Below are 57,671 nucleotides of genomic sequence, written 5' to 3' on the forward strand. Positions count from 1 at the left end.
TCTGCGGGCAGCATTCAGTGTGCCTTCGATCAGTGGGCCAGCTTCCTGCGGTAGGGCGGGCAGGCGACCAAGGCGAGATTGCAGGCCAAGAATAATAGTCAGCAGATTCGAAAAATCATGCGCAAGGCCGGAGGTAATTTGCGCGGCAAGCGCGCGGCGGCGTGTCTGTTGCAAGGTCGCACGGGTTTGGGTCTCTGCCGTGACGTCCATCGACAAGATGTAGACACCGCCTGTGCGGTCCGGCGTCAGGGCGGTGCGGATGCGACGCGAGTTGGTTTCGTCGGTAAATTCTTGCACGGCTGGCGCGCCGCCAAACGCAGTGTTGAGCGCATGGGTGAGTTTCTCATAGTTGAATGCACCAAGCACCTCACGGATTGGCAGCCCCAGAATATCGGAAGGGCGATCGGGGATGATCGCGCTCAGGCGCTGATTGGAGTAGGTGTAGTGACCTGTGGCATCGACATGGGCGATGTGGGCGGGCATCATTTCGGTCGTCAGACGCGCGCGGGCCTCGGCGGCGGTCAATTGGCGCTTTGTCTCCTCCAGCGTGGTAATCATCGCAGCGCGCTCACGGTTGGTCTGGCTCAGCGCCTCCGTATGGGCGAGGACCTGATCGCTGAGTGCGTCCGAGCGGGCGCGCAAAAGTGCTTCTTGTGCTTTTGTTGCGGAAATATCGGTGTAGACGGTGACCCACCCACCATCCGGCAGCGGCGAGCCCTCGACGCTGATAGTGCGGCCATTGGCGCGGGTGCGCTCCATGTAATGTGGCTCAAACGCTTTTGCCTGACTGATGCGTTCGGTCACGAAGCCGGACACGTCTGCGACTTCGCCGTATTCGCCGCTCTGGGCGAGATGGGTAATTGTGTCATGGAAGGTGGCCCCTGGTGTAACGAGGGCATCGGGGAGGTTGAACATGGTCTGGAATGGTGCATTGCACACTACTAGACGCAGATCGCGGTCATAGATGGTCAGTGCCTGCGCGATGAGGTTCAGGCCGGCCATGGTCATGGATTTTGTTTGATCGGTTGTCAGAGCCATGGCGCAGTTTGCATCCGCGCGGCGGGGTGTCAAAGGGGGAGTTCGCGGCGGCGCCGGTTCACATGTAATTTAGAGGGCGGTGAAGTGATATTTTGCGATGCTGGTAACAATTGGTAAGGTTTGAGAAAACATCACGAATAAGTTGAAGTCGACGGTACGAATGCCATGCTACTTTAATACTGAATCGCGCAAACGCGGTCTGCCTGTCGCAATGATAGGATCTGGGAGGATACATTTTGGCTTTGATTGAATGCCCCGCGGGGCAACCCGCGTCCGTTCCTGCATTGCTGGACCGCAATGCAAAGATGTTTGCGGATGCGCCTGCCTACCGCGAGAAAGAATATGGTATCTGGCAGAGCTGGACCTGGAGCGAGACCCGTGATGAGGTCGAGGCACTGGCGCTGGGGTTTCTGGAGCTTGGACTGAATGAAGGTGATTTCGTTGCCATCATCGGTCGGAACCGGCCCTATCTCTATTGGGCAATGATGGCAGCCGAGAAATGCGGTGCAGTTCCCGTGCCTTTGTATCAGGACGCCAACGCAGAAGAGATGGCTTATGTGATGAGTCATTGCGGTGCGCGGTTTGCGATCGTTGGTGATCAGGAGCAGGTCGACAAGATTTTTGAAGTGCGCGACCAATTGCCTGAATTCGAGCGTATCATATATCTCGATCCGCGTGGTTTGCGTAAGTACGACCATGATGTGCTGGACCAATATGCGGCAGTACAAGATATGGGCCGTGCTAACCGCGAAAAGCACAAGGCAGAGCTGGACGCACGGCAGGCCAAGCTGGACTATGACAGTACCGGCGTAATGCTTTATACATCTGGCACGACCGGAAAACCCAAGGGCGTGGTGCTGAGCAATCGTAACATCATTGAGACGGCCAAATCGTCATCCGAATTTGATAAGCTTCGCCAATCCGACGACATTCTGGCCTATCTGCCGATGGCATGGGTCGGTGACTTTATTTTTTCGGTAGGGCAGGCGCTGTGGACAGGGTTTTGTACGAATTGTCCGGAAAGTGCGGAAACCATGCATGTGGATCTGCGCGAAATCGGGCCAACTTACTATTTCGCGCCACCGCGGGTTTTCGAGACGCAGCTTACCAATGTGATGATCCGCATGGAGGATGCGAGCCGGTTCAAGAAAAAGCTTTTTGATTACTACATGGGTGTAGCGCGCAAAGTCGGGGCAGATATTCTTGATGGTAAAGAAGTCGGCCTGATTGACCGGCTAAATTACCGCATGGGCGAGGCCTTCATTTATGGTCCGCTCAAAAATACCTTGGGGTTCAGCCGTGTGCGTGTGGGATATACCGCAGGTGAGGCAATCGGGCCGGAGATTTTCGATTTTTACCGAAGCTTGGGGATTAACCTCAAGCAGCTGTACGGCCAGACGGAAGCGACTGTGTTTATCACTGCGCAGCCCGATGGTCAGGTGCGCAGTGACACGGTGGGTGTGACCTGCCCCGGTGTGGAGCTGAAAATTGCCGATAATGGAGAGGTGTTCTATCGCTCGCCAGGGGTGTTCGTAGAGTATTACAAGAACGCGCAGAGCACGGCAGATACCAAGGATTCCGAGGGCTGGGTCGCCACGGGAGATGCCGGATTTATCGAGCCTGACACAGGGCATTTACGGATTATCGACCGTGCAAAAGACGTGGGCAAAATGGCCAGCGGCACCTTGTTTGCGCCCAAGTATGTCGAGAATAAGCTCAAGTTTTTCCCTAACATTCTGGAGGCAGTTGTTTTTGGCAACGGCAAGGAAGAGTGCACTGCCTTTATTAACATCGACCTGACGGCGGTAGGCAATTGGGCGGAGCGCAATAACATCGGATATGCCTCCTATCAGGAACTGGCGCGTCACCCACAAGTGATGCAGCAAATTCAGGAGCATGTGGAAGCTGTCAACGCATCTGTGGCCGAAGACGAGATGCTGTCAGGCTGTCAGCTGCACCGTTTTGTTGTGCTGCACAAAGAGCTGGACGCGGATGACGGAGAGCTGACGCGGACACGCAAGGTACGCCGCCGGATCATCGAAGAGAAATATGCAGATATCATTGCAGCGCTTTATGACGGGTCTACGCAGGTGAGCACCGAGACGGAAGTCACCTATGAAGACGGGCGCAAGGGCAGCATCAAAGCAACGCTGGAAGTGCGGTCGGCAAAAATATTTGCGGATAACCGCAAGATGGCGGCGGAATGATGTCTGTGCGACGCCCGCGTACCGCGACGCCCCGCCCGCCATCCCGTGAGAGCATGAGTTTATTTGGAAAATTGAAGATGGGGGCATTCGCGTGAAAGATAACGCCGAGAGCTACGTCACGACGGACGGGCGCACGATTGGTCCCGTGGTTATGGAAATGAAGAACATCACCTTGCGGTTTGGCGGGGTGGAAGCGATCAAGGATATCTCCTTCGATATCCGCGAGGGAGAGATCCGGGCAATTATTGGGCCTAATGGTGCAGGGAAGTCCTCGATGCTCAATGTGATATCGGGCTTTTACGTCCCTCAGGAGGGGGAGGTCTGGTACAAGGGCGCGCGTCGCCCCCCCATGAAGCCCTATGAGGTTGCCCAGCAGGGGATCGCGCGGACATTTCAGAACATTGCATTGTTCGAAGGGATGTCTGTGCTCGACAACGTCATGACGGGGCGTTTGACCCATATGAAGACGGGAATGCTGTCCCAGATGATCTGGCGGGGGGCTGCAGAGCGTGAAGAGGTTGCAAACCGTGAAGTGGCCGAACGGATTATCGACTTCCTTGAAATTCAGGCGATCCGAAAGACGCCTGTGGCGCGGCTGCCTTATGGGTTGAAAAAGCGGGTCGAGCTGGCGCGGGCACTTGCCGCCGAGCCTTCAATCCTGCTGCTTGACGAGCCGATGGCTGGAATGAATGTCGAGGAAAAAGAGGATATGAGCCGCTTTATTTTGGACGTGAATGATGAATTCGGCACCACGATTGCGCTGATCGAGCATGACATGGGTGTTGTGATGGACCTGAGCGACCGTGTGGTGGTGATGGATTACGGCAAGAAGATTGGTGATGGCACTCCGCATGAAGTGCGCAACAATCAGGCAGTGATCGACGCCTATCTGGGTGTAGCCCATGACGAGGAGGACGCGACATGAACGAGCAGCTTGCATTTACGATCGAGGTTTTTGCCAACGGGCTGATGGCGGGTGTTTTGTATGCGCTGGTCGCCCTCGGATTTGTGTTGATCTACAAAGCGTCGGGGATTTTCAACTATGCACAAGGTGTTATGGCGCTGTTTGCGGCGATGACATTGGTCGGAATCCAGAACGGGCAGGTGCCATTTGCGCATCTCATCAACGCAATGTTCGGGCTGGACGTGCACAAATTCGGATGGACAGTGCATTCGTTTGTCGCAATTTTGCTGACCGTAGCTGTCATGGTTGTACTTGCCTGGGCGGTGCAGAGGTTTGTATTCCGGCATCTGGTGGGCCAAGAGCCGATCATTCTGTTCATGGCGACCATCGGCTTGGCATATTTCCTCGAAGGGGTGGCGGATTTGATGTGGGGGTCCGAGCTCAAAGCGCTGGACGTCTGTGCAGCGCCTGGCGCGTGTTTGCCGCAGGGTATGAACATGTGGCTGGAAGGGACCACCTACGAGGCGCTGGGCTATGGCTTTTTCATCGACAACCTCGATATCGTAGCGAGCATTATTGCGGCCATCCTTGTGGTGGGTCTGGTCATGTTTGCGCAGTACACCAAGCAGGGGCGCGCGATGCGGGCGGTTGCGGATGACCATCAGGCGGCATTGTCAGTTGGGGTGTCTTTGAACTTTATCTGGATTTTGGTCTGGTCGCTGGCAGGATTTGTGGCCCTTGTCGCGGGGATCATGTGGGGCGCGAAGTCTGGTGTTCAGTTCTCGCTCTCGCTGATCGCTTTGAAGGCGCTTCCAGTGTTAATGTTAGGTGGATTTACGTCGATCCCGGGGGCCATCGTGGGTGGCTTGATCATCGGTGTGGGTGAGAAGTTGTTCGAATTCCTGATCGGTGCGCCGTTCCTTGGTGGGGCGACGGAGAACTGGTTTGCCTACATGCTGGCGCTGTTGTTCCTGGTGTTCCGTCCGCAAGGCTTGTTCGGGGAGAAGATCATTGAGCGTGTATGAGTTTGAGAGAGCGGTGCGCAGTGAATGCGCACCCCACAGATGCGCCGTAGGGTGCGCATTCACTGCGCACCAAAGGAGAGACCTAAATGTTCTATCGTGAAGCAGGCGATTTCAGTACGACCTATCCGCAGGACCAGCAGACGTTCCCGATCAAGTTCGACCGCTACCGCTACTATGTGGTTCTGTTCATCGCCATTTTTGTCGTGCCATTTTTGCTCAACGACTATTGGGTAAACTCGCTGCTGCTACCGTTTTTAATCTATGCGATTGCGGCGCTGGGGTTGAACATTCTTGTTGGATACTGCGGACAGGTATCACTTGGAACCGGTGGTTTCATGGCCGTTGGGGCATATAGCTGCTATAAGTTCATGACCGGTGTGGACATCTGGTGGGGCGGTGAATTGCTGTTTCGGTTGCCAGAGTTCAATATCTTTTTCAGCGTCATTATGGGCGGTGTGATGACTGCACTTGTCGGCGTGCTATTCGGCCTGCCCAGCCTGCGGATCAAAGGCTTCTACCTCGCCGTGGCGACGCTGGCCGCGCAGTTCTTCCTTGTTTGGTTGTTTAACCGTGTTTCGTGGTTTTACAATTATTCGGCCTCTGGCCAGATCAGCGCACCGGAGCGGGATTTGTTCGGCATTTTGATTACCGGACCTTCGACTACCCCTTGGGCGGCTTATTTATTCTGCCTCTTTTTCACGATCATTTGTGCGCTAATTGCGCGCAATCTGACGCGGGGCGCATCAGGGCGCAAGTGGATGGCAATTCGCGATATGGATATCGCTGCCGAAATCATCGGAGTGAATCCGCTGCGCGCCAAGTTGACGGCGTTTATGGTTTCCTCCTTCTTTATCGGCATCTCCGGCGCGCTGTTTTTCTCCGTCTATCTTGGCGCTGTGGAAGTAGGCGAAGCTTTTGGCATCCAAAAATCGTTTCTGGTTTTGTTCATGGTTATCATCGGAGGTCTGGGCAGTATTTTCGGGTCTTTCGCAGGTGCCGCGTTTCTGGTGCTTTTGCCGGTGGTATTGAAGGTTGTCGGTGTCGACTGGTTAGGTTGGCCTACGGATATCGTCGCGCATTTGCAGCTTGTCATCGTAGGGCTCCTGATCATTGTGTTCCTGATCGCCGAGCCGCATGGCATTGCCCAACTGTGGCGCGTGGCAAAAGAGAAATTGAGATTGTGGCCTTTCCCGCATTGACGGGGAGCTACGACAAGAAGGCGGGTTCTCCCCGCCCAACGACACCAACAACAATCCTTGGGAGGAAATGAAAATGAAAATGAAACTGACTTCAATGGCTGTAGCAGGCCTGATGGCGGCAAGTCCCGTTCTTGCGGATCTTGTATTCCCGTCGATGTCATACCGGACCGGCCCTTATGCGGCGGGCGGTATCCCGTTTGCGGACGGGTATGCGGATTACTTCACCATGCTGAACGCCCGTGATGGCGGTATTGGCGGCGTAATGACCTCGGTTCCCGAGTGCGAGACAGCCTATAATACCGAGAAGGGTGTCGAATGCTACGAATCGCTGAAAGGCGGCGGCGGTCTGGTGTATCAGCCCCTTTCGACCGGCATCACCTATCAGTTGATCCCGAAAACGACAGTTGATGATATTCCGATGCACACGATGGGCTATGGCCGTACGTCTGCGAAGAACGGCGAAGTGTTCACTCATACATTCAACTATCCGGCCAACTACTGGGATGGTGCGTCTGGTGCGATCAACTATTTGCTGGCCGAGAACGGTGGCGATCTTAACGGTAAGAAAATCAGCCTCGTGTATCACAACTCCGCCTATGGCAAGGAGCCCATTCGCACGCTGACCGACCTTGCTGCCAAACACGGTTTCGAGTTTACTGAAGTGCCGGTCGATCACCCCGGTCAGGAACAAAAGTCCCAATGGCTGCAAATTCGCCGTGACAAGCCTGACTATGTGATCATGTACGGTTGGGGCGTGATGAACCAAGTAGCGATTCAGGAAGCGGTCAACATCCGGTTCCCGATGGAAAATTTCATCGGTGTCTGGTGGTCGGGTTCCGAGAATGACGTTCTAGCAGCAGGCGCAGGCGCAAATGGATACAAAGCGCTTACCTTCCACGGTGTTGGTAAAGACTTCCCCGTATTTGCCGACATCCAGACACATGTTGTCGATGCAGGTAAAGCGGCGGGTGCAGGCGACCAGATCGGCACCGTGCTCTATAACCGCGGTCTCTATGCTGCGATGCTGGCGGCCGAAGCTGCAAAGACAGCTCAGGAAATCCACGGCGTAGCACAGATCAATGCGTCCCAGATGCGTGATGGTATGGCGGCGCTCGAGATAACCGAAGAAAAGATGGCCGCACTTGGTCTGCCTAACTTCGGTCCTTCGTTCAAAGTATCATGCGACAACCACGGTGGTGACGGCATGGTTGGCGTGACCCAGTGGGATGCAACAGCCAAGACATGGACGCTGATCTCGGATTTTGCCGAGACAGACAAGGAACTGATCGACGGTCTGATTGCCGAAGATTCCGCTGCCTATGCCGCGGAAAACAACATCACGCCCGAGTGTAAGTAACTCCGGCCTGCTCTGGCCGCTGCCTGTGCGGCGGCCAGAGACACATAAGAATTCATGAAGGGACCAAGGGACATGTTGGACGCACAACCGGCGCAAGTGCAGGTAGAGAACCTGCTTGAGGTGAACAACATCGAGGTGATCTATAATAGCGTGATCCTTGTTCTCAAGGGGGTGAGCCTGAACGTGCCCAAGGGCGGGATTACCGCACTGCTAGGTGGCAATGGCGCGGGCAAAACGACCACGCTCAAGGCGATTTCCGGCCTTCTCGCCTCCGAGCGGGGCGAGGTGACGAAGGGGACGATCAAATATCGCGGCCAGTCAATTGCAGCACAAGACCCCGCCGAGACGGTGAAAAAAGGTGTCGTGCAAGTGATGGAGGGCCGCCACTGCTTCGAGCATCTGACCATCGAGGAAAACCTGATGACCGGCGCCTACACGCGGCGCGACGGTAAGGGGGCGGTCGCTGCTGATCTGGAAATGGTCTACAACTATTTCCCACGTCTGCGCGAGCGGCGTAAATCCCAAGCGGGCTATACCTCGGGCGGTGAACAGCAAATGTGTGCGGTCGGTCGTGCCCTGATGAGCCGCCCCGAAACTATCCTGCTCGACGAGCCGTCGATGGGTCTGGCACCGCAGCTGGTAGAGCAGATCTTCAATATCGTCAAGGAGATCAACGAGAAGGAAGGCGTCACCTTCCTTTTGGCGGAACAGAACACAAACGTGGCACTGCGGTTTGCGCATTACGGATACATTCTCGAAAGCGGGCGCGTCGTCATGGACGGCCCTGCCAAGGATTTGCGCGAAAATCAGGATGTGAAGGAGTTTTATCTGGGCATGTCTGACGAAGGCCGCAAAAGTTTCCGCGATGTACGCAGTTATCGCCGCCGCAAACGCTGGCTCTCGTAATGGAGCCTTCAGCACATGCCGATGACCCTCATCTGGTAGACCGCGTTGGCTGGCTCCGTGCGGCTGTCATGGGAGCCAATGACGGGATTGTTTCTGTAGCCTCGCTAATTGTGGGGGTGGCTGCGGCGGACCCTGATCCGCGTGCTGTTTTAATCGCCGGCGCTGCTGGGCTGGCGGCGGGTGCGATGTCGATGGCTGCGGGCGAATACGTTAGCGTGTCCTCGCAAGCTGATCTGGAAAAGGCGGATATCGAGCGCGAGCGTCAGGCGATACTTGACGATCCTGCGGGCGAAGAGGTCGAACTTGCCGAGATTTACATGACACGGGGTCTGTCAGAGCAGACTGCGCGACAGGTTGCGCGGGAGCTAATGCAAAAGGATCCCTTGGCGGCACATGTGCGCGACGAGTTGGGCCTGACGGAAGAGCAGGCAGCGCAGCCCTTGCTGGCGGCGGCTGCCTCGGCGCTGACATTCAGCGCCTTTGCCGCAATCCCACTGATCGCTGCGGTGCTGGCGCCAGCGGCGGTTTTGATCCCAGTGGTCGTGATGGTGACGCTTGTCGCGCTATGCGGACTTGGCGCGCTGGGGGCTGTTGCAGGTGGCGCGTTGATCGGCCCTGCGGCCTTACGGGTGGTGGTTTGGGGCGGTTTGGCTATGGCGGTGACGGCTGCTGTGGGCCGGTTGTTCGGAGTGGCCGTCTGAGTGCGGCGAAATGGATAGACAAGTGAATGATATGAGCAATTTCGACGATCTGGAAACCCGTAGTGCACAGGCCCGTGCCGCTGATCTGGCGCTGGCGTTGCCTGCGCAAATTGCGCGTGCGCAGGGACTTGCAGGCTATGCAGGATCGCTTGACGATGTTGAAGCGGCCTTGATCACATCGATGTCGGCATTGGCTGACTTGCCGGTTTTGCGCAAGTCGGAGCTTGGAAAGGCGCAAGCGGCCGACGCGCCTTTTGGCGGGTTCACCACCAAGCCTGCGCAGGGGTTCAGCCATGTGTTCCAGTCGCCCGGCCCGATTTACGAGCCATCCTCGACTGATCCCGATTGGTGGCGGATGGGGAGGTTTTTGCATGGAATGGGCATTGGTACGGGCGACATCGTGCACAACTGCTTTGGTTATCACCTCACCCCTGCGGGGATGATTTTCGAGAGCGGCGCGCGCGCTGTCGGTGCTACGGTGCTGCCTGCGGGCACAGGCCAGACCGAGTTACAGGTCATTGCGGCGCGGGATGTTGGCTCAACCGCCTATGCGGGTACGCCTGACTACCTCAAGATCATTCTTGAAAAGGCAGACGAGATGGGTGTGACGCTCAAGATTACGCGTGCGGCGGTGGGCGGCGGTGCGTTGTTCCCGAGCTTGCGCGAGTGGTATTCAGCGCGCGGTATTACCTGCCTTCAATGCTACGCTACTGCCGATTTGGGAAACATTGCTTATGAGTCGCCCAGCATGGAAGGGATGATCGTGGACGAGGGCGTCATCGTCGAGATCGTTACCCCCGGCACTGGCAATCCTGTGCCTGAGGGAGAGGTTGGTGAAGTTGTGGTAACCACGCTTAACCCCGATTATCCATTGATCCGTTTTGCCACGGGCGATCTGAGTGCGGTAATGGCAGGTCCTTCGCCCTGCGGCCGAACCAATATGCGTATTAAGGGATGGATGGGGCGCGCCGACCAGACGACCAAGATAAAGGGTATGTTCGTTCGCCCCGAGCAGGTGGCACAGCTGGTTTCACACCACTCCGAGATCAGCCGCGCGCGCGTTGTTGCCACCCGCGAGGGTGAGCAGGATGTGATGACCGTACGAATCGAGAGCGAGACCCATGATGCAGAAGCATACGGCCGTTCAGTCGCGGAGCTTTTGAAGCTTAAAGGGCGCATTGAAGTTGTGGCACCAGGGAGTTTACCTAAGGATGGTTTGGTGATCGAAGACCAGCGCACCTATGATTGAGGGCGCAGGCTGGACGCACTTTTCTTTCTGACAAAAATAGTCGACATAGAGGCATGAGCCAGATATCGACCCCTTCCTATAAATCCAAGCGCGATGGTGCGCGCGTACTGTCAGGGCTGGCTTTGCTTGTCGCGGGCCTTTGTGCGCTGCCGATGATCGCTGTGCTTTTGGCGGCCTTGTCAGGCGGCACCGATACAGTTCAGCATCTGGCGCAAACGGTCCTCGGCGGCTACGCCCGTACCACGCTGGCGCTCGTCTTGATGGTGGCATTTGGCACATTTGTGATCGGCGTTGGCGCTGCTTGGCTGGTGACGATGACACGGTTTCCCGGGGCGCGCTTCTTTGAGATAGCTTTGGTGCTGCCGCTGGCTTTTCCTGCCTATGTGTTGGCTTATGCCTATACCCATGTGCTTGACCATCCTGGAATTGTGCAAACTGTGTTGCGGGATTTGACGGGCTGGGGGCCGCGGGATTACTGGTTCCCAGAGATACGGTCTCTTGGTGGGGCGGCCGCAATGCTTGTGCTGGTGCTTTATCCCTATGTGTACTTGCTGGCTCGCGCAGCATTCCTACAGCAAAGCGGGACGACCTTTCTGGCCGCGCGGGCGTTGGGTTCTTCGCCATGGGCCGCGTTTTTTAAGGTGAGCCTGCCACTGGCACGCCCTGCGATCGCGGGGGGCGTGTTGCTCACGGTGATGGAGACCATAGCGGATTTTGGCACAGTCGCTTATTTCGGTGTGCAGACTTTTGCGACTGGCATCTATACCAGCTGGTTCTCGATGTTCGACCGTGTGGGGGCTGCGCAACTGGCGCTGTGTCTGCTCAGCTTTGCGCTGTTGCTGGCGATGTTGGAGCGACTTCAGCGGGGAGACGCAAAGTATCATGATCCGGCACGACAGGCTAAACCTGCTCCACCGCTGGTCCTTAAGGGCTGGCGGGCATGGGTGGCAACAGTGCTGTGCGCCGTACCCGTCATGCTAGGGGCGATACTCCCGATTATCGTATTGTTCTCGATGGGGTTGGGATCGGAGCAGAACCTGCTCAGCACGCGATATCTCGGGTTCATTCAGAACTCGGCCACTCTTGCATCTGTGGCGGCTGTCGTGACCGTCTGTGCCGCGATCAGCGTGGGGTTTTTACAACGTATACGCGGAGACCGGATGGCGCAGGGCGCGGCCTATGTTGCGCGGCTTGGCTATGCGGTGCCGGGCGGGGTGATTGCAGTGGGGTTGTTGGTGCCGTTCGCCGCGTTTGATAATGCACTGGATGCCTGGATGCGGGCCACTTTCGACGTCTCGACAGGATTGCTTGTTACCGGCTCTATCTGGTTGTTGGTTATCGCCTATATGGTGCGGTTTCTGGCGGCGGCCCTCGGAGCGTATGAGGGCGGTCAGGCGATGGTGCACGTGAACATGGATTCAGCTTCGAGATCTTTGGGTCAAGGGCCCGTGGGCACGCTGCGGCGGGTACATCTGCCGATTCTCGCACCCAGTTTACTGACGGCACTGCTCATCGTGTTTGTGGATGTGATGAAGGAATTGCCTGCCACGCTGATCATGCGGCCCTTCAACTTTGACACGTTGGCTGTACAGGCTTTCCGGCTTGCAAGTGACGAGCGGCTGGAGGGTGCTGCCGTGCCTAGTCTTGTGATCGTAGCGATGGGACTACTGCCTGTCATACTGATTTGCCGGCAAGTTGGTCGCAACAGATAGGCCTGTATTCGCGACCGAATGAAATTAGACCCTATAGGATATGATAAGGATGTTGGCGCGCGCCGAGCTATCGGCGCGCGCTGTCGTCTATTTTGCGATCTTGTCTTGAGTTTTTGTGTCAAAATCGGCGGCATCGTGACGTTCATGCAGCTGCATGGACAGATCATCGCCAAATGCACGGTTCACCATACGGCCACGTGTGACTGCGGGACGGGCATCGACTGCCTTGGCCCAGCGCATGACGTTTTTGTAGCTGGCGACGTCAAGGAATTCTGCGGCGTCATAAAGGCGCCCGAGGACCAGCTGGCCATACCATGACCAGATCGCAATGTCGGCTATTGAATATTCGCCCGCAAACCATTCGTTGTCGGCCAAATGGCGGTCCAAAACGTCAAGCTGGCGCTTCGCTTCCATAGAGAAGCGATCGATGGGGTATTGGAATTTCTCCGGGGCATAGGCGTAGAAATGTCCAAATCCGCCGCCAAGGTAGGGTGCTGAGCCCATTTGCCAGAAAAGCCAGCTCATCATCTCGGTTTTCTTCGCAGGATCGCTAGGAATAAAGGCACCGAACTTTTCGGCGAGGTAGAGCAGGATCGCGCCGCTTTCGAACACGCGTTGTGGGGTCTCGCCAGAATGATCCATAAGGGCGGGGATTTTTGAGTTGGGGTTCACGTCAACAAAGCCCGAGCCAAACTGGACGCCATCGCCGATGTTGACGAGCCATGCGTCGTATTCCGCGCCCGTGTGACCTGCTGCCAGCAACTCTTCGAGGAGAATCGTTATCTTTACGCCATTGGGTGTGGCCAGCGAGTAAAGCTGGATAGGGTGTTTGCCGACTTCGAGCTCTTTGTCATGTGTAGGCCCAGCGACAGGGCGGTTGATCGAAGCGAATTTCCCGCCGCTTTCTGCGTCCCAAGTCCAGACTTTGGGAGGGGTGTAGGTGAGGTCGTCGGCCATGTGAGGCTCCTTTCGGAAAGTTTCATTCTATTTGGAGGTAAGGTGACGCAGTGGATGCACAAGGACCAGCGCGAAATCCGGAAGATAAGCGCACATATTCTGTGCAAACAGAAAAAGGCCACCCCACGAGGGGGCAGCCTGTTTTCAGTAGCAAACCTTGATGGCTTCAGCCCTGACGAGCTTTGAAACGCTTTTGGGTTTTGTTGATCACGTAAACGCGGCCTTTGCGACGCACAACACGGCAGTCGCGGTGCCGGTTCTTGAGCGAGCGGAGTGAATTGCGAACTTTCATCGGTCCGATCCTTCCAAGTTGTGGCGCGGGCCAGCGCCGGGTTACGGGCAGTGCGCTCACGAGGTGAACACACCAGAGAATACATGGTGGACGATACTGGGATCGAACCAGTGACCCCTTCGATGTCAACGAAGTGCTCTACCGCTGAGCTAATCATCCACTTATATGAACGCTTTCCCCTCGGCCCCAAACGAAAATGGGGCGCAAAAAGTACGCGCCGTTCGCGTGCTATAAAAGGAGTCGCCACAGTGATCAAGGGGTTTTGGCTTTGATATGTTCTGCGCTATGTCTTTTTCAGTAAGGATACAAATATGCCCGCTGCCGCCTTTGATGTTGTTATGCCCGAAACGCAGACTTCTTGCGTCGTGTTCGCCTCTCCCCATTCCGGGCGGGACTATCCATGGTCGTTCATGCGCAAAACCGTTTTGAACGAACATGCGATTCGCTCGTCAGAGGATGCTTTTGTCGATCAACTGTTTGAATGCGCGCCGGAATACGGTGCTGCTTTCATAAAAGCAGGGGCCCCGCGTGCATTTGTCGATCTTAACCGCGCCAGAGACGAGCTTGATCCCGCGCTGATTGAGGGGGTGCGGCGGATCGGGCACAACCCTCGGGTTGCATCGGGTTTGGGGGTGATACCCCGCGTTGTCGCAAACGGGCGTGCCATCTATCGGGGGAAAATGAGCTTGCATGAAGCGGAGGAGCGGATTGCCGAATATTGGGTGCCATACCATGACAAACTTCAGACTTTGCTGGACGCTTCGCATGACCGTCATGGGCAAACAGTGCTGATTGATTGCCATTCTATGCCACACGAAGCAATGGATGGCGTGATTCGGGCAGGTATGCGGCGCCCTGATATCGTGCTGGGTGACCGGTTCGGAGCGGCGGCCAGCGGGGACGTAGTGGACCGGATCGAGTCAGCATTTTCCAGTGCAGGTTTTATTGTTACGCGAAATGCGCCTTTTGCCGGTGCCTATATCACTCAGGCATACGGCAAGCCTGCAACGGGCCAGCATGCAGTGCAGGTCGAAATCGACAGATCCCTCTATATGAACGAAAAGCTGATTCGCCCCAACGGAGATTTCGAGGCGGTCCAAGTGGCGCTGCGTAAGGTCATACAAGAGGTCGCTAAAATCGGTCACGGCCGCGTAAAGCTTGCTGCGGAGTAAACGGGCCTCTTCAGCGTAGGGTTCGCCCCTTTACGATCGCTTTACCGCCGAAGCGCTCGCGTATGGCATCTGTTGCACGCTCCGCGCCAGAGCGGCGCACAGCGCCAGGATCAAGCAAGTCGCCAAGTTTATCCGCACTCGATGCATCACACAAATCGGATATGCCACACCCCAGCAGGCGGTAAGGCCCCTTGTCCCCAACCTGATCAAACAGAGCGCGGGCGGTGCGATAAATCCGATCAGCAAGTTGTGTGGGATCGCTTAGTGAAATGCGGCGCGACAGGAGAGTGTGATCGGCGCGTTTGAGTTTGAGCGTGACAACGCGGCCAGCTAGATTTTTAGCCTTGGCACGGTCTGCAACTTTTTCCGCCATGCGCCAGATGTGACCATCCAGCAAATCTGGATCGGCGGTGTCCTCGTTGAATGTCGTCTCGTTGGTGATCGACTTCATCGGAGTATGTGCGGAAACGCGGCGGAAGTCTTCGCCGCGTGCGAGGTGATAGAGGCGCTCCCCCATTCCACCGAAACGGGCAACCAAATCGGTCTGCTCCCAGCGTAGCAGATCGGAGAACGTACGAATTCCCGCTTTGTCGAGCGATACCTGCGCGGCGGCCCCGACACCCCAAATCATGCGTACCGGCTTTTCCCGCAGAAAATCCATCGTCTCACCCTTGCCGATGACCGAAAACCCGTGGGGCTTGTCCAGATCCGAGGCGACTTTGGCCAAAAACTTGTTGTGGCTGAGTCCGATGGAGCCTGTCAGACCGAGTTCCAGTTTCATCCGCCGGACGAGTCTCGCAAGCATCACAGCAGGCGGCGCACCGTGGAGGCGGGCGGTGCCGCCCATATCCAGAAAGGCCTCGTCGAGGGATAGTGGCTCAATGGCGGGGGTCAGCTCCTCCATCATGGCACGAATGGCGCGGGAGGCTTTCACGTACTCCTCCATGCGGGGGCGAATTACCACCGCCTCGGGGCACAGCTTGAGTGCCTGGAACATAGGCATCGCAGACCGGACCCCACGGATCCGCGCGACATAGCAGGCGGTCGAGACAACACCGCGATGGCCGCCACCGATGATGACGGGCTTTCCCTCAAGGGATGGATCATCGCGTTTTTCCACGGAAGCATAAAATGCATCGCAATCCATATGCGCGATGCTCAGTTCCCACAATTCAGGGTGCCGCGTCACGCGCGGGCTTGCGCATGCCGGACAGCGGCGCGCATTGTCGAATTGGGTCAGGCAATCGCGGCAGAGGGCGGGCATGGCGGGCATTGTGATCTGTTGCTGGATGACTAATTATAGGCTTTGACAGCGGGGAGAGCCATGCAAATCGACATTTCACCCTATGACGGCGCGCCCTTTGCAGGTGCGAAGCTGGCGCTGTATCTGGGAGAGCGTCTGGCAGTGATCCTGCGGGACGCAAAGCCAGGCCTGATATTCGCGAACCACTGGGATCTGCCCGGCGGTGGCCGTGAGGGTGATGAGGGCCCAATCCACTGTGCCTTGCGGGAGTGCCGCGAGGAACTGGGCCTGTTGGTGCCTGAAGGGGCGATTGTTTGGGGGCGTGCGTTTCCGGAAGGCACACAGGCAAAGTGGTTCTTTGTGGCTCAGATGCCGGAGTCCGCGATAGGTGATGTAGTGTTCGGGAACGAGGGGCAGGAGTGGCGCATGATGGAGGAAAGCCGCTTTGTCACGCACCCTATGGCGGTGCCCGCCTTTAAGGATCGTCTCAAGGTATGGATCGGCGAGCGTGATCCGCGACTATAGCCTGCGAACGAAAGAACTTTATGTAGTGGCGGATGCGAAAAACCCCCCGCTGTTCTCAGCGAGGGGAGGTGACGGGCATTAGGAAGAACCGGCCCGTCGGGGAGTATCACCATACTTAAGGTAGCATTGTTTCTATTTTGCACATAGGCGAACGGGTGTGATCTTTTGATCTAAAATGCACCATGTGTTTAAAATAGCACACGGATAGGTTGATCACGCCTGAGTGGTGATCTCCGCCAATACATCGCGGGCTGCCTGTGCGGGATCTTCTGCGCGCCAGATTGGTCTGCCTACAACGATATGATCAGCCCCGCTTTCAATGGCTTGGCTCGGGGTTAATACACGTTTTTGATCGCCCATGGCGGTGCCGGCTGGGCGCACACCTGGCGTCACGATCAGCTTTTGTGAAGCCTGCGGAAGGGCGCGGATTAAAGCGGCCTCTTGGGGAGAGGCAATCACGCCGTCTGCGCCTGCCTCAAACGCATGCAACGCACGGGCCACGACAATTTCGGGCAGGTCGCCATCGCGGATCAGTCCCGCATCCAGATCCGCACGGTCAAGAGAGGTAAGAATGGTCACGGCAAGGATTTTCAGGTCGGTGCCCGCGGCGCCTTCTTTGGCGGCGCGCACCACATGTGGGTCGCCGTGAACCGTCAGGAAATCGAGATCAAAGCGGGCAAGACCCCGCACTGCAGCCTCGACTGTGGCGCCGATGTCAAACAGTTTCATGTCCAGAAAGATGCGCTTGCCATGTTCCTGCTTGAGCTCGTTGGCGAGGCCCAGACCGCCGCCCGTCAACATGCCCAAGCCGATCTTATAGAAATTCACTGCCTCTCCGAGGCGGTTTGCCAAGGCCAGCCCTGAAACGGCGTTTGGCACATCAAGGGCAACAATCAGGCGGTCATCGGGCATCAATCAAGCTCCATCAGGGTAGGGTAAAACGGCCTTTGGCTTAGGCGATAGAGCAGGGATTGTATATAAAAAAAGCCCGATCGCGCATATGCGGACCGGGCCAGTAATCACAGACAGTGCAGGCAGGCATGCGTCTGTGGATTTGCGCGGCACCCCTCGTGCGGGGACAGTTGCACGGAAAAGGGCTGAAGCCGGCGCAAAAACAAAAATTCTGTTCAGCGCTTTTAGGCAGCTTCGTTAAACGAGCCAAACCCGAGATTTGCGAGCCATGTTCGTGCATCGAAACGGGGGCGACCCGCACGTGCCGGTGCAACGTGGTGACGCATCTGGGAATACATGCCCGTAGCCTTCTTGCTGCGGCGTACTGCCTGCTCTTGAAGACCCAAGGCTGCCTGTTCAAAGCTCATCGACATAGGTGCCTCTATTGCACAAGGATAAGTTTTGGTTGTGGTGTCAGTTTCGACAGTCACAAGCGCCTCGAAGCACTGCGTTGCGGCATTGTAAACGACATTGTTCAATTCTATAAACGTGTTAGTCATGTTCTCAACCTCATTTGCTCTCATATTTGCTCGGAGCTTTATTGCTTGTTGTTGCAATATGTACACTATGCTCATTAATTAAACGGGTAACGAAGAAAAAAGTTTCCCCATAGATTCGGCTCAAACGGGATTAAAACCCGATATTTTGAAAAGTACATATAAAGCAAAGTGTTAGATTGGGCGTAAAAGCGCTTATTTTAGCGAAACTCACGAACGCGTGAGTGAAAGATCGGGAATTCACGCGTCTATTGTCGCGGGATCGGCTCAATTTCGGTGCGCCGAGTCCTTGATCGGCTAGGGGCCGATCCCAAATATGATAGGCAAGGTCCGCACTCTTTGCATGCCGCCAAGCGGGTGCAGTTTACAGCGGACGCTTTTGAAAAGGAGAATACCATGGACTTGACCAAGTTCACGGAGCGGTCGCGCGGCTTTGTGCAGGCGGCCCAGACGATTGCGACCCGCGAAAGCCACCAGCGGTTGTCGCCGGAGCACATCCTAAAGGCATTGATGGACGATGAAGAGGGGCTTGCGAGCAACCTCATCACAGCTTCGGGTGGCGATGCCAAAGCTGTAAAGCAGGCAAACGATATTTCTCTTGGCAAAATGCCAAAAGTGACGGGCGATGCCGCGCAGACTTATCTTGACGGTGCGACGAGCCGCGTTCTGGCAGAAGCTGAAGCGCTCGCCAAAAAGGCGGGCGACAGTTTTGTACCTGTCGAACGTATTCTGATGGCACTGTGTATGGTGAAATCCAGCGCGAAGACGGCACTCGAAACGGGTAAGGTCTCCGCGCAGGGTCTCAACACTGCAATAAATGATCTCCGGAAGGGACGTACAGCCGACAGTGCCAGCGCCGAGAACGGCTATGACGCGCTCAAGAAATACGCCCAAGACCTGACGAAGCGGGCCGAAGAGGGCAAAATCGATCCGATCATCGGCCGCGACGAGGAAATTCGCCGTGCGATGCAGGTGCTATCCCGCCGGACCAAGAACAACCCCGTCCTGATCGGTGAGCCCGGTGTAGGTAAAACAGCGATCGCCGAGGGTCTGGCCCTGCGGATCGTAAACGGAGATGTTCCGGAAAGTTTGCGCAATAAACGCTTGCTCTCGTTGGACATGGGCGCGTTGATTGCTGGTGCGAAATATCGCGGTGAGTTCGAGGAGCGGCTGAAGGCGGTTCTTACCGAAGTCACAGAAGCGGCGGGCGAGGTAATACTGTTCATCGACGAGATGCACACATTGGTGGGCGCGGGCAAGGGTGAGGGCGCAATGGACGCAGCCAACCTGATCAAACCCGCGTTGGCACGTGGAGAGTTGCATTGCATCGGTGCGACCACGCTGGATGAATACCGCAAGTATGTGGAGAAGGATGCGGCCCTTGCGCGGCGGTTTCAGCCGGTAATGGTTCTGGAGCCGACTGTGGAGGATACCGTGAGTATTCTGCGCGGCATCAAGGAGAAATACGAACTGCACCACGGCGTGCGGATTTCTGACAGTGCACTGGTTGCGGCAGCAACCCTGAGCCACCGCTATATCACCGACCGTTTCTTGCCGGACAAAGCCATTGACCTCATGGACGAGGCAGCGAGCCGTTTGCGGATGGAAGTGGACAGCAAACCCGAAGAGCTGGACGCGCTGGATCGCCAGATCTTGCAGCTCCAGATCGAAGAAGAAGCACTGAAGGCAGAAGATGACCAGGCTAGCAAAGACCGCCTAGAAACACTTCAGAAGGACCTTGCCGGTTTGCAGGAGCGCAGCGATGCGATGACAGCCGCATGGCAGGCAGAACGTGACAAGCTGGCCGGTGCCCGCGACATCAAGGAAAAGCTGGATCGCGCGCGGGCCGATCTGGACATCGCCAAGCGGGACGGAAATCTGGCAAAAGCCGGTGAGCTGAGCTATGGCGTGATCCCTGATCTGGAACGACAGCTTGTCGAGGCTGAAAGCCGCGAGGACGGGATGATGGTAGAAGAGGCCGTGCGCCCGGACCAGATCGCAAGCGTCGTCGAGCGCTGGACAGGTATCCCTGCGGGCAAGATGCTTGAGGGCGAGCGCGACAAACTCTTGCGAATGGAAGAGCAGCTGCACGGGCGGGTGATCGGTCAGGATCTGGCTGTAAAAGCGGTGGCCAATGCGGTCCGCCGCTCACGTGCGGGTCTGAACGACGAGGATCGCCCTTTGGGTAGCTTTCTGTTTCTTGGACCAACAGGTGTGGGTAAGACCGAGCTGACCAAGGCGGTAGCGGAGTTCATGTTTGACGACGACAGCGCGATGGTGCGGATCGACATGTCGGAGTTCATGGAAAAGCACGCTGTGTCGCGGCTGATCGGTGCCCCTCCGGGGTATGTGGGTTATGACGAGGGCGGTGTACTGACCGAGGCCGTGCGGCGCAGGCCCTATCAGGTTGTGCTATTTGACGAGGTCGAGAAGGCGCACCCTGATGTGTTCAACGTGCTGCTCCAGGTACTGGACGACGGTGTGCTGACCGACGGTCAGGGGCGCACGGTGGATTTCAAGCAGACTCTGATTATTCTCACGTCCAACCTTGGTGCCCAAGCGCTGAGCATGGCACCCGATGGCAGCGATATGGCAGACGCCAAGCGCGATGTGATGGATGCTGTTCGGGCACATTTCCGCCCCGAGTTCCTGAATCGTCTGGACGAGACGATCATCTTTGACCGTCTCAACCGCAAAGACATGGACGGAATTGTGAAAATCCAGATGGGGCGGCTGCTTAAACGGCTTGCTGCACGAAAGATCGAGTTGGCGCTGGATGATGGAGCGCGCAAGTGGCTGGCCGATGAGGGTTATGACCCTGTGTTCGGGGCAAGACCGCTGAAACGCGTGATTCAGGCGGCGCTTCAGAACCCATTAGCAGAAATGCTATTGGCGGGGGACGTGAGTGATGGGGATACGATCCCAGTGACTGCGGGTGCAGACGGCTTGATCATCGGTGACCGGATTTCTCCTAGCAACAAGCCCAAGCCCGACGAGGCCACCGTTCATTGACGTAAAAAAGGCCCGCAGTGATGCGGGCCTTTTCATTTACCGGATCGCGTGCGGATCAGAAGATAAAGTCGGTTTCATCCAGCAAAGCCATATCTGTGTTCAGAAGCGTGACGGAATCGGGGCCACTGGCTGAAATGATCGTATGCGCACCACTTTGTGAAATCGACAGATCTGCAATGCTCTCGACGCCGAAGTAGCCTGAGAAATCGAGCATATCCTCACCATCGGTGAAATCTGTGATTGTGTCGCGATGGGAGCCTGTTTCGAAGACGAAGACATCTGCGCCGTTACCGCCCGTCAGCTCGTCCCTGCCGAGGCCACCGCTGAGAATGTCATCACCGTCATCGCCGTAGAGCTTGTCATTGCCGAGATCGCCAGTGATCGCGTCGTTGCCGTCTCCGCCATGCAGGCGATCATTGTTGTTGCCGCCGACGAGATTGTCGTTTCCAGCGCCACCTTCGAGCAGGTCATTGTCGTCTCCGCCTGTGAGGGTGTCGTCACCATTGCCGCCTGACAGCTTGTCCTTGCCGGCGCCGCCGTCGAGGATATCGTTACCGTCTTTGCCGTCAAGCTGGTCGTCGCCATCGCCACCGGACAGGATGTCTACACCCGACTTGCCGTTTACCTTGTCGTTGCTTGCGTCGCCTTCAAATACGTTATTAACCAGAACGAAACTGTCATTGTTCAGTTCGGCGGCAGTGATCCCTTCTAGAGTGATCTGGTTGCCATCGCCAAGATCGATCACAACGCCGGCCTCTGTGTCTGTCAGGCCAAGATCCTCGATTGCATTGATCCCGTAGGAAGTGAGGTCGACGCGGTCTTCGCCAAGGGTAAAGTCGGTGATTACATCCGCGCCGCCATTGGCACCTGCGATGAACACATCTGCGCCCGTGCCGCCTGTCATGGTGTCATCACCCGCGCCACCGTCGACAGTATCGTTGCCGGCACCACCGTCAAAGGTGTCGTTGCCGCCTAGCAGGGAAACATTGTCATCGGAGGCTGTTCCAACGAAATTGTCTGCTCCTTCCGTGATTGGGGGCACAACTACGGCTTCTGCGTAGGTAACGGAGTAACTCTCGGGGGTGCCATCACCCATCACCTGAAATGCGAGGCTCGTTTGCTGCAAAGGTGTAAAGTTGAAAGAGAAGGTATTACCGTCGATGGTCAGTGGGGAAGTAACGACAAAGTCACGAACCCAACCTGTGTCAGCCTGCGGTGAAACCGCAGCGCCATCGGTGATATAATAATTGATTGAGTGAAAGTTAGAGGAGTTGATCAGCGTTAGCGCCGTTGTGTTGGAAACATCATCGACTGTCACCGTGACAGTATACTCCTGACCAATGGTCATTCCCTGAAAATTGACACCGTCCTGAGTGTCACCACCGCCGATGGCGCCGTTGAACACGTCATCTGCCAGAAGGTTATAGTTGTCAGTCGCATAGGCGCTTATGGATGCGTCCACGCCTTCATTAATAATTGCCATGTAATCAAGCCTCATAAAAGTTTTACAGATGCGTGGGCGGGGCGCGGTTACAGTCCTACCCGGTTCACTAGAATGAGATATTGGGACATTCAGGCAGATCTGCGGACAAATTTAGGCAAATTGCGGTTAATCGTCAGAAAGCCAAGCCAGTGCGGTTCTAGTTGGACGTATGTCCATGAATCGCAATAAAAAAAGCCCGCCGACGGGAAATGTCGGCGGGCTTATAATTGCCTAAGTCTCTGAGGAGAGCATTAGGAACCGGGCATAATCACCTTGTCGATGACATGGATTACGCCGTTCGTGGCTTCGATATCGGCGGTTGTTACGGTCGCGTCGTCTACCATCACGCCATTGTCGAGGTCGATCATTACTGTGTCGCCGTTGACAGTGGCCGCTTCCATATCATCGGTGAGGTCCGTTGACATCACTTTGCCTGCAATCACATGATAGGTGAGGATAGAAGCAAGCAGCTCCTTGTTCTCAGGCTTCAGTAGATCCTCGACTGTACCTTCTGGCAATGCAGCAAACGCGGCGTCTGTGGGCGCGAATACAGTGAAGGGTCCATCGCCGTTCAGTGTTTCGACCAGACCGGCAGCTTCTGCAGCGGCGAGCAGTGTGCCGAAATCACCAGCGGCTGCCGCTGTGTCTACGATGTTCTTTTCATGGCCGGCGGCAAATGCTGATGTTGCAAGTGCAGCGGCTGCGGTCAAAGAGAGAACTGTTGTACGAAACATGATGTAATCCTTTATTGGGTTATCAATGCGTCTGTTAGCATCGGAAAGAATACGCTGCAGAGCGGGAATGGTTCACAAATATCAGGCGCTATATTTCCTTGATCATAAGACGCATCGAACTAGGCGCGCATGTGTCGGCGGTTAGCGGCCAAGTATCTGAAGAAACGGCCGTTTATCGCGCAATTGTATAATTTACCTGCGGCATTTCATCCATGACCCTTGCCGTGATCCGGAGGTGTTCCGCGCGATTTGGCTTAGCGGTCGCCATAGGTGTCACTTGATCTGAGTTGTTGCACAGTTTGGTTAATGGCCATGTCGTGAATCCGGACGGCAGGCAGGCAACGCGATTGCTGGGTATGTTGCCTTATGTGTGTGCTCAGGGGCTATGACATTTGGGTGTTCAGCTTGAAATGTTGCAGGAAAAGATTTGGTGCTCTGGTACCGCGGCCCTAGTTGTATAGTAACAAATAGGAGACTTCTCATGGCTATGCGCTGGAAAAACACGCTCAAAGATCGCCACGTTACGGACGAGGCGATGTTTATGAACCGTCGTTCACTTATGGGGGGTGCTGCTGCGGGCCTCGGACTGGCCTCCATCGGGGCCACTGGCAGCTTTGCCGCGACCGATGCGTTAGAGCCGAACAGTTATGAGGACATAACACAGTATAATAACTACTATGAATTCGGCACCGGCAAGGATGATCCGGCGCAGTATGCAGGCGCGCTGACCACCAAACCTTGGAGCGTCACAATCGACGGTATGGTCGACAAGCCTGGAGCCTATGCATTTGAGGACATCATGAAGGCGATGACCATCGAGGAGCGGATCTACCGCTTCCGATGTGTCGAGGCATGGTCGATGGTCGTTCCATGGAATGGGTTCGAGTTGGCCGATCTGCTGGGGATGGCGGGTGTTCAGTCCGCCGCTAAATATGTTGCCTTCGAAACGGCGCTGGTCCCTGACGAAATGCCAGGGGTTAAATACCCTGTTCTGGAGTGGCCCTATGTCGAGGGCCTGCGATTGGACGAAGCGATGCACCCACTGTCGATTATGGCTACAGGCATCTACGGGAAAGACATTCCTAACCAGAATGGTGCTCCCCTGCGTCTGGTTGTACCGTGGAAATACGGGTTTAAATCTATCAAGTCAGTGGTCCGCATGACGCTTACTGATAAGCAGCCGGCCACCAGCTGGAACAAAGCCAATCCGCGCGAATACGGGTTCTATAGTAATGTGAACCCAGAGGTTGATCATCCGCGTTGGTCCCAAGCGTCAGAGCGTATGATAGGAGGGGGCCTCTTCTCCAAGCGGGTGCCCACGCTGATGATGAACGGATACGATGAAGAGGTATCGAGTTTGTATGCGGGAATGGACCTTAGCAAAGACATTTAAGACCATACATACGCCAAAGGCCGGAGCACTAAACGCTCCGGCCTTTTGCGTATGGTGCCTAAGCAAACGAATATAGTGAGAATGACCATGGGTATCATCGTCGATAGCATTAATAGCACCGCACGCCGTGTGCCGACATGGGCCGTCTATATACTATACCTATTACCTGTTCCTTGGCTCCTTTATCTGGGGGCGACGAACGGCCTTGGTCGTGAGCCAATCAAGGCGTTGGAGCATGAGTTGGGCCAGATCGCTTTGCAGTTGTTGATCATCGGGCTGTGCGTAACGCCGCTGCGCGAGTACCTCGGGGTTAACCTGATCAAGTTCCGCCGAACATTTGGTGTGTTAGCGTTTACATATGTGGCGCTGCATCTCGCGGTTTGGGTTGTATTGGATATGAGTCTGTTGTGGAGTCAAATGTGGGCCGACATTTGGAAACGTCCCTACATCACAATCGGGATGGCAGGATTCGTAGCGCTAGTGCCGCTGGCGATCACCTCAAACAATCTGTCAGTGCGCAAGATGGGGGCTGCGACATGGCGCAAGCTACATAAGCTTACGTATCTGGCCGTTGTGCTGGGCGGCATCCACTACCTCTGGCTCGTGAAGGGCATTCAGATCGAACCAATCCTATATATGGCCGTGATTCTGGCGCTGTTATCCCTGCGAGTCGTCAAAGAGATTCGAAAAAGGGCGAAACGAGTCGCCTGAACATGGTGATTTGCTCCGATTCCTGAGCCCGGTTGTGGGTAACCCTGTGGATAACACCAGATATGGATTTCGGCATTCAGAGGTTGACCTAAGGGGCGGGTAATAAAGCTGCGCAAAACGGGCTGTCGGCGCAACCATAAGCATCTAAAACATTGAATTACCTGAAAAATCCTTAAATCGGCAAAAAAATGGAATAAGGTGAAAAAAGGGGTTGCGGCCTGCTGGAACTAACACCAGAACCCCCCTTACCGGAGACGCAGACAAGCAGACACGGAGCAGCGGACGGAACGAAGCGGAGACGCGGAGTTAAGGAAGCGAAGATAGAAATTCGGAGAGATTGACTGGCGGGCGCGCAGTGAGAATTGCGCATCTGTTGGGTTTTTGTCTCCACGTTATTTGAAAATAGAATATCTGAAGAGATATGTGGGCGGTTTGGTCTATTTCGATGGATCAACGTCTGTATATCGCGCTCTTAGGGTTCAGGCCCGATGATAGAGTGTCAGCTTCACTGTTTGACGGACTTTCGATTACTTTGGTAATCTTTAGTACATCAAACGGAGAAAAACGCCTGTACTATTCAGTAAGTAGTGCAGGACGATGTGCAGAGGTTTGACGTCAAGGATATGATCGTAAGATCATTTCAACTTGAGAGTTTGATCCTGGCTCAGAACGAACGCTGGCGGCAGGCCTAACACACGCAAGTCGAGCGCACCCTTCGGGGCGAGCGGCGGACGGGTTAGTAACGCGTGGGAACATACCCTTTACTACGGAATAGCCTCGGGAAACTGAGAGTAATACCGTATGTGCCCTTCGGGGGAAAGATTTATCGGTAAAGGATTGGCCCGCGTAAGATTAGATAGTTGGTGGGGTAATGGCCTACCAAGTCTACGATCTTTAGCTGGTTTTAGAGGATGATCAGCAACACTGGGACTGAGACACGGCCCAGACTCCTACGGGAGGCAGCAGTGGGGAATCTTAGACAATGGGCGCAAGCCTGATCTAGCCATGCCGCGTGTGTGATGAAGGCCTTAGGGTCGTAAAGCACTTTCGCTAGGGATGATAATGACAGTACCTAGTAAAGAAACCCCGGCTAACTCCGTGCCAGCAGCCGCGGTAATACGGAGGGGGTTAGCGTTGTTCGGAATTACTGGGCGTAAAGCGTACGTAGGCGGATCAGAAAGTAAGGGGTGAAATCCCAGGGCTCAACCCTGGAACTGCCTCTTAAACTCCTGGTCTTGAGTTCGAGAGAGGTGAGTGGAATTCCGAGTGTAGAGGTGAAATTCGTAGATATTCGGAGGAACACCAGTGGCGAAGGCGGCTCACTGGCTCGATACTGACGCTGAGGTACGAAAGTGTGGGGAGCAAACAGGATTAGATACCCTGGTAGTCCACACCGTAAACGATGAATGCCAGTCGTCGGGCAGTATACTGTTCGGTGACACACCTAACGGATTAAGCATTCCGCCTGGGGAGTACGGTCGCAAGATTAAAACTCAAAGGAATTGACGGGGGCCCGCACAAGCGGTGGAGCATGTGGTTTAATTCGAAGCAACGCGCAGAACCTTACCAACCCTTGACATCCTGTGCTAACCCGAGAGATCGGGCGTTCACTTCGGTGACGCAGTGACAGGTGCTGCATGGCTGTCGTCAGCTCGTGTCGTGAGATGTTCGGTTAAGTCCGGCAACGAGCGCAACCCACATCTTTAGTTGCCATCATTTAGTTGGGCACTCTAAAGAAACTGCCCGTGATAAGCGGGAGGAAGGTGTGGATGACGTCAAGTCCTCATGGCCCTTACGGGTTGGGCTACACACGTGCTACAATGGCATTTACAATGGGTTAATCCCCAAAAGATGTCTCAGTTCGGATTGGGGTCTGCAACTCGACCCCATGAAGTCGGAATCGCTAGTAATCGCGTAACAGCATGACGCGGTGAATACGTTCCCGGGCCTTGTACACACCGCCCGTCACACCATGGGAGTTGGTTCTACCCGACGGCCGTGCGCCAACCCGTAAGGGAGGCAGCGGACCACGGTAGGATCAGCGACTGGGGTGAAGTCGTAACAAGGTAGCCGTAGGGGAACCTGCGGCTGGATCACCTCCTTTCTAAGGATGTTCCTAGCAGCATTAGAACTTGTTCTTTTACTCGTGGAACACTTAGCAGGACAGCAAACAAAGCTGTCCATATTTGGAACATCTTCGGATGTTCTTCGGACCGAGCCGTCCTCATATCTCTTCAGAAACAGAACACGAGCTACCGCTCGTATGGGTCGGTAGCTCAGGTGGTTAGAGCGCACGCCTGATAAGCGTGAGGTCGGAGGTTCAAGTCCTCCTCGACCCACCATGAATTCTTCTGCATATGTAGAAGATAAGTGATGGGGCCTTAGCTCAGCTGGGAGAGCGCCTGATTTGCATTCAGGAGGTCAGGAGTTCGATCCTCCTAGGCTCCACCAAGCACTTAAACTGTAATGAAGCCTTCAGATACAAGCTCAATTAGATCGTTAAGCACTGTACACAGTTCTTAACCGTCCAATTGGACGAATTAACATCGTAAAGAGAGATACAAATAACAACACTGTTTGATCGTGCCGAGTGTGGCAATGATCTCAGTTTGGTGTGTTAGGTTTAGGCCTATCACAAGCATTTGCATAGACTGTTTCCTCGGTCTGCCAATTGTTTGCCATCTGAAAGCAGCAGTGTTGTCCAAGTCAAGTACACTAACCGGAGAGGTCGTAAGGCCTCTCGAAATAGTCATAGATCCGCACGGTTCTATGGCAGTTATGTATGCTTTTGATCTGGAAACAGGGATAAACAGTTTCTTACCAGCTTCTGTTGTCCACGAGGGGCGTTAAGTCCTTCTCTTTCTGGATCAAATCAAGCGCGAAAAGGGCGTTTGGTGAATGCCTTGGCAGTAAGAGGCGATGAAAGACGTGATACTCTGCGATAAGCCATGGGGAGCTGAGAATAAGCTTTGATCCATGGATTTCTGAATGGGGCAACCCACCTGATATTTTGTTATTACTGTGCCTTCGGGTGCAGCTAATAATGAGGTAAACCAGGTATTTCTAGACTGAATATATAGGTTTAGAAAAGCAAACCCGGGGAACTGAAACATCTAAGTACCCGGAGGAAAGGAAATCAATATGATACTCCCCTAGTAGCGGCGAGCGAACGGGGACCAGCCGAGCCATGAGTGTGGTTAGAATGCGTTGGAATGCGCAACCAGAGTGGGTGATAGTCCCGTATAAGAAGCATGATTGGACGTATTAAGTAGGGCGGAACACGTGAAATTCTGTCTGAAGATCGGAGGACCACCTTCGAAGGCTAAGTACTCCTTACTGACCGATAGTGAACCAGTACCGTGAGGGAAAGGTGAAAAGCACCCCGACGAGGGGAGTGAAACAGTACCTGAAACCGAACGCCTACAATCAGTTGGAGGGCCCTTGCGGCCTGACAGCGTACCTTTTGTATAATGGGTCATCGACTTGGTCTCTCAAGCAAGCTTAAGCCGTTAGGTGTAGGCGCAGCGAAAGCGAGTCTTAATAGGGCGAATGAGTTTGAGGGATCAGACCCGAAACCGAGTGATCTAGGCATGGCCAGGTTGAAGGTAAGGTAACACTTACTGGAGGACCGAACCCACATCTGTTGAAAAAGATCGGGATGAGCTGTGCCTAGGGGTGAAAGGCCAATCAAACTCGGAGATAGCTGGTTCTCTGCGAAATCTATTTAGGTAGAGCGTCGACCGAATACCATCGGGGGTAGAGCACTGGATGGGTAATGGGGCCCCACAGGCTTACTGATCCTAACCAAACTCCGAATACCGATGAGTACTAGTCGGCAGACACACGGCGAATGCTAACGTCCGTCGTGAAGAGGGAAACAACCCTGACCTACAGCTAAGGCCCCTAATTCATGGCTAAGTGGGAAAGCAGGTGGGACGACCAAAACAACCAGGAGGTTGGCTTAGAAGCAGCCATCCTTTAAAGATAGCGTAACAGCTCACTGGTCTAAATAAGTTGTCCTGCGGCGAAGATGTAACGGGGCTCAAGCCATGAGCCGAAGCTTAGGATGCATTTATTGCATGGTAGCAGAGCGTAGTGTGACATAGTTCCATGTGTCTTTACCCACTTCGGTGGGATTGGACACAAGGAGCTTTCTGTGAAGCGGGCCTGTGAGGGATCCCGTGGAGAGATCACTAGTGAGAATGATGACATGAGTAGCGACAAAGAGTGTGAGAGACACTCTCGCCGAAAATCCAAGGGTTCCTGCTTAAAGCTAATCTGAGCAGGGTAAGCCGACCCCTAAGGCGAGGCCGAAAGGCGTAGTCGATGGGAACCAGGTTAATATTCCTGGGCCAGGTGAAAGTGACGGATCTCGAGGGTAGTTCATCCTTATCGGATTGAATGGGCTGCTTAGAGGTTCCTGGAAATAGCTTCACCGCTAGATCGTACCCTAAACCGACACAGGTGGATAGGTAGAGAATACCAAGGCGCTTGAGAGAACTATGTTGAAGGAACTCGGCAAAATACCTCCGTAAGTTCGCGAGAAGGAGGCCCGGTTTCTAGGCAACTAGAGGCTGGGGGCACAAACCAGGGGGTGGCGACTGTTTATTAAAAACACAGGGCTCTGCGAAGTCGTAAGACGACGTATAGGGTCTGACGCCTGCCCGGTGCCTGAAGGTTAAAAGGAGGGGTGAGAGCTCTGAATTGAAGCCCAGGTAAACGGCGGCCGTAACTATAACGGTCCTAAGGTAGCGAAATTCCTTGTCGGGTAAGTTCCGACCTGCACGAATGGCGTAACGACTTCCCCGCTGTCTCCAACATAGACTCAGCGAAATTGAATTACCGGTCAAGATGCCGGTTACCCGCGGTTAGACGGAAAGACCCCGTGCACCTTTACTACAACTTCACACTGGCATTAGGCCGAACATGTGCAGGATAGGTGGTGGGCTTTGAAGCGTGAACGCCAGTTTGCGTGGAGCCTCCCTTGAGATACCACCCTTGTTCTGCTTGATGTCTAACCGCGGTCCGTTATCCGGATCCGGGACCCTGTGTGGTGGGTAGTTTGACTGGGGCGGTCGCCTCCTAAATCGTAACGGAGGCGCGCGAAGGTTGGCTCAGACCGGTCGGAAATCGGTCGTTGAGTGCAATGGCAGAAGCCAGCCTGACTGCGAGACTGACAAGTCGAGCAGAGACGAAAGTCGGTCATAGTGATCCGGTGGTCCCGAGTGGAAGGGCCATCGCTCAACGGATAAAAGGTACGCCGGGGATAACAGGCTGATACTGCCCAAGAGTCCATATCGACGGCAGTGTTTGGCACCTCGATGTCGGCTCATCTCATCCTGGGGCTGGAGCAGGTCCCAAGGGTACGGCTGTTCGCCGTTTAAAGAGGTACGTGAGCTGGGTTTAGAACGTCGTGAGACAGTTCGGTCCCTATCTTCCGTGGGTGTAGGATACTTGAGAGGAGTTGCCCCTAGTACGAGAGGACCGGGGTGAACGATCCACTGGTGGATCTGTTGTGGCGCCAGCCGCAGTGCAGAGTAGCTATGATCGGACAGGATAACCGCTGAAGGCATCTAAGCGGGAAGCCCCCCTCAAAACAAGGTATCCCTGAGAGCCGAGGTAGACTACCTCGTCGATAGGCCAGAGATGTAAGCGTGGTAACACGTTCAGTTGACTGGTACTAATGGCTCGATAGGCTTGATTTGATCCAGTAACAGAGTGACTTAACTCTCTACTGCGAAAATCAAAAGCATACACACACATCAGTTGTACTGACTTGGACATTTGGAAAGTTTGTTTGGTTTGGTGATCATAGCGTAAGCAAAACACCCGGTCCCATCCCGAACCCGGCAGTTAAGTGCTACTGCGCCGATGGTACTGCGTCTTAAGGCGTGGGAGAGTAGGTCATCGCCAAACCTAACAAGCTTTCCAGATGAGTATCTCTCTTCGATGAAAACAAAACGCCGCCTGCTGAAAAGCTGGCGGCGTTTTGCTGTGTCAAATTACCTGCAACCTGCTTAAACCTATTGCAAGCGCATCGACAGATAGCACCTTCGCTATGGATACGCTCTTATGCAGACTTAAAAGTCTAAAGATCTGCTGATTTTAGCTCTGCCGCTTCCAGAGGCACTACCCTTTATGGCGCCTCCCAACGTGAAAACGTGTCAGACCTATCGCAAGCTGCCTCACTCTAAGCCAGAAGCTATCTGAAATTAGACTGTCACGGCACAAACCGAACATCTCCAGCGTGTCTCGACATACTTATCACATCCCCGCACCCTCATCAAAAGCCAGACGCCAATGCCTCCCAAAAAACCTCAATAGAAAAAATGCTTTGTCTTGCTACTCCAAGACCCCGAAAACCCGCAAACAACCCAAGACACGCGAAAATAGCACAAACTAAATAAACAATCCTCAAGCAGATCCTTTCGATCCAAAAACAAACACACTCACACTGCACAGCAGGCACAAACAAACTCAGCAAAATAAAACAAAAAAACGCTAGATTAATAACATAATCACAAAATCCTAGATACTCAGCGCTTTGACTGACGCAATTTGTATGCCTACCACTTGACTTCACTTCGCGCCCGATATGTACCTGCCAAAATATATCCGTTCGGTGTCTCACCTCTGTGAAGAGACTGCGGAGAGAGAGAAAGGGACGCAAATGCACGCCTATAGAAGCCAGACTTGTGCTGATTTAAATGACACTAACGTGGGAGACAGTGTTCGATTGTCAGGATGGGTTCACCGCGTCCGAGATCATGGTGGAGTCCTATTTATCGATCTGCGTGACCATTACGGTATAACCCAGCTCATCTGCGACACCGATTCTCCAGTGTTTTCAGACGTCGAAAAAGTGCGAGCCGAATGGTGTATTCGCATCGATGGCGAGGTAAAGGCACGCGCTACCGAACTCGTTAATGGTAAAATTCCTACTGGCGCGATAGAGGTTTTTATTCGTGATCTTGAGGTATTGGGCCGTGTAAACGGGGATCTACCACTTCAGGTGTTTGGCGATCAGGAATATCCTGAAGAAACACGCCTTAGGTATCGCTATCTCGACCTGCGCCGTGAAAAGATGCAACGCAATATGATTTTACGTTCGGATGTCGTATCTTCAATACGCCAGCGGATGTGGGACCGTTCTTTTAAAGAGTTCCAGACGCCGATTATTACAGCATCTTCGCCCGAAGGAGCGCGTGATTTTCTAGTCCCTTCCCGTCAGCATCCCGGAAAATTCTATGCGCTTCCGCAAGCACCTCAACAGTTCAAACAGTTGCTAATGGTCTCCGGTTTCGACAAATATTTCCAGATCGCGCCTTGCTTCCGAGACGAAGATCCACGTGCTGACCGCTCGCCTACTGACTTTTACCAGCTCGACCTCGAAATGTCGTTCGTTGAACAACAGGACGTTTTTGACACTATTCAGCCTGTATTGACCGGCATATTCGAGCAATTTGGCGGCGGCAAAGCTGTTGACCAAATCTGGCCGCAGATTTCCTATAAGAACGCTGCACTTTGGTATGGCTCGGACAAGCCGGATTTGCGCAATCCGATTAAGATGCAGGTTGTATCTGAACATTTTGAAGGGTCTGGATTCGCCATTTTTGCAAAACTTCTGGAACAGGATGGCACACAAATTCGTGCAATACCTGCGCCTACGGGTGGCAGTCGCAAGTTCTGTGACCGCATGAACGCTTTTGCGCAGAAAGAAGGACTCCCCGGAATGGGGTATATCTTCTGGCGCGATCAAGGCGATGGGATGGAGGCAGCCGGCCCCTTGGCTAAGAACATCGGGCCAGAGCGGACCGAAGCAATCCGGGTCCAACTCGGGCTTGGGGTCGGAGATGCTGCATTCTTCCTTGGTGGAAAGCCAAAGGCTTTTGAAGCGGTAGCAGGCCGTGCGCGCAACGTAATCGGCGAAGAACTGGGCCTGACCGAGCTTGACCGCTTTGCCTTCGCATGGATTGTTGACTTCCCGATCTATGAAAAAGATGAGGAAAGCGGCAAAATAGATTTCGAGCACAACCCCTTCTCGATGCCGCAGGGCGGAATGGATGCGCTGAACGGTGACCCCCTAGAAGTATTGGGCTACCAGTATGACTTGGCGTGCAATGGATACGAATTAGTGTCAGGGGCAATCCGGAATCACCGGCCCGAAATTATGTTCAAGGCGTTTGAGATTGCAGGCTACGGCAAAGAGGAAGTCGAAAAGCGCTTCGGAGGAATGGTGAACGCATTTCAGTATGGCGCTCCGCCGCACGGTGGGTGCGCAGCAGGCATTGACCGCATCGTTATGCTGCTCGCCGAGGAGAGCAATATTCGCGAAGTCATCTTGTTCCCGATGAACCAGCGGGCGGAGGACGTGATGATGAATGCACCAAACGATCCGATGCCAGAGCAATTGATGGAACTGGGCCTCAGAGTGATACCCCAGGATAAATAGAAAAAGGCGCCGCATTAGTTTGCGGCGCTTTTTTGTTGTTTACGGATGACATTCAGTCTTCGAGACTATCTTCCTTTTTTTCATCAATAAGGCCGCGCTCTTTCTTTTTTCGAGCTTCAAAACGATTGCCAAAATCCTGGTCTTGTTCTGCACCAATGACTTCTTTGGCGCGTGTAAAGACGTCGGTCTCTTCTTCCTCCATATGATGCTCGTAATCATGTTTGAGCGTCTTGAACCGCGTCAGCCATCCGGAAGAGGACATATCGGTCTCGTTTAGCTCTTCCATCAAGTCATCGAGCTTTTGATGCTCGTGTACCGAATGGCGGGCGGCGTCTTGCCCCCATGTTTTAGAAATCAGTTTGGAGTAAAAAGTTTCTTCTTCTGCGGCAGCATGCGATTTTACATCCTCATAAAATGCCTGCCAATGCGACCGGCGGTCTTTGCTGTCCCCACTCGTCGCTTCAATTTTATCAAGCAAGTCACGATGGGCGTCGTGATCGGCTTTAATGGCGTCATAAATGGATGGCATGGTAAAGCTCCTATATATTACTGTGCGTTTAACCCGCAGATACAGGGCAGAGTTCCATATCATGACGACCTAAAGTCACTCATTTTGAGGAAAAGGCTGTTCCGTCTCTAAAAAGGCCCCGAGGTTTTCACCCAAACCTGTCGCTCCATTTGCAACGCTAATCGCCGCAGCAAGGCCAAGCCCCACCACGGCCGCTGTAAGCACAACCCAATCGACCGTTACTGCCCCGGATGTTTCCTTTAGAAAGTTTCGTGTGAATAACTGCATGACGCTCCCCTGCTTCTCTCTGAATAGGGTCTGGGTATCGCCGGAATAAGGCAGCAGTACGCGTAGGAGAGCACTGAATACTGCGCATTTGATTTAACACAGCTGTATCATTGTGTGCTTGGCCTCGTTCAGAATGAAGCTTATTATTTTGCGATGAACACAGAAATATCATCCCAGGTACAATTGGGTGCAGTTGTCGAAAACTGGGCCGAACCGTTAATGCCGACATCTGATCCGATGGAGGGGCAGTTCGTACGCCTTGAACGCTTGTGCGCCGAAGATCATGCCGCATTGCTCTATCGTTCATTTGTCGATGATGAAAAAGTCTGGGACTATCTGCCTTATGGCCCGTTCTCATCTGCTTCCCAATACCATCGTTGGGTGCGGGATCATGCTGACCTTCAAGATCCACACTTCTACGCAATCAAAAACCTTAGATCTGGGAATTGGGAGGGAGTAGCCAGCTATCTGCGGATTTCCCCCGTCGCAGGGTCAATCGAGGTAGGGCATATTAATTTTAGCCCTGCACTCCAACAAACGCCCGCTGCCACTGAGGCGATGTATCTCATGATGGCCTGGGCGTTTGAAGCGGGCTACCGGCGGTATGAATGGAAGTGTAATGCGCTGAACGTCAAATCGCGGAGGTCAGCTCAGCGCTTGGGGTTCAGCTACGAAGGGGTTTTCCGTCAGGCGGCCGTTGTAAAGGGACGCAACCGCGACACCGCGTGGTTTGCCGTTATTGATGCGGAATGGCCTGCGCTAAAGGAGGCCTACTCGGCATGGCTCTCGCCTGGGAATTTTGACACGAACGGACAGCAGCGAGAAAGCCTTGGGGATATGACCCGTCTGGTACGAGTATCAGAGGATCCGGCGGCAGTGCGACGCCGTTAGATCGCAATTTTATGAGCAAGTCGTTGTTGGATCAGCCCCGCAATCTGCGCCATTTCGGATGTTGTCGCCTCGCCAGCCGCACGCTTGTTTGCAAGGGCCTTTGCCGCTTTCTCCATCAGGCTGTCTTCGACTGAGCGCGCCACGCCTTCAAGAAACTGCGCAATGTAATCGAGCGCTTTGTCGTCAGGCAAGTTATCCAACAGTTCTGCTGCATAGTTGATATCGTCATGATAAGCGATTTCATCGGGGCTCACCTGCTCGTCAATGACGGCCCGCAGGCCAGATGGCCGCCGCTCGGGCGGAAGGGCGGCCAGCACCAGTTGCTGAAACACCGCGAGCGAAGTGATAGGTTTGCTCAAAAAACCCTGCGCACCTGCGGAAATCGCTTCCCGCTCAAGCGTGTCATCGCCCGAAGTGGCAATAATTACACTACGCTCGGATGGGGCCTGGGCAAGTTCCTCGATCAAATCGGCACCATTGCCATCTGGAAGCCCCATATCAACGACCACAACAGAGGGGCGGTAGACCTGTAAGTGGCGCCGCGCTGAGCGTATACAATCGGCCCTCCTGATCCGCGCGCCAGAGCGCAGGCACAACAGCCGCATCGCTTCGCAAGCGTATCGGCTGTCCTCCACCACGAGAACCGTCAATCCCAGCAGAGGGCGCGCCGCAGTGGGCGCGGGGTAGTTAGCTGCAAACGGGTCGTTTGGTTCCATCATGCTCTCCGATTCCATACAAGTTTCCCTATTGTTAGGCAGCCATCGCTAAGAGAGAGTTAACACGCCGCATTGCACGCGGATGTTTTGCGCTCCATAAACATAAAGAACCACGACCTGAGGAGAATACCATGATCGGACGTCTGAACCATGTGGCCATTGCTGTGCCTGACCTGGAGGCGGCTGCCGACCAGTACCGCAATGCCTTGGGCGCAAATGTAGGACCGCCACAGGACGAGCCGGATCACGGTGTTACTGTGATCTTCATCGAGTTGCCAAACACAAAGATCGAGCTTTTGTATCCGCTCGGTGAGGATTCCCCCATTCAGGGTTTTCTCGACAAAAACCCCGCTGGGGGTATCCATCACATCTGCTATGAGGTTGATGACATCATCGCGGCGAGAGACCATCTCAAATCAACCGGCGCACGAGTTCTGGGCACCGGAGAACCGAAGATCGGCGCACATGGCAAGCCGGTCATTTTCCTCCATCCCAAAGATTTCAACGGCGCGCTCGTCGAACTCGAGCAGGTTTAAGCATGGGCGTTGTATCGGGCCTCGTCCTTTATGCCATCGTCTGGTTCATGCTGTTCCTGATTATTTTGCCAATCCGCGTTCAGACGCAGGGGGATCTAAAGGATATCGTTCCGGGCACGCATGCTGGCGCACCTGAACATCACCACCTCAAGAAAAAAGCGCTGTGGACCACCCTGATAGCGTTAGCGATCTGGGGAGCGTTTGTGGCGATTATCCTGTCGGGCGTGATCAGCGTGAATGATCTGGAGAGCTGGATGGGACGCGGGACGCGGTAGTGAGCAGTTGGTACAAATGTGTGAAGGTCGCGGCGCCAAGGATCGGGATCGCGAGGTTCACCAGCGGAATTGACAGCGGCATTGCCATCAGGATGCCCGCGAGCCAAACCGTCAAGAAATGTTTGCGCCGAAGCTCTTTGGCGCGAACACGACCAACGCGGCGCATTGCGACCAGCATGAAGTACTCCCGTCCCAGCAAAAATCCGTTCACGGCCCAGAATATGAAAATCGCAACTGGTGCAAACACCAGATAGAGGATCAGGGCACAAAGATTTACCGCTACGATCACCGCTAGAAAGCCTAGCGTGTCGCGCATGGCCTCCATAAACGGCGTGCGTGGTGCTTGGGGTATGTGGGGATAGTGAACAGACTCGACTGCGTCCGCGACATCGTCCAGAAACAGTGATGTGATCGCAGACGCGACAGGCACCATCAGGAATACCGACAGTGCCATACCCAGTACGACAGCACCCCAGCCAAACGCCGTATCTAGCCAGCGCACCTCACCCACAAGCGGGAGTGTGACAGCATCGCCTGCGAACCATTCCGCCAGCGCCGCCAGCCCCCATGTGAACGCGGCAAGTACAGCAAGTGCGCCGCCAATGCCCAACAGAAGTACGCGGCGAAAGCGTGGATCACCCAACTGACCCAGCGCAAGCCCAAAGGCCGTGAAAACTGTGTTCAGAGCCATGTGGTGATTGCATTCACGTCAGGGCGCGGGCGGTCAGGTGGCACGCTTGTCTCGGTTCCGATGTGAATGAGGCCCGCAACCCGTTCATGCTGAGCGAGGTTGAGACCTTGCGCAATAAACTCACGGTCATGACTGACCCAACCGCTTAGCCAGTTTGCGCCCCATCCCGCCGCAAGCGCCGCATTCAGAAGGGCCAGACAAACGCCGCCCACAGCGTAGGTCTGCTCCAGTGGTGGAATTTTCTCTGATGCACGTTGAACCTCGACAACAACCACTGCGAGATGGCCTTGGTCGAACTGTGTGCGGCCTTTGATGATCTGCTCAGCTTCCAACCCCAGCGCGGTCCCGCGGGCCTGCGCCAATGCTGCTAGGCGTGCCATTGCAGCACGGTCGAGCACGATAAACCGCCATGGCTCCAGCTTGCCGTGGTCAGGACTGCGTGACGCCGCAGTGAGGAGCTGTGTCAATGCGGCGCGGTCGGGCACAGGACCGCTCAGCGTTTTCGCAGGGCGTGAGCGACGGCTGAGAAGAAAATCCAGCGCAGCAGGGTTCGGGGCGGGCATCGGTTAAACTCCTATCTCGGCAGCCATATCGTCGATCAGTTCTTTTTGGAATGCTACAACACGGGCATTCGGCTGGCGCAGGCTCATTGCCTTTGCCATGGGGTCAGGGGCGGTTGTTTCACTGCCGGACAGTACCTCCATCACGGCATGACCGCAAAACGGCACATACACTTCCGAATATCCCCCTTCGTGAACAACAACCAGCTTTCCGCCGCAAATATCTTCGGCAGTCCGTTTGATGCGCGCAGTCATGTCCCGGAATGTTTGTGCCGTGGCCAGCATGGATCCAAGGGGGTCCGGCATGGCACAGTCATAGCCGCAGGCGACGATGATGATGTCGGGAGCGAACGCCTTGATCTGGGGGATCACCACGGTGTCGATGGCATGGAGATACCCTTCATGGCCGAGACCGGGCGGCAGCGGGAGGTTGAGGTTATACCCCTTACCGACACCCGTGCCACGGTCATCCAAGCCGCCGCTTTCCAGCGGATAGTTTCCCTCCTGATGCAGGGAGATGGTTAGAACATCGTCGCGCCCGTAGAAAACCGCCTCCGAGCCGTTGCCATGGTGGACATCCCAGTCGAGGATCACGGCGCGCTTGGCGGTGCCTTCAGCGAAGGCTGCTTCGAGAGCGATGGAAATATTGGCAAGCAGGCAAAAGCCCATCGGTTTGTCCGGCTCGCAGTGGTGACCGGGCGGGCGGCTTAGGGAGTAGGCATTTGTCAACTCACCCTTTGCGACAGCACGCACTGCTGCAGTGGCAAGACCAGCTGACAGCGCCGCAATCTCGTAGCCGTCTTTGGCAAACGGCGCATGATGCCCCAGTTCACCGCCCCCTGCGTCAGACGCAGACTTGAAGGCATCAAGATAGGACGCAGGATGAACGCGCAACAGCTCCTCACGGGTCGCTTGGGGGGCCGTGCGCAGGTCGAGCTCTCGGCTCAGGCCCGTCACATCCATCAGGTTTTTGAAGCGGCGCTTTGTCTCCGGGCTTTCGGGAAGGCCACCAGCCGCGAGTGGTTGAACCAATCCCCCCAGCGGAAGAGTCATGGCATAGTTGCCCCCCGCATGCCAAAATGTGCGCTCGTCCCAGAAAAAACCCGTAGCCATGATGGCCTCCTATTACTTTGGCTGAGGGTGGCAAAGGGAGCGGGGATTGTCCACGGCAATTGATTCCGGTCAGGATGCCTCGCGCAACAGCGCGCGCAGATCCAGTGTTGTATTTGTCATGGCCAGTTTGCCATCTGCGTCATAAGGCCATTCATTACGCGGGCGGTCTCGATATAACTCGACCCCGTTACCGTCGGGGTCCCGCAGATAAATCGCCTCGCTCACCCCATGGTCGGCAGCCCCGTCGAGCGGCACGCCCGCATCCATCACGCGCCTGAGCACAGAACCAAGCGCAGCGCGATCAGGGTAAAGAAATGCACTATGATAGAGGCCGGTGTGTCCTGCGGGGGGCGGCGTAGCGCCAAGGCTCTCCCATGTATTCAGGCCAATGTGATGGTGATAGCCGCCAGCGCCCAAAAATGCGGCGGAGATACCCATTTGCATAGTGAGATCGAAGCCAAGAATATCACGGTAAAAACCGATAGCGCGCTCGAGGTTTGCGACGCGCAGATGAATGTGGCCGATTGTTGCATGTGCCATGTGGGGATCCTGTATCACTATCCCCTGAAAATAGGCCCGCATGCATTAGCGTGCGATCCCTGCATCCGCGCAGAAACTGTGCGCTGATGCAGGGCGTGTTTAGTTGCCCACCATGCCTACAATCTCATAGGTTTTTTTCAGAATGGGCGCGGTAATTTCGCGTGCCTGCAGCGCACCTTTGGCCAACAGGCGGTCAATTTCGGCGGGATCCGCCATCAGGCGGGCCATCTCGGACGAGATAGGAGAGAGTTTTGCGACCGCCAATTCCGCCAATGCAGGTTTGAACGTGCCGAATTGCTGGCCGCCAACATCCGCCAGTACCTGCTCGACCGTTTGCTCGTTCAGTGCGGCATAGATATTCACCAGATTACGCGCCTCGGGGCGGTCTTTGAGCCCTTCAATTTCGGAGGGCAGGGCGTCGGGGTCCGTCTTGGCCTTGCGGATTTTCCTGGCAATGGTGTCGGCATCATCGGTCATGTTGATGCGGCTTGCATCTGAGGGGTCGGACTTTGACATTTTTTTGGATCCATCGCGCAGGGACATCACACGCGTAGCGGCGCCCTCGATCACCGGCTCGACCTCGGGAAAGAAATCAACGCCGTAATCGTGGTTGAACTTGGCAGCGATGTCGCGGGTCAACTCTAGGTGCTGCTTCTGATCCTCGCCCACCGGCACGTGTGTCGCATGATATACCATGATATCGGCGGCCATAAGCGCAGGATAACCGAAGAGGCCGAGCGAGACGTTCTCGGCATTTTTGCCGGCCTTGTCCTTGAACTGGGTCATACGACCCATCCAGCCCATGCGCGCAACACAGTTAAAGATCCAGCCTAACTGGGCATGTTCGGGCACAGCGGACTGATTGATCAGGATAGATTTTTCAGGAGATATCCCCGAGGCGATGAAACCTGCGGCAAGCTCGCGGGTGTTATGGCGCAGCTTTGCAGGGTCTTGCCAGACAGTGATCGCATGTAAGTCGACCATGCAGTAAACTGTCTGGAAATTACCAACGTTCTGCATATCCACAAAGCGTTTGATCGCCCCCAGATAATTACCCAGTGTAAGACCGCCCGACGGCTGGATGCCGGAAAAGACGCGGGGGGTGAATGTATTTTTGGTCATGGGATGCTCCGGTTGGGGCTGGATATGCGCTCCCGTTGGGCTTACCCATGGCTTAGGTTCCCGTCAACAGACCGAAAGAGACCGATGTCAGACGACAACACCCCCCGTAACGATCCCGATTTCGAACCGCCGTTCAACAAATTGCCCATAGTGGTAGTGGCCCTCTTCTTGCTGACCGCAGGGATCGAGGCTGTGCTGTCGCTGGGAGAGGCGGGGTTGGTCGGAGGGCCAAGTGCGATCGGTTGGCGCCTCGCGCTGGTGCGGGATTGGGGGTTCTCGGGTGATTTGTTCGATGCGATGATTGCCCAGAACTACTGGCCCCTGCATCATCTTGCGCGGCTGATTACCTATCCGTTTATCCACCTCAGCTTTACCCACACGTTGCTGGCGGTGGTTCTGATGCTGGCGCTGGGCAAAATGGCCGCCGAAGTAATGGGACAATTCGCTATGCTGGCGCTGTTCATGCTGTCAGGCATTGGTGGTGCGCTGGCTTATGCGCTGCTGCTCAATGACCCTGTGTGGCTGGTAGGAGCATATCCGTCTGTCTACGGGCTTATCGGCGGCTATAGTTTTTTGATGTGGCGAAAGCTGGGCGCCGCGGGCGGCAAGCAGATGCAGGCGTTCAGCCTTATCGGAATGCTCATGGGGCTCCAGCTGGTCTGGAGCTTGTTTGCAACGGTCGGGAACGGTTGGGTGGCGGAACTGTCGGGCTTTGTCTGTGGCTTTCTGTTTTGCTTTATCTGTGCGCCCGGTGAATGGGCGCGTATTCTACAGCGGTTGCGCCGGCGCTAGCGCCGGCGCCGGACAGCATCCCGGAACTCGGCCATCCGGAACGCACCGATAAGTTGGCCAAAGCCGAAATAGGCAACCGCGCCGATGCTCAGCAGGATAAGCAGACCCAGCCCGCGCCAACCGGGGAGCGCGAACAGCGCACCCATTTGCAGTTCGGAAAACCACAGCGCGAAGCCCATAAACAGGCTGGCAGCAATAATGCGCCAGATGCGTTTATGAAAACGCACATCGAATTTTGCAGCATCTCCGTAGCTGCGTGCACCGATCGCGAGCAGCGCAAACATCGCCCACCCCGCTGTCGTGGCGGCAATCGCAGGCGAGAGCCATCCGACTATCGGGGCCAGCCCGATCGCCAGCCCTGCATTCACAACCAGAGCCACCAGCGCGTAATAAAAAGGCCGCTTGGTATCTTCGCGCGCAAAATAGAGCGGTTGCAAGATTTTTTGCAGCACGAATGCGGGTAGTCCGAGGCCGTATATCATCACGGCTGTGGCAATCGCTGCACTGTCGTCCACGGTCGTTGCACCGCGTTCGAACAGTACCGACACCAACGTAAGCGGGATCACAACAAGTGCGACTGCGGACGGTATAGTCAGCGCCAGTGACACTTCGGCCGCACGGCTGAGGGTGGTTTGGGAGCCTGCGGTATCACCTGCCTTGAGCCTACGTGACAGGTCAGGCAGGAGGACAACGCCTATGGCGATGCCCACGACACCCAAAGGCAACTGGTAGAGGCGGTCGGCGTAGCTGAGCCACGCAACAGCGCCGTCATAAAAGCTCGCGACTTGACGGCCGACCAGCAGATTTACCTGTACGACACCACCAGCGAGGGCTGCGGGAGCCGCAATAATGGCCAGACGCCGCAGGTCAGGCGTGAGGCGGGGGCGTTTCCAAAGGCGCAGGGTAAATCCGGCCCGTTTTGCCGCCCACCAGACCAGTGCCAGCTGCGCAATCCCTGCCAGTGGCACCGAAAGCGCCAGCGTATCGCCCACACGTAACCCTAGCGCCTGATCAAGACCAACCCCGAGCGCGTCAGACATTGGCCGTCCCGCTGCCGCCCCGACCAGCACAGCGATCACGAAGATAATATTGAGCACAACCGGAGCAGCTGCAGCGGCCATAAAACGCCCGGTGGCGTTCAGGACACCTGATACAAGCGCTGCCAGCGAGATAAACAGAATATAGGGAAATGCGAGACGACCATATTCCACCGCCAGATCAAACCGCTCGTCGCCGCGAAATCCCGATGCCATCAACAGCACCAGACCTGGCATGGCAATGATGCCTACAATGGTGAAAATCGTCAGGATAAACGCCATGCCCACAAAAGCATCCTGCGCAAAACCCTGTGGATCGTCATTGGCTTCCAAGCGCTTCGAGAACATTGGCACAAAGGCCATGTTAAATGCCCCTTCGGCAAAAAAACGGCGAAACATATTAGGCAGTGAAAAGGCAATAAGGAAAGCTTCGGCTACAGGACCCGAGCCAAGATATGCCGCGATCATGACATCGCGCACAAATCCCAAAACGCGGCTCAGAAGGGTCCAGACCCCGACGGTGAAAAAGCCTGTCATCAGACGGATAGGTTTCATGGGATGTTGGCCTTTGCTGCGATGTGTTTGGCCTAGCGTTTGGTGCGATGCTGCGCAATTGTCTTTTACAAACGCTTGCGCAGGCGGCGGATTTTCGGGATGTTACGCTGCAGATGGCATCCAAACGTATCTTCATGACCGGCGCTACCGGAACGGCGGGTCGCGCCACACTTGCCGCGCTACGCGCAGCGGGGCACGAAGTGGTATGTTTTGCGCGCTCGCCCGCCGATTTGGGTGCCGAAGTGCGGATTGGGGATCTGCGCAGCGAGGCATCCGTTGCACAAGACGGTCTGCGTGGCGAACATTTCGACGCTGTTGTATCCTGCATCGCGTCCCGCAGCGGGACGCGCAATGATGCGCAGGCGGTCGATTATGACGCCAACATTGCGCTGTTGCGCGCGGCACAGACTGCTGGGGTCCCGCAATTCATCCTGCTCTCCGCGATTTGTGTGCAAAAGCCGCGTTTAGAGTTTCAACACGCCAAGCTTGCGTTCGAGGCAAAGCTGAGGGCATCGGGCATGATCTACTCCATCGTGCGGCCTACAGCGTTTTTCAAATCCCTTTCGGGGCAACTGGACCGCGTACGGGCAGGCAAGGCATTTTTGGTATTCGGGGATGGCCTGCTCACGGCCTGCAAGCCCATCAGCGACCGCGATCTGGGCGTCTTCATTGCGGGCTGTCTGGATGATCCTGCTCGGGAAAACCGGATACTTCCTATCGGTGGTCCCGGTCCTGCGATTACGCCGATGGATCAGGCGGAGGCGCTGTTTGCGCTACTGGATCGGCCTTTGAAGGTCACGCGCGTGCCGGTGGCGCTGATGACTGGCGTACGTTCCCTGCTGCGACTGGCAGGCGTTGTCAGTCCAGCGATGGCCGACAAGGCTGAGCTTGCGGGCATCGGACGCTACTATGCAACGGAATCAATGCTGGTCTGGGACGCAAAGCGCGGAATATACGATGCTGATGCCACCCCCGAAACAGGGACCGATACGCTGTTTGATTTCTACGCGACGCTGATCGCTCAGGACCGCAGCGTAGCGCTGGGCGATCATTCTGTTTTCTGAGAAGGCTCGATCATGATGCGCCGCGCCATTAGTGCAAGGGTGGCAAGGCATATAACCCCTCCGATAGCGTACCAACCTAAAATGCGCTGAAGATCATCAGCGGGAAGATGGCCTGCATCCTGTGCTGTTGTCGCGGCGAACAGGAGTGTAACGGCAAACAGAACCTTCCCTCCAAGACTTTTAAGCGAAAGATATGTGGCACGGGTGCCCGCCTGTAAAAGCGGATGTACCCGTGCCAGAATAAACGGTGTGGAGAGGGAATCGGGAACAATTCTCAACAGTAAAATGCCAATCACGATGGCCGAAGTACTGATCGCAAGGGCGCTGACAAGTGCAATTTGCAGGGCGAATGCAGACAGCAGCAACAGCGGCAATCCGATAGCACGCCGCAACTGCAACGCCACAAGCGACGCCAGCACAGATACCAGCATCATGGCGCAGGTCACTGCCCCGCTGACCAAAGGGGCCTGTGCCGCGAGACCCATATTGCTAAGGGCGGTGAGGATAAAGGGTTGCCCAAACACAAAAGGCAGGTGGCTGAACCCGTACATCAGCACCGAGAGTCCAAAAAGCCACGCCAGCACGGGGTTCAAAAAAGCGGCCCTCAAAGAGGCAAGTTGCATCGTCACGGCCTCGGTGGCGGTGCGCGGTTGTTCTTCCATACGCCATACAATCAGCGCAGCGAGGGCGTAAGCACCCGCGGTAGCGTAGAAGGGCAGTGTCGGAAACCAAAGGCTCATCGCACCACCAAGAACTGCAGACAGGGCGAAACCTGCAAGTGTAAACCGCCAAATCCTGACCTCTTGTGCCTCGATTTCATTTGCACGCCCTGCATGCTCCAGCGATTCGTATAGAAGGGACGAGTCTGTCCCCGATTTAAACGCTACGCCCGCGCCCAACAGCGCCTGACCCAGCACAAAGAGAGAAAAGCTGCCACCCAAGGCCAGTGCGAGACATCCCAGAAGCGAGCATAATGTAGACAGCAAAAGTGTGAGACGGCGGCCGATGCGATCGGAGAAGTAGCCGGACGGCACTTCAAGCACGGTCACGGATATGTCGTAGACCGAATAAAGAATTATCGCTTCTGCACCGGACAGGGTGCTTTGAAAATACAAAAACCAGACTGCTTGCCAGAACAATAAGCCGTTGAGAAACTGGTACCACGGCAGCAAAGCAATTGTGCGATGCGCCGCCATCATCATCAGCTGTCGGCGCGGGCCACCCCTTCAAGGATTGCCTCGCGCAGGCGCTTTTCAAGCGTCTTCTGCTTGCTCTCAGAGTAATATTTCAGGCCGAACATGTCTTTGACATAGAACGTGTCGACCACCTGCTCACCGTAAGTCGCAATCACGGCATTGGCTATGTAGACATTGAGCCCCGCAAGGGTACGCGCCAGATCGTACAAAAGGCCCGGCCGGTCGCGGGTGTCGACCTCAATGATTGTGTAAATCTCCGAGCCGTCATTGTCGAAGGTAATAGAGGTTGGCACGCGGAAAGCCTTCTCGCGCTTTTTAACTTTGTCGCGGGATTTGAGGGCATCGCGTGCGATGACTTCACCGCGCAGAGTTTTCTCGATCATCTGGCGCAAGCGGGGCAGTTTAGAGGCCTCATAGGCATTGCCTTCGCTGTCCTGAATCCAGAATGCATCGGTTATATAGCCATCTTTGCTGGTGTAGCTACGCGCATCAACGACATTCGCACCCACCAGCGCCAATGCCCCTGCAAGCCGCGAGAAAACACCGTGGTGATCAGACATCACAAAACAGGCACGGGTGGCATCGCGGTCCTCGTCGGGGTGCAGATCGATGCGCAGCTCGTCCGGTTCGATGTCACGCAGTAGATTGGCAAAAGCGACATGGGCGGTCACATGCATGCCCTGCCAATAGGGATCGTAATGCCGTGCAGTTTCGACTTTGAGCGCTTTTTTCGGCCAATCCGGAAGGGCGGCGCGCAAGGTTTTCTTTGCCTCCGCACCCCTATTGGTCCGGTTGAGATCCTCAAGGCCCGTCTCTAACGCGCGGTGTGTTTGTCGATAAAGGCCACGGATCAGCACTGCCTTCCAGTTGTTCCATGTATCTGGACCCACTCCGCGAATATCGCAAACAGTCAGAGCGCACAGCAGGTCGAGCCGTTTGACCGTCTCCACCGCTTTGGCAAAGTCGCGCACGGTACGGGGATCTGCAATGTCGCGCTTTTGCGCCATATCAGACATGACCAGATGGTAGCGGACCAGCCATTCGACGGTATCTACTTCTTCCTGCTTGAGACCCAGACGGGGCGCGACCTTGCGCACGATTTGTGCCCCGAGGATCGAATGGTCCTCTGGCCGGCCTTTGCCGATGTCATGCAGCAATAGCGCGACATACAGAATCTTGCGGTTTACACCACGTTTCAAGATCGAGGAGACGACGGGCAACTCCTCTTCAAGTTCGCCTTTTTCAATGCGGGCAAGGTTAGCGATGGTCTGGATCGTGTGTTCGTCGACGGTATAGCTGTGATACATGTTGAATTGCATCATCGCCACGATCGGCTCGAATTCGGGGATAAAAGCAGCGAGCATGCCAAGCTCGTTCATGCGGCGCAGCGCCCGCTCGGGGTTACCATGTTTTAGCATGAGATCAAGGAAGATGCGCTGGGCCTCGGGGTCTGTGCGCACGGTGTCGTTGATCAGATGCAGGTTCGCCTTGACGGTGCGCATAGCGTCGGGATGGATCAGCATGCCGGTGCGCAATGCTTCCTCGAACAGGCGCAGCATATTGAGCGGGGCCGAAAGGAAAACGGCATCATTCTCAATTGCGATGCGGTTATGCACTACTAGATAGCCATTCTTGATTTTGGGTCTGCGGCGAAACAGTCGCTCCAGCAGCGGCTCTGACTTGACGTGCATATCTTCCAGTTTCGTCAGGAAGATACGCGTGAGATCCCCCACAGCAGTGGCATGGCGGAAGTAGGCCTGCATAAACACCTCGACGGCGCGCCGGCCGTCACGGTCCTCGTACCCCATCGCTTCCGCGACAGTTACCTGCATGTCGAAAGTCAGCTGTTCTGTCGCGCGCTTTGTCAGCAGGTGCAAATGCCCACGTACTGCCCACAAAAAGTTTTCGGCGGCTTGAAAGGTTTTGTACTCTTCGGCGCGAAATACCCCCGCCGTAACCAAATCGGCCGAGTGCTCAACCCCATGGATATACTTTGCAATCCAGAACAGTGATTGCAGATCGCGCAGCCCGCCTTTGCCCTCCTTTACGTTTGGCTCCACGACATAACGCTGTCCCTGCTTAAGGTGCCGCGAGTCGCGCTCCGCCAGTTTGGCCTCGATAAACGCAGGGCCGCCGTCAGAGAAAAGATCACGCTTGAGCGCATCAGCCAGTGTCTCGGCCAGTTCCACGTCGCCGCACACATAGCGATGCTCCAACAAGGCGGTCTGAATTGTATAATCCTCTTTGGCCAGCTGCACACAGTCGCGGATCGTGCGGCTGGAATGCCCTACCTTGAGCTTGAGATCCCACAGAATGTAGAGCATCGCTTCGATCACGTTGCTGGCCCAAGGGGTGATTTTTGCAGGCACGAGGAACAATAAATCGACGTCGGAGAACGGCGCCATCTCACCGCGCCCGTATCCTCCCACGCCAATCACGCTCAGTGCTGCGGCGTCCGACGGTGCGGGGTAGAGGGTGCGAGTGGTCACGTTCAGGACGGATTTCACCATGCCGTCCGTGAGATACGTATAGGAGGCCGTCATCGCGGTTGCATCAAAGGGTGCGGCGGCGAAAGCTTCGGCAATGGCTGCGCGCCCTTTTGTCTGCGCTTGGCGTAAAACCTGCACGATTGCGGCACGCGCATCTGCAGATGTATCTGACGCCACTGCAGCGATTTCTGCATCTACCGTGGCGTGGTCATAGATTTCGATCGCTTCTGCTCCCAGACGCGGCGCGAGGGCCGCGTCTGGGAGCAGTGTTTCAGGACCGTTCACCGCGCTGCTCAGAAGCCCGCGCCGCCGAATGCCGTAGGCGCGGCTTCAAGCAGGACAACCTGATTGTTACGAACTGTTGCCACTGCAAGGCCACGATCGTTTGATCCATCCGACCGGAGGCGGAATATACCGCTGGCTCCGCGGAAGCCGGCTCCTTGGGTCAGAGCCGAGGCTGTTAGGGCATTGCCCTTTTTGTTCTTCACGAGTGAACCGATAGCGGCAATACCGTCAAAGGCGAGACCCGCAATGTCCAAGGGCCGCTCGCCATATGCCGCGTTGTAGCGGGCGGCGAATGCCGCACTGGCAGCGGGATCGGGCAGCGCGAACCAGCCGCCCTGAAGCCCGGGAAGCGCCAATGTCTGGATCGGCGTGTCCCAACGCGAAAGGCCGACAAACTGCGCCTGCGCATTTGTCACGCCGGCACCGGGCAACATTTCCGCCAGTAGCGGCAGAGCTGTTGCAGAATTTGCGGTGATAAACACGGCGTTCGCGCCTGTGGTTTCGACCGCGGCCTTGACGCGTGGAACTGCGCTGCGCACGCCTTCCTGACTTAGGGCATATTCGACATCGCCCGCCAGAGTGGCGCCGTTTGCCGCGATTGCCCGCTGTACCGCATTACGTCCAAGTTGCCCGCCAATGTCATTGGCATGCAGAACCACGATTCTGTCTTTTCCAGCGCGCTTGGCGTAATTTACCAACCGGTTTGCCGAGGTGTCGAATGTTGGCCCAAGAACAAAAACATTCCCGCCCGCAATGGTCGTATTGTTTGAAAACGAAAGGACATTCACACCTGAAGCCGCAACCGCTACGCCAGCCGCATTCGCCGCCTCGCCATAGAGGGGTCCAAGGATAATCTTTGCGCCCTCTGTCACGGCCTGAGAGGCGGCAGCGGCTGCGACATCTGCTCTGCCTGCTGTACCGTATACACGCAGATCAATGTTCACACCCTCAAGGTCGCGGATCGCAAGGCGGGCTGCATTCTCGAGGTTTTTTGCCAGCAGATCATCGGAGGCAGAGCCCCCACGGGGCACCAGAAGAGCAACGGGAATAGGCTCGTTTGGATCGATCTTGGGGCCACCGCCACCGGATAGACCTCCCAAAGCAGCAGGATCACAAGCTGACAACATCATTGCGAAAATTGGCAGCATAAGCATCCGGATGGGCTTTCGGATGGCGCGCAGAATGGCAAACATGGTAACGGTACTCCCCGGTCAAAGGCGCAGGTATTGCTCTGCGCTGTCATTCGGGCAATCATATCGTGTCAAAAGGGCGGGTCCAGCATTGAATATTAATAAGCAGAAACTGGCACCGGGAATCACCTTTGTCGGGGTACCGATCGGCACTGCACGTGACATTACATTGCGCGCACTCGACGTGCTGGCAAGCGCGGATATGCTGGTCGCGGAGGATACTCGAAGCCTACTCAAGCTCATGGATATACACGGTATTTCACTTGATGGACGTAAGATAACCGCCTTGCATGACCACTCGAAAGCCGGTGACGTCGAGCGGCTGATTGCGTCGGCGCAAGGGGGAAAATCCATCGCCTACGCATCTGAGGCGGGGATGCCACTTATTGCTGATCCGGGTTTTGAGTTGTCGCGCGCTGCTGCGCTTGCCGGGGTCGCGGTGACCTGTGCGCCGGGGCCTTCGGCGGTGTTGACTGCATTGACATTGGGCGGATTGCCTACGGATGCTTTTCATTTCACCGGTTTCTTGCCCAGCTCAAAAGCTGCACGGCTGAGTGCTTTGGAGGGTTTGCGCGATGTGCGGGCAACATTGGTATTCTACGAATCGCCCAAGCGGCTGGGCGCTATGCTACGCGATGCGCAGACAGCGCTAGGCGGTGGGCGTAATGCTGCAATGTGCCGCGAGCTCACCAAAAAATTCGAGGAAATCCGGCGCGGTACGTTGGAAGAGCTGGCCGAGTTTTACGCAAGCACCACGCCCAAAGGCGAGATTGTCGTTCTGGTAGACCGTGGCGATTTAGAAAAAATTAATACCGCTGATTTAGAAGAAGCTTTGAGTGCTGCACTGAACGAGTTGTCGATGCGTGATGCTGTGGATCTGGTCGCCAAAGCCCACGCTTTGCCGCGCAGGCAGGTATATCAGGTAGCATTAGAGCTTAATTCGAAAAAAGTCTGAGGGCCATGACAGCGCGGAATAATGATACTTCGCAACAGCGCGCCCATCGCGGTTCAATGTCTTTTCACGCCGGATTGGCGGCGGAAGGAGCGATTGTTCGTAATTATGCACAGCGAGGCTACCCACTGGCGCAACAACGCTGGCGCGGGAAATCCGGCGAGATTGATTTGATCTTGAACGATGGTGACGGACTGATCTTCGTCGAGGTCAAACAAAGCCGTAGCTTTGAGCGCGCAGCGCTTCGCGTTAGTGCCGTGCAAATGCGCCGTATCTATCGCTGTGCCGAGGAATATCTGGGCACACAACCGCGCGGAAGCCTGACAGAAGTACGCTTTGACGTGGCCTTGGTGAACGGTTTTGGTGAGACACAAATAATTGAAAACGCCTTCGGCCACTGCTGAGCCCATTGCACAGGTCGCCTTGCTTTGTCATCTAGAGTGCAACAGCAAGGATAGAGCCATGAAAATCGCCTTTCAAATGGACCCGATCGGGGCCGTCAATATCAACGCAGACAGCAGCTTCCGCCTCGCAGAGGAGGCACAGCTGCGCGGGCATACACTGTTTTTCTACACACCTGATCACCTTTCCTATCAGGAGGGGCGGATCACAGCGCGCGGGCAGGATATGACCGTTCAGCGTATCGCGGGCAATCCGGCCGTGCTGGGCGAGATGCGGGAAGTTGACCTTGCTACGTTTGATGTCGTCTGGTTGCGGCAGGATCCGCCCTTTGACATGCATTACATCACCTCCACCCATCTCCTCGACAGGATAGCCGGGACAACATTGGTGGTGAATGATCCATTCTGGGTTCGCAATTTCCCTGAAAAGCTTTTGGTGCTCGACTATCCGGATTTGACGCCGCCGACTACAATTGCCCATGATCTTGAAACGATAAAAGCCTTCAAGGAAAAGCATGGTGATGTGATTCTGAAGCCCCTGTACGGTAATGGGGGCGCTGGTGTCTTCAAACTCACCCGCGAAGACCGCAATCTCAGCTCGCTGCATGAGCTCTTCACCGGATTTTCCCGCGAGCCGTTGATTGTACAAAAATTTCTGCCCGATGTGTCCAAAGGGGACAAGCGGGTGATCTTGGTCAACGGCGAGCCTGTAGGCGCCATCAACCGTGTGCCCGCCGAGGGCGAGACCCGCTCGAACATGCATGTGGGGGGGCGGCCCGAAAAGGTTGGCCTGACAGAACGTGATCGCGAAATCTGTGCGCGCATTGGTGGTGTACTGAAGGAAAAGGGGCAGGTTTTCGTCGGTATCGACGTGATCGGTGACTATTTAACTGAAATTAATGTGACCTCGCCCACCGGCATTCAAGAACTTGAACGATTCGACGGTGTGAATATTGCCGGCAAAATCTGGGATGTAATCGAAGCAAAGCGCGGATGAGCTTTTTGCGGCAGCCATTGAACTTCTGGCTGCGTACTGTTGAAAAACGGCGAATGCGCACTGGTGATGTGCGCACTTTGCGCCGCGCATTGGAAAAACAATCGAAACTATTTTTCCATCCGCCGCGCGGCACGCAAAGCGAGTGGGAAGCCTTTGGCGATGTGCCGTGTCTCACTTTGATGCTGCCGCAGACATCGCCAGACCGCTACCTTTTTTATATCCACGGCGGTGCTTTCGTATTCGGGAGCCCTGACACCCACAGCGCAATGGTTGCACGAATCGCTGCTCAGATTGGCGCGCAATGTGTATTGCCGCGCTACCGTCTTGCGCCTGAGCATTCTTATCCTGCAGCACCCCATGATGTGCGCAGTGCGTGGGACGGCCTTCTCGCCAGTGGTGTATCCGCTGCTGATATCGTCATAGGTGGTGACAGTGCGGGCGGCGCGCTGGCGTTTGGATTGGTCGCCGCTCTGGCTGCTGAAGGTGCTGAATTGCCCGGCGCTGTCTTTGGCTTCTCGCCTCTGGCGGATCTCACTTTCAGCGGGCCCAGTTTTGCGTTTAACGCGCACAGTGACGTCCTGTTGGTCGCTGGCCGCGCAAGCGAGTTGGCTGAGATGTTTTTGAACGCTCACCCTGCCAACGAGCCCCTCGTCAGCCCGTTGTTCGCGGACTTTAAGGGATTGCCACCTGCTTGGCTCACGGTGGGCGACACAGAAATACTGTTGGACGATTCCCGCAGGCTGGCGGACAAGATACGCGCTGATGGTGCAGAGGTCGAACTGGTGATTACCCACGACCTTCCCCATGTCTGGCCGATATTTCACAATACTTTGCCAGAGGCGCGGGGTACCATCGACGCCTTGGCGCAGTGGATCAGGCAACGACAGAACTGGGAAGTCTGAAGCTCACCGCTTCTGCTATATGGGGTTTGCGCACGTTTTCGGATCCGTCGAGATCGGCGATGGTGCGCGCAACGCGCAAGACGCGGTGGTAACCTCTTGCCGACAGGCGGAAGCGTTCCGCCGCGCGCAGCAGTATATCGCGCCCCTCCGCATCGGGCGCTGTTATTTCGCTTAGGATCTCGCCCTCCGCATCGGCATTACAAAGCATTTTCGGATGTGCGGCATAGCGGATCATCTGAATTTCACGGGCCTGTGCAACCCGTTCCGCAACTGTTGCGGAGCTGTCGCCGGACGACGGTAAGTCAAGATCGGTATATGCAACGGGCGGTACATCGACGCGCAGATCGAACCGGTCCATCAAAGGCCCTGAAATACGGGCCATGTAATCCTCTCCGCATTGTGGCACCCTTGAACACGCCCTCGATGGATCGGGCAAATACCCGCATTTGCAGGGGTTGGCTGCCGCGACCAGCATGAACCGGCAGGGGTATTTGACGTGGGCATTGACGCGGCTGATCATTACTTCGCCGGTTTCAATCGGCTGGCGCAGAGTTTCAAGGACATTGCGGGCAAACTCCGGAAACTCGTCCATGAACAGCACGCCGTTATGGGCAAGGCTCACTTCGCCCGGTTTAGCATTCCGACCGCCACCGATGATCGCTGCCATTGAGGCAGTATGATGCGGTTCACGAAATGGACGCTCGCGGGAAATGCCGCCCTCGTCCAGTAGACCGGCAAGGGAGTGGATCATTGAGGTATCAAGAGCTTCGGCTGGTGAAAGCGGCGGCAAAATGCCGGGCAGGCGGGCAGCGAGCATGGATTTGCCAGACCCGGGTGTGCCGACCATGATGAGATGGTGACGGCCAGCGGCAGCAATCTCCATCGCACGTTTTGCCCGCTCTTGCCCTTTGACCTCGCTGAGGTCACGGCTGCGGTTGATCGGGGCCACCTCGCCTGGTTCTGCAGGAGGGAGCGGCACCTGACCGGTGTAGTGGCGGACAACATCGCCCAGTGTTTTAGCGGCGATGACCTGACATGCATTGACCCACGCGGCCTCTGCGCCGGAGCCTTGGGGACAAAGCAGGCTCCGGTTTTCCTCTGCCGCAGCCACCGCAGCGGGCAGAGCTCCAAGGACCGGCACAAGCGAGCCATCAAGCGATAGCTCCCCCAGAGCAACAACGGTCTCGACCACGTCCTTTGGCAAAATATCCAGTGCTGCCAGTAACGCCAGCGCGATTGGCAGATCAAAATGGCTGCCCTCCTTGGGGAGGTCTGCAGGGCTGAGATTTATGGTGATCCGCTTGGACGGAAGGGCAATGGCCATGGAGGTAAGCGCGGTGCGCACACGGTCCCGTGCCTCGGAAACGGCCTTGTCTGGAAGCCCGACAATCGAAAACGCGGGCAATCCTGGTGTGATGGCACATTGCACTTCAACAATGCGTGCCTCAACGCCCTGAAATGCAACGCTATAGGCGCGTGCAACCATGATCCTGCTCCGTTCCCAGAAATTGGTTAACGGTACAGCAGTATTTCTTTAGGAATGGTTAATGGTTTCACTTGGCCAAGGTGTTGTGCGGCCTGCAGGAGGATAGGGGAAGGGGCTGTAGCTTTTCTTTAGCCCTTCTGCCCGCCACTGCTGGAACGCCGGATCCGTGAGAGTGGTTTGACAATAAGCGTGAGCCGCTTTTGATACTGTCAGGTTATAGCCTGTGATGCGGGCACAAACGGGAGCGTAAAATGCATCTGCAATGGAATAGGCGCCAAAAAGCCATGGGCCGTCTGATGCTATCTCTCGCGCAAAGGCCCAGAGGGTTTCGATGCGCAACAGGTCGGATTTAACCGCATCCGAAGCTGCAAAATCTGCATCGACATGGGCAAGCTGCATCGGGCATTCTCCACGCAGCGCACCAAAGCCGCCAACCATTTCGGCACAAAGCCATCGGGCACGGATCCGCGCCGCAGCATTGCGCGGCCACATGGCAATCGCAGGGTGTCGTTCTGCGAGCGTTTCGGCAATAGCAAGACTTTCGCCCACGACATCACCCTCAGGTGTGCGCAAGGCCGGCACGAGGCGTGCGGGCGCCAGCGCTGCCATATCCTGCGCCATTGTCTGGCTATACAGGCCGACCATCTGCACGTCGCAGGGCAGATCAAATTTATGCAGCATCAGCCAGCCGCGCAAAGACCAGCTCGAAAAGGTACGGTCACCGATAAATAGTTTGTATGTCATAATTCAATTCGTATCGGTGCGCAGACACTTGCGCAAATTCAAAATGTTTTGAGGGCCATCACGGGAGGTGGTTGATCGCACCTACATGCCATTTGTCGCCACCATGATGGGTAAGCGTGGTCACGGATATATTATCGATTTTATGGGCCATCGCCTCGTACGCCGACACTCCCAACGCGCGCTGCACCTGCGTCAGGATCACGCCGAAATGCGCCACAGCAACGATGTGCGCGCCGGTGTGACTAGCGTTGAGACGGTCGACAACAGCACTGACCCGCGTTCCGGTCTGGTTCCAGCTTTCACCGTCTGGTGCCTGAATATCGCCGGGTTTCTCCCAGAACTCGCGGCTAAGCCGCGGGTCACGGGCGGCGACAGCATCAAAATGCATGCCGTCCCAAATGCCAAAGTTGATCTCGCGCAGATCGGCTTCATGCGGAAGACGGGTGTGATCGGGCAACGCGAGAGCGTCTGCGGTGGCGATGGAGCGGATCAGATCAGAGGAAACGACCAACGCCTCCTTGGGGAGGTGGTCGCGTACGCGCGCGATCAACGCTGTGTCAGACAGATCTGCAGGCACATCACGCCAGCCGACAAATGATTTTTCGTGTGTGGGTCCGTGTCGAACCCAATGCCATGTTGTCATTTCAGTACCCCTTTGAGAACCTGAGGAAGGCCTGCGACCACCATAACCGCAAGATCGGCCTGACGCGCCAGTGCGATATTAAGCCGCCCCTGTGCCTCGCGGAAGCTGCGGGCAAGCTTGTTATCGGGAACTATGCCATGGCCTACCTCGTTCGAGACGATGACCCATGGAGCAGCACAACCATCAAGCGCCATAAGCAAAGCGTCGGTCGCGCGCGACAGGTCGGTATCTTCCATCATCTGATTGTTGAGCCACATTGTCGCGCAGTCAATCAGGACCGGTGTATTGGTGGTCAATTGCGCCAGCTTTGGCCCCAATTCGAGAGGTTCCTCAAATGTGCTCCATCGGGCATCGCGCCGGTCTTTGTGCACTTGTACCCTCTGTGCTACTTCGTCGTCCCAGATGCGCCCTGTAGCGAGGTAAATGCAGGGCAAGTCGGCAGAAAGTATGAAGTTTTCGGCCCACTGCGATTTTCCCGAGGCAGCTCCGCCTAAAATAAACGTCCCGCGTGGCAACATTTTTCGAAACCTTATGTGAACCAAAGTGCACTTCGGTACGTAAACTTAACAAAGCGTCACCACCGAGTGACTATAGCACCTAAGGGAGACCGAACAGATGGCAATGGGAACAGCGCAAGACTTTTCACTCACCCGCACAGCGATGAAGGCGGAGCTTTTGGACGCCGACACCGAGCTGAAACTGGCCTACGCATGGCGCGACGAGCGCTGCGAGGCCTCTCTGCACCGTCTGATCACTGCCTACATGCGCTTGGCGATTTCGATGGCGTCAAAATTCAAACGCTACGGCGCACCGATGAACGACCTTATTCAGGAGGCGGGACTTGGACTGATGAAGGCTGCAGACAAGTTTGACCCCGATCGTGGCGTACGTTTCTCTACATATGCGGTCTGGTGGATCAAGGCGTCGATTCAGGACCACGTGATGCGTAATTGGTCGATGGTGCGTACCGGTTCTACTTCTTCGCAGAAGTCTCTGTTTTTTAACATGCGCCGCGTTCAGGCACGGCTTGAGCGCGAGGCTGCCTCGGCGGGCGAAACACTCGACCGTCACCAGCTACGTCAGATGATTTCGACCGAAATCGGGGTTCCGCTCCATGATGTAGAGATGATGGAAGGGCGTTTGTCCGGGTCTGACTATTCTCTCAATGCCACCCAATCCGCCGAGGATGAAGGTCGCGAATGGATCGACGCGCTGGAAGATGACAGCACACAGGCAGCAGAGAACGTCGAGCACAGCCACGACACAAAGCAGTTGCGTGAATGGCTGGTGACTTCAATGGCTGCGTTGAACGAGCGGGAGCAATTTATCGTTCGTGAGCGCAAACTGCGCGATACACCCCGCACGCTCGAAAGCCTTGGTCAGGAATTAAACCTAAGCAAGGAGCGTGTGCGCCAGCTGGAGGCAGCCGCCTTCCAGAAAATGCGCAAGTCGCTCGAGATGCAGTCTCAGGAAGTTTTCCATTTCCTGAACTGATGATGAAGAATTTTTCTCCTAGAAAAATGAGCTTAAGCGTGGCCCTCTTGGCTGCGCTTTTTGCGTTTGAGGTGCAGGCCGAGATACCGCAGGCAGCCCGTCAGGCGCAGATCGTGATTTTGGGGGAACTGCATGACAACCCCGATCATCATGTGCGCCAAGCGATGTGGGTCGCAGAGCTTCGGCCAAAAGCGTTAGTGTTTGAGATGCTCACCCCAGTGCAGGGACTAAATGCGCAGTCAGAATGGAGCAGTCAGGCTGAATTGGATGGGTTGATCGGCTGGTCAGACACGGCGTGGCCTTCGTTTGATATGTATTACCCGATTTTTGCTGCCGCACCTGATGCTGCTATTTACGGCGCTGGCATCACACGGGGCCAATTACAGCACATGTTGGAAATACCATTGGCAACGTATCCGCCCGCAAAACGTTTCGGGCTGGATGAGCCACTTGACGCGCAAGAGCAGAGCGCCCGTGAAGCATT

At 55.6% G+C, this 57,671-nt stretch carries 50 protein-coding genes, 3 tRNA genes and 3 rRNA genes (2 of these 56 running past the window's edge); 31 read left to right on the top strand and 25 right to left on the bottom strand.

All coding sequences use genetic code 11. The features are described 5' to 3' along the window. Positions 1–1,038, bottom strand: the 5' portion of a protein-coding gene (locus C8N30_RS09570; RefSeq protein ID WP_025064288.1) for a PAS-domain containing protein. 867 nt of this gene lie to the left of the window's left edge; only the first 1,038 of its 1,905 coding nucleotides appear in the window; it begins with the start codon at positions 1,036–1,038; its stop codon lies off the left edge, out of view. Between the two features lie 236 nt (positions 1,039–1,274). On the opposite strand from C8N30_RS09570, the gene C8N30_RS09575 reads away from it, so the two are divergent. The 9 genes from C8N30_RS09575 (at position 1,275) to C8N30_RS09615 (ending at position 12,298) form a co-directional block, all read left to right on the top strand. Continuing rightward, on the top strand, positions 1,275–3,245 hold the full coding sequence (locus C8N30_RS09575; protein ID WP_025064289.1) for an AMP-binding protein: 1,971 nt from the start codon (positions 1,275–1,277) through the stop codon (positions 3,243–3,245). A gap of 151 nt (positions 3,246–3,396) precedes the next feature. Beyond that, complete coding sequence (locus tag C8N30_RS09580; RefSeq protein ID WP_409373593.1) at positions 3,397–4,170, top strand: ABC transporter ATP-binding protein; 774 nt, start codon at positions 3,397–3,399, stop codon at positions 4,168–4,170. Then, entirely contained in the window at positions 4,167–5,174 is a 1,008-nt protein-coding gene (locus C8N30_RS09585) for a branched-chain amino acid ABC transporter permease (protein WP_025064291.1), read from the top strand. Before C8N30_RS09580 ends, C8N30_RS09585 begins: the two co-directional genes overlap by 4 nt. A gap of 86 nt (positions 5,175–5,260) precedes the next feature. Continuing rightward, the gene (locus tag C8N30_RS09590; protein ID WP_025064292.1) at positions 5,261–6,373 is read left to right on the top strand and encodes a branched-chain amino acid ABC transporter permease; all 1,113 of its coding nucleotides are present in this window, start codon (positions 5,261–5,263) and stop codon (positions 6,371–6,373) included. A 73-nt stretch (positions 6,374–6,446) separates the two neighbouring features. Next, positions 6,447–7,730: an ABC transporter substrate-binding protein gene (locus C8N30_RS09595; RefSeq protein ID WP_025064293.1), complete on the top strand. Its 1,284-nt coding sequence runs from the start codon at positions 6,447–6,449 to the stop codon at positions 7,728–7,730. Between the two features lie 72 nt (positions 7,731–7,802). Continuing rightward, the gene (locus tag C8N30_RS09600; protein ID WP_025064294.1) at positions 7,803–8,636 is read left to right on the top strand and encodes an ABC transporter ATP-binding protein; all 834 of its coding nucleotides are present in this window, start codon (positions 7,803–7,805) and stop codon (positions 8,634–8,636) included. Further along, the gene (locus C8N30_RS09605) at positions 8,636–9,337 is read left to right on the top strand and encodes a VIT1/CCC1 transporter family protein (RefSeq protein WP_037968056.1); all 702 of its coding nucleotides are present in this window, start codon (positions 8,636–8,638) and stop codon (positions 9,335–9,337) included. The genes C8N30_RS09600 and C8N30_RS09605 overlap by 1 nt, the downstream gene beginning before the upstream one ends. A 31-nt stretch (positions 9,338–9,368) precedes the next feature. Next, entirely contained in the window at positions 9,369–10,586 is a 1,218-nt protein-coding gene (locus tag C8N30_RS09610; RefSeq protein ID WP_025064296.1) for a phenylacetate--CoA ligase family protein, read from the top strand. A gap of 53 nt (positions 10,587–10,639) precedes the next feature. Continuing rightward, positions 10,640–12,298, top strand: a complete 1,659-nt coding sequence (locus C8N30_RS09615) for an ABC transporter permease (RefSeq protein ID WP_025064297.1) — start codon at positions 10,640–10,642, stop codon at positions 12,296–12,298. Between the two features lie 87 nt (positions 12,299–12,385). Here the strand turns inward: C8N30_RS09615 and yghU are convergent, their stop codons facing one another. The 3 genes from yghU to C8N30_RS09630 all read right to left on the bottom strand — a co-directional run bounded on the left by yghU (position 12,386) and on the right by C8N30_RS09630 (position 13,706). Continuing rightward, a complete protein-coding gene (gene yghU / locus C8N30_RS09620) occupies positions 12,386–13,255 on the bottom strand; it encodes a glutathione-dependent disulfide-bond oxidoreductase (RefSeq protein WP_025064298.1) in 870 nt (289 codons plus the stop codon). 166 nt (positions 13,256–13,421) lie between these two features. Then, positions 13,422–13,547 carry a type B 50S ribosomal protein L36 gene (ykgO, locus tag C8N30_RS09625; protein WP_025058716.1) on the bottom strand — a complete coding sequence of 42 codons (126 nt, stop codon included), beginning with the start codon at positions 13,545–13,547 and terminating at the stop codon, positions 13,422–13,424. Between the two features lie 84 nt (positions 13,548–13,631). Continuing rightward, positions 13,632–13,706, bottom strand: a tRNA-Val gene (locus C8N30_RS09630). Between the two features lie 152 nt (positions 13,707–13,858). On the opposite strand from C8N30_RS09630, the gene C8N30_RS09635 reads away from it, so the two are divergent. Then, complete coding sequence (locus C8N30_RS09635; protein WP_025064299.1) at positions 13,859–14,719, top strand: N-formylglutamate amidohydrolase; 861 nt, start codon at positions 13,859–13,861, stop codon at positions 14,717–14,719. A 10-nt stretch (positions 14,720–14,729) separates the two neighbouring features. On the opposite strand, the gene C8N30_RS09640 is transcribed toward C8N30_RS09635, so the two are convergent. Beyond that, positions 14,730–15,983 (bottom strand): DNA polymerase IV, encoded by a 1,254-nt coding sequence (locus tag C8N30_RS09640; protein WP_025064300.1) that lies wholly within the window; start codon positions 15,981–15,983, stop codon positions 14,730–14,732. Positions 15,984–16,043: 60 nt separating this feature from the next. On the opposite strand from C8N30_RS09640, the gene C8N30_RS09645 reads away from it, so the two are divergent. Further along, positions 16,044–16,487 carry an NUDIX hydrolase gene (locus tag C8N30_RS09645; protein WP_025064301.1) on the top strand — a complete coding sequence of 148 codons (444 nt, stop codon included), beginning with the start codon at positions 16,044–16,046 and terminating at the stop codon, positions 16,485–16,487. A 213-nt stretch (positions 16,488–16,700) separates the two neighbouring features. On the opposite strand, the gene pyrF is transcribed toward C8N30_RS09645, so the two are convergent. Together pyrF and C8N30_RS09655 are read right to left on the bottom strand one after the other, a co-directional pair. After that, positions 16,701–17,399, bottom strand: coding sequence for an orotidine-5'-phosphate decarboxylase (pyrF, locus tag C8N30_RS09650; protein WP_025064302.1), 699 nt, complete (start codon positions 17,397–17,399; stop codon positions 16,701–16,703). Positions 17,400–17,623: 224 nt separating this feature from the next. Continuing rightward, positions 17,624–17,938 carry a hypothetical protein gene (locus tag C8N30_RS09655; protein ID WP_025064303.1) on the bottom strand — a complete coding sequence of 105 codons (315 nt, stop codon included), beginning with the start codon at positions 17,936–17,938 and terminating at the stop codon, positions 17,624–17,626. Between the two features lie 393 nt (positions 17,939–18,331). On the opposite strand from C8N30_RS09655, the gene clpB reads away from it, so the two are divergent. Further along, complete coding sequence (clpB, locus tag C8N30_RS09660; RefSeq protein WP_025064304.1) at positions 18,332–20,947, top strand: ATP-dependent chaperone ClpB; 2,616 nt, start codon at positions 18,332–18,334, stop codon at positions 20,945–20,947. 55 nt (positions 20,948–21,002) lie between these two features. Here the strand turns inward: clpB and C8N30_RS09665 are convergent, their stop codons facing one another. Beyond that, a complete protein-coding gene (locus C8N30_RS09665) occupies positions 21,003–22,430 on the bottom strand; it encodes a calcium-binding protein (protein WP_025064305.1) in 1,428 nt (475 codons plus the stop codon). Between the two features lie 251 nt (positions 22,431–22,681). Continuing rightward, positions 22,682–23,164 carry a fasciclin domain-containing protein gene (locus tag C8N30_RS09670; protein ID WP_025064306.1) on the bottom strand — a complete coding sequence of 161 codons (483 nt, stop codon included), beginning with the start codon at positions 23,162–23,164 and terminating at the stop codon, positions 22,682–22,684. A gap of 481 nt (positions 23,165–23,645) precedes the next feature. Here C8N30_RS09670 and msrP point away from each other — a divergent pair, with 481 nt between their 5' ends. The 8 genes from msrP to aspS all read left to right on the top strand — a co-directional run bounded on the left by msrP (position 23,646) and on the right by aspS (position 33,720). Beyond that, positions 23,646–24,557, top strand: a complete 912-nt coding sequence (gene msrP, locus C8N30_RS09675; protein WP_025064307.1) for a protein-methionine-sulfoxide reductase catalytic subunit MsrP — start codon at positions 23,646–23,648, stop codon at positions 24,555–24,557. A gap of 87 nt (positions 24,558–24,644) precedes the next feature. Continuing rightward, entirely contained in the window at positions 24,645–25,268 is a 624-nt protein-coding gene (gene msrQ, locus C8N30_RS09680) for a protein-methionine-sulfoxide reductase heme-binding subunit MsrQ (RefSeq protein ID WP_198021486.1), read from the top strand. 641 nt (positions 25,269–25,909) lie between these two features. Next, positions 25,910–27,372 (top strand): 16S ribosomal RNA (locus tag C8N30_RS09685). A 161-nt stretch (positions 27,373–27,533) separates the two neighbouring features. Continuing rightward, a tRNA-Ile gene (locus C8N30_RS09690) sits at positions 27,534–27,610 on the top strand. A gap of 33 nt (positions 27,611–27,643) precedes the next feature. Further along, positions 27,644–27,719 (top strand) — tRNA-Ala (locus C8N30_RS09695). A gap of 419 nt (positions 27,720–28,138) precedes the next feature. Then, positions 28,139–30,973, top strand: a 23S ribosomal RNA gene (locus tag C8N30_RS09700). A gap of 96 nt (positions 30,974–31,069) precedes the next feature. Continuing rightward, a 5S ribosomal RNA gene (gene rrf, locus C8N30_RS09705) occupies positions 31,070–31,184 on the top strand. The 16S, 23S and 5S rRNA genes sit together here with 2 tRNA genes alongside, the layout of an rRNA operon. A 754-nt stretch (positions 31,185–31,938) precedes the next feature. Continuing rightward, on the top strand, positions 31,939–33,720 hold the full coding sequence (aspS, locus tag C8N30_RS09710; protein WP_025064309.1) for an aspartate--tRNA ligase: 1,782 nt from the start codon (positions 31,939–31,941) through the stop codon (positions 33,718–33,720). Between the two features lie 52 nt (positions 33,721–33,772). Here aspS and C8N30_RS09715 read toward each other — a convergent pair whose 3' ends face one another. Both C8N30_RS09715 and C8N30_RS09720 read right to left on the bottom strand, forming a co-directional pair. Beyond that, entirely contained in the window at positions 33,773–34,249 is a 477-nt protein-coding gene (locus C8N30_RS09715) for a hemerythrin domain-containing protein (protein ID WP_025064310.1), read from the bottom strand. 75 nt (positions 34,250–34,324) lie between these two features. After that, entirely contained in the window at positions 34,325–34,516 is a 192-nt protein-coding gene (locus C8N30_RS09720; RefSeq protein WP_025064311.1) for a hypothetical protein, read from the bottom strand. A 219-nt stretch (positions 34,517–34,735) separates the two neighbouring features. On the opposite strand from C8N30_RS09720, the gene C8N30_RS09725 reads away from it, so the two are divergent. Next, the gene (locus tag C8N30_RS09725) at positions 34,736–35,407 is read left to right on the top strand and encodes a GNAT family N-acetyltransferase (RefSeq protein ID WP_232222859.1); all 672 of its coding nucleotides are present in this window, start codon (positions 34,736–34,738) and stop codon (positions 35,405–35,407) included. Here the strand turns inward: C8N30_RS09725 and C8N30_RS09730 are convergent. Next, complete coding sequence (locus C8N30_RS09730; RefSeq protein WP_025064313.1) at positions 35,404–36,123, bottom strand: response regulator; 720 nt, start codon at positions 36,121–36,123, stop codon at positions 35,404–35,406. The genes C8N30_RS09725 and C8N30_RS09730 overlap by 4 nt on opposite strands. A gap of 131 nt (positions 36,124–36,254) precedes the next feature. Here C8N30_RS09730 and mce point away from each other — a divergent pair, with 131 nt between their 5' ends. Continuing rightward, the gene (mce, locus tag C8N30_RS09735) at positions 36,255–36,659 is read left to right on the top strand and encodes a methylmalonyl-CoA epimerase (protein ID WP_025064314.1); all 405 of its coding nucleotides are present in this window, start codon (positions 36,255–36,257) and stop codon (positions 36,657–36,659) included. A gap of 2 nt (positions 36,660–36,661) precedes the next feature. Then, entirely contained in the window at positions 36,662–36,934 is a 273-nt protein-coding gene (locus C8N30_RS09740) for a DUF1467 family protein (protein WP_025064315.1), read from the top strand. Here the strand turns inward: C8N30_RS09740 and C8N30_RS09745 are convergent. The 5 genes from C8N30_RS09745 to trpS all read right to left on the bottom strand — a co-directional run bounded on the left by C8N30_RS09745 (position 36,888) and on the right by trpS (position 40,960). Continuing rightward, positions 36,888–37,625 carry an EI24 domain-containing protein gene (locus C8N30_RS09745; protein WP_025064316.1) on the bottom strand — a complete coding sequence of 246 codons (738 nt, stop codon included), beginning with the start codon at positions 37,623–37,625 and terminating at the stop codon, positions 36,888–36,890. The two genes, C8N30_RS09740 and C8N30_RS09745, sit on opposite strands and share 47 nt — an antisense overlap. Then, positions 37,616–38,188, bottom strand: coding sequence for a nitroreductase family protein (locus tag C8N30_RS09750; RefSeq protein ID WP_025064317.1), 573 nt, complete (start codon positions 38,186–38,188; stop codon positions 37,616–37,618). The genes C8N30_RS09745 and C8N30_RS09750 overlap by 10 nt, the downstream gene beginning before the upstream one ends. Before the next feature lie 3 nt (positions 38,189–38,191). Continuing rightward, positions 38,192–39,298 (bottom strand): class II histone deacetylase, encoded by a 1,107-nt coding sequence (locus C8N30_RS09755; RefSeq protein WP_025064318.1) that lies wholly within the window; start codon positions 39,296–39,298, stop codon positions 38,192–38,194. 69 nt (positions 39,299–39,367) lie between these two features. Continuing rightward, a complete protein-coding gene (locus C8N30_RS09760; protein WP_025064319.1) occupies positions 39,368–39,838 on the bottom strand; it encodes a VOC family protein in 471 nt (156 codons plus the stop codon). Between the two features lie 99 nt (positions 39,839–39,937). Beyond that, the gene (trpS, locus tag C8N30_RS09765) at positions 39,938–40,960 is read right to left on the bottom strand and encodes a tryptophan--tRNA ligase (RefSeq protein WP_025064320.1); all 1,023 of its coding nucleotides are present in this window, start codon (positions 40,958–40,960) and stop codon (positions 39,938–39,940) included. 84 nt (positions 40,961–41,044) lie between these two features. Between trpS and C8N30_RS09770 the strand changes: the two genes are divergently transcribed. After that, positions 41,045–41,752 carry a rhomboid family intramembrane serine protease gene (locus C8N30_RS09770; protein WP_025064321.1) on the top strand — a complete coding sequence of 236 codons (708 nt, stop codon included), beginning with the start codon at positions 41,045–41,047 and terminating at the stop codon, positions 41,750–41,752. On the opposite strand, the gene murJ is transcribed toward C8N30_RS09770, so the two are convergent. After that, entirely contained in the window at positions 41,749–43,344 is a 1,596-nt protein-coding gene (gene murJ, locus C8N30_RS09775) for a murein biosynthesis integral membrane protein MurJ (RefSeq protein WP_025064322.1), read from the bottom strand. The genes C8N30_RS09770 and murJ overlap by 4 nt on opposite strands. 113 nt (positions 43,345–43,457) lie before the next feature. Between murJ and C8N30_RS09780 the strand changes: the two genes are divergently transcribed. Continuing rightward, positions 43,458–44,408 (top strand): NAD(P)H-binding protein, encoded by a 951-nt coding sequence (locus tag C8N30_RS09780; RefSeq protein ID WP_198021487.1) that lies wholly within the window; start codon positions 43,458–43,460, stop codon positions 44,406–44,408. On the opposite strand, the gene C8N30_RS09785 is transcribed toward C8N30_RS09780, so the two are convergent. From C8N30_RS09785 to C8N30_RS09795, 3 genes are read right to left on the bottom strand one after another with little or no spacing between them, the layout of a single operon-like run. Next, the gene (locus C8N30_RS09785; protein ID WP_025064324.1) at positions 44,393–45,610 is read right to left on the bottom strand and encodes an MFS transporter; all 1,218 of its coding nucleotides are present in this window, start codon (positions 45,608–45,610) and stop codon (positions 44,393–44,395) included. The two genes, C8N30_RS09780 and C8N30_RS09785, sit on opposite strands and share 16 nt — an antisense overlap. Then, positions 45,610–48,378, bottom strand: coding sequence for a [protein-PII] uridylyltransferase (locus C8N30_RS09790; protein WP_025064325.1), 2,769 nt, complete (start codon positions 48,376–48,378; stop codon positions 45,610–45,612). The genes C8N30_RS09785 and C8N30_RS09790 overlap by 1 nt, the downstream gene beginning before the upstream one ends. A gap of 8 nt (positions 48,379–48,386) precedes the next feature. Continuing rightward, complete coding sequence (locus tag C8N30_RS09795; protein ID WP_025064326.1) at positions 48,387–49,571, bottom strand: penicillin-binding protein activator; 1,185 nt, start codon at positions 49,569–49,571, stop codon at positions 48,387–48,389. An 88-nt stretch (positions 49,572–49,659) separates the two neighbouring features. On the opposite strand from C8N30_RS09795, the gene rsmI reads away from it, so the two are divergent. Genes rsmI through C8N30_RS09815 form a run of 4 tightly spaced genes read left to right on the top strand, consistent with a single transcriptional unit; the run spans position 49,660 to position 52,820 of the window. Next, positions 49,660–50,523 (top strand): 16S rRNA (cytidine(1402)-2'-O)-methyltransferase, encoded by an 864-nt coding sequence (rsmI, locus tag C8N30_RS09800; protein ID WP_025064327.1) that lies wholly within the window; start codon positions 49,660–49,662, stop codon positions 50,521–50,523. Positions 50,524–50,528: 5 nt separating this feature from the next. Next, positions 50,529–50,924 carry a YraN family protein gene (locus C8N30_RS09805; RefSeq protein ID WP_025064328.1) on the top strand — a complete coding sequence of 132 codons (396 nt, stop codon included), beginning with the start codon at positions 50,529–50,531 and terminating at the stop codon, positions 50,922–50,924. 58 nt (positions 50,925–50,982) lie between these two features. Further along, entirely contained in the window at positions 50,983–51,918 is a 936-nt protein-coding gene (gene gshB, locus C8N30_RS09810) for a glutathione synthase (protein WP_025064329.1), read from the top strand. Continuing rightward, complete coding sequence (locus tag C8N30_RS09815; protein ID WP_025064330.1) at positions 51,915–52,820, top strand: alpha/beta hydrolase; 906 nt, start codon at positions 51,915–51,917, stop codon at positions 52,818–52,820. The genes gshB and C8N30_RS09815 overlap by 4 nt, the downstream gene beginning before the upstream one ends. On the opposite strand, the gene C8N30_RS09820 is transcribed toward C8N30_RS09815, so the two are convergent. From C8N30_RS09820 to cobU, 4 genes are read right to left on the bottom strand one after another with little or no spacing between them, the layout of a single operon-like run. Next, positions 52,792–54,306, bottom strand: a complete 1,515-nt coding sequence (locus tag C8N30_RS09820) for a YifB family Mg chelatase-like AAA ATPase (RefSeq protein WP_025064331.1) — start codon at positions 54,304–54,306, stop codon at positions 52,792–52,794. The two genes, C8N30_RS09815 and C8N30_RS09820, sit on opposite strands and share 29 nt — an antisense overlap. Positions 54,307–54,354: 48 nt before the next feature. Beyond that, complete coding sequence (locus C8N30_RS09825) at positions 54,355–55,050, bottom strand: glutathione S-transferase (RefSeq protein ID WP_025064332.1); 696 nt, start codon at positions 55,048–55,050, stop codon at positions 54,355–54,357. A gap of 58 nt (positions 55,051–55,108) precedes the next feature. Continuing rightward, on the bottom strand, positions 55,109–55,693 hold the full coding sequence (locus C8N30_RS09830; protein WP_025064333.1) for a histidine phosphatase family protein: 585 nt from the start codon (positions 55,691–55,693) through the stop codon (positions 55,109–55,111). Beyond that, positions 55,690–56,211, bottom strand: a complete 522-nt coding sequence (gene cobU, locus C8N30_RS09835) for a bifunctional adenosylcobinamide kinase/adenosylcobinamide-phosphate guanylyltransferase (protein WP_025064334.1) — start codon at positions 56,209–56,211, stop codon at positions 55,690–55,692. The genes C8N30_RS09830 and cobU overlap by 4 nt, the downstream gene beginning before the upstream one ends. A gap of 97 nt (positions 56,212–56,308) precedes the next feature. Between cobU and C8N30_RS09840 the strand changes: the two genes are divergently transcribed. Beyond that, positions 56,309–57,187 carry an RNA polymerase factor sigma-32 gene (locus C8N30_RS09840; protein ID WP_025064335.1) on the top strand — a complete coding sequence of 293 codons (879 nt, stop codon included), beginning with the start codon at positions 56,309–56,311 and terminating at the stop codon, positions 57,185–57,187. A gap of 38 nt (positions 57,188–57,225) precedes the next feature. Beyond that, positions 57,226–57,671, top strand: the 5' portion of a protein-coding gene (locus tag C8N30_RS09845; protein ID WP_232222861.1) for a ChaN family lipoprotein. It continues 325 nt past the right edge of the window; only the first 446 of its 771 coding nucleotides appear in the window; the start codon lies at positions 57,226–57,228; its stop codon lies off the right edge, out of view.

The organism is Sulfitobacter guttiformis (assembly GCF_003610455.1).
GTDB classification, from domain to species: Bacteria; Pseudomonadota; Alphaproteobacteria; order Rhodobacterales; family Rhodobacteraceae; genus Sulfitobacter; species Sulfitobacter guttiformis.

Coding starts and splice junctions, on each gene's coding strand:
- C8N30_RS09580 (WP_409373593.1), top strand. CDS start 3,397: ATGGAAATGAAGAACATCACCTTGCGGTTTGGCGGGGTGGAAGCGATC.
- C8N30_RS09585 (WP_025064291.1), top strand. CDS start 4,167: ATGAACGAGCAGCTTGCATTTACGATCGAGGTTTTTGCCAACGGGCTG.
- C8N30_RS09590 (WP_025064292.1), top strand. CDS start 5,261: ATGTTCTATCGTGAAGCAGGCGATTTCAGTACGACCTATCCGCAGGAC.
- C8N30_RS09595 (WP_025064293.1), top strand. CDS start 6,447: ATGAAAATGAAACTGACTTCAATGGCTGTAGCAGGCCTGATGGCGGCA.
- C8N30_RS09600 (WP_025064294.1), top strand. CDS start 7,803: ATGTTGGACGCACAACCGGCGCAAGTGCAGGTAGAGAACCTGCTTGAG.
- C8N30_RS09605 (WP_037968056.1), top strand. CDS start 8,636: ATGGAGCCTTCAGCACATGCCGATGACCCTCATCTGGTAGACCGCGTT.
- C8N30_RS09610 (WP_025064296.1), top strand. CDS start 9,369: ATGAGCAATTTCGACGATCTGGAAACCCGTAGTGCACAGGCCCGTGCC.
- C8N30_RS09615 (WP_025064297.1), top strand. CDS start 10,640: ATGAGCCAGATATCGACCCCTTCCTATAAATCCAAGCGCGATGGTGCG.
- yghU (WP_025064298.1), bottom strand. CDS start 13,255: ATGGCCGACGACCTCACCTACACCCCTCCCAAAGTCTGGACTTGGGAC.
- ykgO (WP_025058716.1), bottom strand. CDS start 13,547: ATGAAAGTTCGCAATTCACTCCGCTCGCTCAAGAACCGGCACCGCGAC.
- C8N30_RS09635 (WP_025064299.1), top strand. CDS start 13,859: ATGCCCGCTGCCGCCTTTGATGTTGTTATGCCCGAAACGCAGACTTCT.
- C8N30_RS09640 (WP_025064300.1), bottom strand. CDS start 15,983: ATGCCCGCCCTCTGCCGCGATTGCCTGACCCAATTCGACAATGCGCGC.
- C8N30_RS09645 (WP_025064301.1), top strand. CDS start 16,044: ATGCAAATCGACATTTCACCCTATGACGGCGCGCCCTTTGCAGGTGCG.
- pyrF (WP_025064302.1), bottom strand. CDS start 17,399: ATGCCCGATGACCGCCTGATTGTTGCCCTTGATGTGCCAAACGCCGTT.
- C8N30_RS09655 (WP_025064303.1), bottom strand. CDS start 17,938: ATGACTAACACGTTTATAGAATTGAACAATGTCGTTTACAATGCCGCA.
- clpB (WP_025064304.1), top strand. CDS start 18,332: ATGGACTTGACCAAGTTCACGGAGCGGTCGCGCGGCTTTGTGCAGGCG.
- C8N30_RS09665 (WP_025064305.1), bottom strand. CDS start 22,430: ATGGCAATTATTAATGAAGGCGTGGACGCATCCATAAGCGCCTATGCG.
- C8N30_RS09670 (WP_025064306.1), bottom strand. CDS start 23,164: ATGTTTCGTACAACAGTTCTCTCTTTGACCGCAGCCGCTGCACTTGCA.
- msrP (WP_025064307.1), top strand. CDS start 23,646: ATGGCTATGCGCTGGAAAAACACGCTCAAAGATCGCCACGTTACGGAC.
- msrQ (WP_198021486.1), top strand. CDS start 24,645: ATGGGTATCATCGTCGATAGCATTAATAGCACCGCACGCCGTGTGCCG.
- aspS (WP_025064309.1), top strand. CDS start 31,939: ATGCACGCCTATAGAAGCCAGACTTGTGCTGATTTAAATGACACTAAC.
- C8N30_RS09715 (WP_025064310.1), bottom strand. CDS start 34,249: ATGCCATCCATTTATGACGCCATTAAAGCCGATCACGACGCCCATCGT.
- C8N30_RS09720 (WP_025064311.1), bottom strand. CDS start 34,516: ATGCAGTTATTCACACGAAACTTTCTAAAGGAAACATCCGGGGCAGTA.
- C8N30_RS09725 (WP_232222859.1), top strand. CDS start 34,736: ATGCCGACATCTGATCCGATGGAGGGGCAGTTCGTACGCCTTGAACGC.
- C8N30_RS09730 (WP_025064313.1), bottom strand. CDS start 36,123: ATGGAACCAAACGACCCGTTTGCAGCTAACTACCCCGCGCCCACTGCG.
- mce (WP_025064314.1), top strand. CDS start 36,255: ATGATCGGACGTCTGAACCATGTGGCCATTGCTGTGCCTGACCTGGAG.
- C8N30_RS09740 (WP_025064315.1), top strand. CDS start 36,662: ATGGGCGTTGTATCGGGCCTCGTCCTTTATGCCATCGTCTGGTTCATG.
- C8N30_RS09745 (WP_025064316.1), bottom strand. CDS start 37,625: ATGGCTCTGAACACAGTTTTCACGGCCTTTGGGCTTGCGCTGGGTCAG.
- C8N30_RS09750 (WP_025064317.1), bottom strand. CDS start 38,188: ATGCCCGCCCCGAACCCTGCTGCGCTGGATTTTCTTCTCAGCCGTCGC.
- C8N30_RS09755 (WP_025064318.1), bottom strand. CDS start 39,298: ATGGCTACGGGTTTTTTCTGGGACGAGCGCACATTTTGGCATGCGGGG.
- C8N30_RS09760 (WP_025064319.1), bottom strand. CDS start 39,838: ATGGCACATGCAACAATCGGCCACATTCATCTGCGCGTCGCAAACCTC.
- trpS (WP_025064320.1), bottom strand. CDS start 40,960: ATGACCAAAAATACATTCACCCCCCGCGTCTTTTCCGGCATCCAGCCG.
- C8N30_RS09770 (WP_025064321.1), top strand. CDS start 41,045: ATGTCAGACGACAACACCCCCCGTAACGATCCCGATTTCGAACCGCCG.
- murJ (WP_025064322.1), bottom strand. CDS start 43,344: ATGAAACCTATCCGTCTGATGACAGGCTTTTTCACCGTCGGGGTCTGG.
- C8N30_RS09780 (WP_198021487.1), top strand. CDS start 43,458: ATGGCATCCAAACGTATCTTCATGACCGGCGCTACCGGAACGGCGGGT.
- C8N30_RS09785 (WP_025064324.1), bottom strand. CDS start 45,610: ATGATGATGGCGGCGCATCGCACAATTGCTTTGCTGCCGTGGTACCAG.
- C8N30_RS09795 (WP_025064326.1), bottom strand. CDS start 49,571: ATGTTTGCCATTCTGCGCGCCATCCGAAAGCCCATCCGGATGCTTATG.
- C8N30_RS09805 (WP_025064328.1), top strand. CDS start 50,529: ATGACAGCGCGGAATAATGATACTTCGCAACAGCGCGCCCATCGCGGT.
- gshB (WP_025064329.1), top strand. CDS start 50,983: ATGAAAATCGCCTTTCAAATGGACCCGATCGGGGCCGTCAATATCAAC.
- C8N30_RS09815 (WP_025064330.1), top strand. CDS start 51,915: ATGAGCTTTTTGCGGCAGCCATTGAACTTCTGGCTGCGTACTGTTGAA.
- C8N30_RS09820 (WP_025064331.1), bottom strand. CDS start 54,306: ATGGTTGCACGCGCCTATAGCGTTGCATTTCAGGGCGTTGAGGCACGC.
- C8N30_RS09825 (WP_025064332.1), bottom strand. CDS start 55,050: ATGACATACAAACTATTTATCGGTGACCGTACCTTTTCGAGCTGGTCT.
- C8N30_RS09830 (WP_025064333.1), bottom strand. CDS start 55,693: ATGACAACATGGCATTGGGTTCGACACGGACCCACACACGAAAAATCA.
- cobU (WP_025064334.1), bottom strand. CDS start 56,211: ATGTTGCCACGCGGGACGTTTATTTTAGGCGGAGCTGCCTCGGGAAAA.
- C8N30_RS09840 (WP_025064335.1), top strand. CDS start 56,309: ATGGCAATGGGAACAGCGCAAGACTTTTCACTCACCCGCACAGCGATG.